Source organism: Acrocarpospora corrugata (genome assembly GCF_009687845.1).
Classification (GTDB): Bacteria; Actinomycetota; Actinomycetes; order Streptosporangiales; family Streptosporangiaceae; genus Acrocarpospora; species Acrocarpospora corrugata.
The window spans coordinates 1-57,671 of the sequence record NZ_BLAD01000045.1; the positions used below are offsets into that span (position 1 = coordinate 1).

A 57,671-nucleotide genomic window follows, 5' to 3' on the forward strand; every position below is an offset into this window, starting at 1 on the left:
GCCCACCGCCCCGAAGGCAGCTCCTCCCACCGCCCCGCGCCCCGCGCAACAGCCGTACACGGGAGAGCCGTTCGCCCCGCGCGGGCCGTACGCGCCGAAAGTGCCGGAGCGGCCCGAAGTCAGGCTGCCGAAGATCAAGCAGAAGCGGCCCAAGTCATTCATCGGCGGACTCACCATCTGCCTGGCGTTCATCGTTGGAGGGATCATGGTCGCGGTCCAGCAGTCCGGGACCGGTTCGATCAGTTTGCCGGTGGTCGGCGGGGCCGTGCTGGTCACGATCGGCGCGGGCCTGCTCGTGGCCACCTGGTTCGGCCGGGGCGCGGCCCTGGTCGCGGCGGGCACGATCGTGTCCCTGGTGCTGGTCGCCGGTTCGAGTGTGAGCGGCCTCCCGAAGAAGGTCGGCAGCTACAACTGGCACCCGATCGACATCTCGCAGTCGAGCCGGAGTTACACGGTCGGCATCGGGGAAGGGCGGCTGGACCTCAGTGATGTGAAGCTGGTCCCGGGCGGCAGGACCAGATTCGACGCCACCATCTCGGTCGGGCAGCTGACCGTCGTGCTGCCACCGACCGCGCGGGTGGAGGTGTTCGCCTACACCCGGCTCGGCGATATCAAGATCGACCACCGGGTGGACAACGGCGCGGACGTGACCGTCAACCGGGTCCTGGACCCGGAGGTCCGCGGCGACGGGGACGCCTCCACGATCGAACTGCACGTCAAGGCCGGTATCGGCGACGTGGAGGTGCGCCGTGCGGCGTGAGGAGCGGCTCCGGGCCCGAGCTGAGGCGCGGGCCCAGGCCTGGACGGAGCACATGGACGAGGAGCCGAACGTCTGGGCGACGCCCATGGAGCCCGCCGAGAGGCCGAAGAAGCCCCGGCAGGGGCACCGGACCGATTGGCTGGCCCTGCTCTGCGGCCTGCTGTTCATCGGGTTCGGGATCCGCTACCTGACCCCGCCGCTCCCGGACCCCGTGATCATGGTCCCGATCCTGCTGATCGGCCTCGGCTTCGCCGGATTCATCGGCATTCTCAGCAAAGCCTTCCGTAAACGGTAGGGCACACATTCGGTCATGTGATCGGCGAGGACCGGCATGGGGGATTGGCCGTGACACTCACCGGCGTACGTTCACAAGTGTCCGCGTGGCCGGTGACCTGGTGATACCCGGTCTTCTCTGTGGAGCGGCGCGTCGCGGGGGCCGCCGCCTGATCAACCCGGGGTGGCGGTACGTACGCGCCCGGTCGTAGTGTCAAGGAAAGAGAGAAACGGAGTCGAGCCATGGCGATGCGGTTCGAGCACGAGTTCACCGTGCCGGTCCCGGTCGAGCAGGCCTGGGCGGTGCTGCTGGACGCCGAGCGGGTGGCCCCGTGCCTCCCCGGCGCGTCGCTCGATTCCGTGGAGGGTGACACCGTGACGGGCAAGATGCGCGTCAAGGTGGGTCCGATCACGGTCACCTACCACGGTGCCGCGACCTTCGAGGACGTCGACAAGGACGCGCACACCCTCACCCTCAGGGCTTCGGGCAAGGAGGCCCGCGGCGCGGGCACGGCCAGCGCCACCGTCGCCGCGCGTCTCATCGCCGAGGGCGACACCACCCGGGTGACCGTGGAGACGTCCTTCAACGTCACCGGCCGCCCCGCCCAGTTCGGCCGCGGCGTCATGAACGAGGTCGGCTCCCGCCTGATCGACCGGTTCGCCGTCAACCTGGCCGGCATCCTCCAGGAGGGCTCCCCCGAGCCCGTCCCGGTCCCGCAGCCCGCGCCCGAGATCCCCCGCCAGGCCTCGGCCCCCGACCAGGACGAGCACCCCCGGCACCTGACCGCCGTACCGACCCCGCGCCAGACCCCGCTCACCGAGGAGGGCCAGGCCCGCGAGGCCCACCCGGCGGGCACCTCCCGCACCTCCCGCACCCCGGACGAGGAGGCCCTGGACCTCCTGGAGATCGCCGGCGCCCCGGTCCTCAAACGCCTGGCCCCGGCCCTGGCCGCACTCGGCCTCCTGGCCCTGGTCTTCTGGCTGATCAGACGCGCCCGCCACCGCTGATCAGGCGCCGGTGTACAGCCGGTCCAGATCGATCAGTTCCACGTCCGACCGTCCGAGCGCGAGATCCCGCAGTTCTCGGGTGAACCCCCCACGCCCGAAGAGCAGCAGTTTGACCGTGCCGTCGATCTTGCCGTCCGGTAGCAGCCCGCGCAGGTGTTCCAGCCGCCCCAGCTGCGACAGGTCCATCGGTGCCCGGGTTCCCTTGGCCTCGCCGATGGCGGTCACCCGTTCCCCGGCGAACGAGACCGCCTCGGTGACCACGACGTCGATCTCGTGTCCGGTGCGGTGTTCCCGGCAGGGGAGCTCCGCGGGCCTGACCCACGTCGCCGCACCGCCGAGGGTCTCCCGCGCCGCGTGCCGGAGACACCACTCGCGCGCCAGATCCTCGAAGTGCGGGCCGTAGATCTTGCTGGCGACCGTGTCCGCGCTTCCCTCCCAGACCTGCCCGGCCCTTCCCACGACCAGTTCGGGTTCATGCCGCTGGATCAGCAGCTGGTGCAACCGCACCACTGGTTCCGTGATCCGGAACACGCTCCTTTTGTCCCGGAGCGCGTCGTCGACCTGGTCGATGAGCCCGATGCCGCGGAGCCCGGACAGGATGTGGGCGAGCGCCGTGCTGGGCCGCCCGAGCGCGCTGGCGATCTCCGACCGCCGATGGTTCCCCGCGCTCAACGCCGCCAGAACCGCTGAGTACGAGGTCGGATTGGTGATCGACGGCTCCTCCCGGAGGAGCAGCCCGCCTTCCCGGAACATGACCGAGGACGGGTTGAGCAGCCACCGCGCCACCCACGCGTCGAACTCCTCGATCGTCGCCGGTCCGCCGCCACCGCACATCTCCAGGTAGGCGGGGGTGCCGCCGACCAGCGCATGCACCCGGAACGCCAGCTCAGGCTCGTCGATCCCCCAGAAGACGGCCGCGTCCCTGAACCCGAACGGCCGCACGACCAGCTCCAGGTTGGCCCGGCCCCGCAGCGGAGCACCGCCGCCCAGCAGCTGCGTCATCGTGGTCAGGGCGCTCCCGCACAGGATGAGCCGCGTGCTGGTGTGCTCCTTCGCGAACCCCAGCGGGCTGAGCGCCCGCTGCAGGTAGGACGGCAGCCCCGGACTCGTTCCGACCAGATAGGGGAACTCGTCGATAATGACCGGGGTCGCCCGCTTCTCCCCCAGCCTCAGCAGGACATCGAGCGCGTCCCGCCAGGACCCGAACGCGACCGGCTGACGGAGCCCCACGAACTCCGCGTAAGCCTCGCCAAGATCGGCCAGGTTCTGCCGCTCGCTCTGCTGGGTGGCGGCGAACATGAACCCCCCCAGCTCCCGGGCGAGCAGCTCCAGCATCAACGTCTTGCCCTGCCTCCGCCGCCCGTAGACCAGCCCGAGCGTGGCCCCCGCCTGCCCCGACTCGACGAACTCCGCTAGATCCCGCCACTCCCGCACCCGCCCGAACAACCGCTCCGGCTTCTGGAGGCTATTATCCATGCAACTATTATAGTTCCACGAATAATAATTCACTCGCCGTAGTACAGGCGGGCCACGTCGACCAAGACGAGGCTGTCGTCCTTGCCTGCGGCTGCGATCAGTTCAGCGGTGAAGCCTTTGCCGCTGTAGCAGGTCAGCCGGGTAGTCCTCGTGTCGAAGCCGCGTTGGCCGAGCAGATCGCGGACGCGAGTCAGCCGGTCGATATGCCCGGTTCCCATGACCTCTCCCCACTTGGCCTCGCCTAGGGCGAGGACCTTGCGGGGGCCTCCGTCGTGCTCGCCCAGAACGACCACGTCGATCTCGTGGGTGGTGCGCTGTTCTGGGTCGTTGACGACCCCGTGTCCGACGTCGGCGGCTACTCCGCCCCAGGTGTCGGGGTCGGCGAAGTCGGACGCCCATTGACGGCAGAGTTCCTCGAAATGGGGTCCGACCACGCGGCTGAGAAATCTGGGGCGGCTTCGTCGCCATACCTGCTCGGCGCGGCGGCGTTCCAGTTCGCGCCAGGCCGGGCGCATCACCGCGTGGTAGAAGGTGATCAGCGGCTCGGTGATCCGGTAGATCGGGCGGGTGGGCCGGAAGACGTCGGCCTGCTTGGCCAGCAGTCCCGCGTCCTCCAGCACGGTCAGCGGGTGAGCCACGTCGGTCGCCTTGCGCTCCAGGCAGCCGGCGATGCCTCCCCGCGTGTTGTTTCCTTCCGCGACGGCGGCGAGGACGGAGTGGTAGAGGGCGGGGTCGCGGAAGTCGACCTCTTCGGCGAGGAGGTAGCGGGCCTCGCGGAAGATCGGAAGCGAGGAGTTGAGCGGGGCCCGCTGCACCCACGCGTCGAAGTCGGCGAGCGACGCCGGAGCGTCGCCGCGCACGTACTCCCGCCGGTAGGCGGGGGTGCCTCCGACGATCGCGTGGGTGAGGACGGCCAGGTACGGATCGCCGATCCCCCAGAACTCGGCGGCCAGGCGATAGTCCAGCGTGGGAACGACCAGTTCGAGCCCGGCGCGCCCCCGCAACGGCGCGCCGCCGCCCAGCAGGCGTCCCATGAAGCTCAGCGCCGAACCGCACAGCAGGAGACGCACCGGCCGGCCTCCCGTCCGGCGGCGGAGGTCGAGTGCCGACTGCAGGATCGAGGGGAGTTCGGGCGAGCCTTTGACCAGGTACGGGAACTCGTCGATGACCACGGAGGTCGGCCGGTCGACGGGGAGATCGAGGATTCCGTCGACGGCTGCCCGCCAGTCCGGAAAGCGGACGGGGCCGGGAGCGCCGAAACGAGTGCCGACGATCTCCCCGATCCGGTGCAGCTGCTCCGCGGGAACCGCCTCGGTGCCGTCGACATAGAGACCACCGGCCACGTCGACGAGCGAGCCGAGCAGCAGGGTCTTCCCCTGCCGGCGCCGGCCGGACACCACGCCGAGCAGTGGCAGCGCGGCCGGGTCGGCCACGAAGGCCGACAGGTCCGCCCATTCGGCCACCCGATCGAAGATCTCCCCAGGCTTCTCCATAGGTATAACTATAGTTCTAAGAACTATAGTTATACCTATGTCCGCCCTGGTGGAAGGGCCAATGGCACGGCAAAGAGTGCGTGTGAGGTTGGGGAGGGGGACGGATCCGGGCTTAGTTCAGGGAACAGACCACTCAGGATCTTTGGGTTGAGTGGGGGATTTCGGATGTTGGGGCGGCCGGATGTCAGTGTTGTTGTGATCACGTACAACGACGCTGGGCGGGTGGGGAGGGCCGTGCGGTCGCTCTACGCTCAGACGTTGCGGAATCTTGAGATCATCGTCGTGGACGACGCGAGTTCGGATGGGACCGAGCGGGTCGTGCGGCGGCTGCCGGGGGTCCGGTATGTGCGCAGGGAGCGGAACAGCGGCGGGTGCGGGGCGCCACGCAACGACGGCATCGACGCGGCGCGTGCGCCGTTCATCATGTTCCTCGACAGTGACGACGAGTTGCCGCGGCATGCCTGCAAGAGCCTGCTGGCCGAGATCGAGAGAACCGGGTCCGACTTCGTGGCGGGGCAGATCTCCCGGCTGTACGAGGCCAGCGGGAAGATCGAACGCTACTATCCGGGACTGTTCACGCCGCGCCGGGTGGTGGAGGGGATCAGGGCCGAGCCGGAGCTGTTCCTGGACGGGTTCTCCACCAACAAGCTGTACCGGGTGGACTTCCTGCGGCGGCACCAGCTGCGGTTCCGGGAGGACCTGCACTACGAGGACCACGTGTTCACCGCGGATCTGTACGCGGCGGCCGAGCGCTTCGCCGTGGTCCCGTGGGTGGTCTACCACTGGCGCAGGGCCGCCGGTCGCGGCGAGTCGATCTCGCTGAGCCTGCGCGAGGTCGGCAACGCCCGGCAGCGGGTGGCCGCCGCCGAGGCCGCGGACGAGATCCTGCGGCGCAACGGGCTGGCAGAGCTGGTGCCCGCCCGGCAGGTCCGGTTCGTCAAGCAGGACCTGCGAGTGTATCTGAACGCGCTCCCCTACCACGACGAGGGGTGGGCGGAAGAGCTCGCGACCGTGGTCGAGCCCTATCTGAAGCGCCTGGCTCCGGGCGTGCTGGCCAAGGCGGAGCCGATGGTGCGGGTCTGCTGCGGGCTGATCCGGCAGGGCCGCGCCGACGAACTGGCACTGGCCGCGAGCAGCCTGACCGGCCCGAAGGCCCCGCCCCGGCGGGTGCTGGTCGAGGGCGGCCGGACCTACTGGGGCGACCGCGCGGATCCGGCGCTGGACATCACGGCCCTGGGCCTGGCGGACCTGCCGTTCACCGCGACCCGGATCCGGCACGAGGTGACCGAGATGTCCGCCTGCGGCGCCCGCCTCACCCTGTCGATCACGACGTACGACCCGTTCCGGGTGATCCGGCCGGAGCACCACGCCACGCTGACGATCGGCGATCGTCCGGTACGGCTGGCGCCCAAACACCGCCCCGACGGCAGCTACCTGACCAAACTCACCCTCGATCTAGCGACATTTCAGGACTTCGTCGGGTTCCATGAGCCGAGGATCGGGTTCACCCGCCCAGCGGACGGACACACCACCAGCGACCGGCTGCTGATCTCGCCGACCGCCCACCCGGTGACGGTGAACCTGCGCGGACGCCGGGTGACGGCCGCCGCGGACGGCCCCGCCGCCCTGTTCCGGCTCACCTGGCTGCGCACCGACCTGGTCCGCACGATCGCCCGCACCCCATGGCTCAAACCGCACGCCCGCAAACTGCGCGCCCTCCCGACCAAAGCCCGCAAACGCCTCGGCTCCCGGAAGATCAAACTCGGCGTCTACAAGCAGCTGATCAAGGTGGTCCCGCGCCGCAAGGACCTGGTGCTGTTCGAGGCCGACGCGGGCAAGGGCTACACCGGCCACCCCAGATACATCCACGAGGAACTGCTCCGCCGCGAACTCGGCCTGACCGCCGTCTGGTCGCGGGTGAAGGGCGCCTTCCCCGCCGACGTGACCACCGTACGGCGGCTGAGCTGGCGGCACGTGTGGACGATGGCGCGGGCGGGGTGGTGGGTGGACAGCCACGGCATGCCGCTCGGCTTCCCGAAACCGGCCGGCACCCGCTACCTGCAGACCTGGCACGGCCAGGGCATCAAGACCATCGGCCTGGACGCGCCCGACCTGCGCGGCGACTTCCCCGAACCGAGGGAGCTGTGGCGGGCGAACGTGGCCCGCTGGGACGCCCTGGTGTCGCCCAGCGCCGAGTTCGAGCGCACCTTCGTGCCCTCCAACGAGTACGCCGGCCTGGTGCTCCGCTTCGGTTCCCCCCGCTGCGACGTGCTCGTCAAGGGCGACCCGGCGGCGGTGCGGCGGGTACGGGAACGACTGGAGATCCCCGCCGACAAGAAGATCCTGCTCTACGCGCCCACCTACCGCGACCAAGACAAGATGTCCGGCAAATCCGTACGCGTCGACCTGGCCGGCCTCGCCAAACACCTGGCTGGCGACTGGGTGCTCGTGCTCCGCACCCACCCCGCCGACACCTACCGGGTGCCGGAACGGCTGCGCGGCTTCGTCCGCCCGGCCGGCGGCTACCCCGAGGTCAACGATCTGCTGCTGGCCGCCGACGTCCTGGTCACCGACTACTCCTCGCTGATGTGCGACTTCGCCGTGACCGGCAAGCCGATGGTGTTCTTCATCGACGACTGGGAGGAGTACCGGCGGGCCGAACGCGGCGTCAACTACGACCTCCCGGCGATCGCCCCCGGGCCGTGCGTGCGGACCACGGCGGAACTCGTGGCGGCGCTGCGGGAGCCGTACCGGCTGGAGCGGTACGCGGCCTTCCTGACCACCTGGTGCGCGGACGAGCGCGGCGACGCGGCGGCCAGGATCGTGTCGGCGTTCTTCGAGGGCGAGAGCCCTTCGACGCCCTCGGCCGTGCCCCGCGAGGAGGTCCGTCAATGAGCACGGTCGTGTTCGCCAGCATGGACGCCGACACCCTCGGCGGCATCCAGCGGGTGGTGCACACGGTCGCGCAGGGCCTGGCCGAGCGCGGCCACGACGTGCACGTGGTCGGCCTGCACCGGGCCGCGGACCCGGCCTCCTACGTCGGCTTCCCGCGCTACAGCCGGCACGTGATCAGTCCGGGCCCCGAACCGGCCTGGTGGGCCCGGCGGCGGACGGCCGCGCTGGTCGGCTCGCTCGAACCGGGCTTCGTGGTGATGACCTCCCCCGGGGTCGTCACCCGGATGAAGGACCTGCTCGGGCTGCACCAGGGCATCGGCCAGTACCACGGCTCGTACGCGCACGCGCGCGCCTGCTGGCACTACGCCTCGGTCAAGGCGCACTACGGCAAGCTCGACCAGGCCGTGTTCCTCAGCCCTGACGACGCCTGGCGGTTCGCCGAGCAGGCGCTGCTGCCCAACACCTGGGACATCCCGAACCCGCTCGCCGACTGGCCGGCCGAGATCGCCGAACTGGACCGGCACCGGGTGCTGGCGGTCGGGCGGCTGGCCGGGGTCAAACGGTTCGACCGGCTGATCACGGCCTTCGGCCGTACCGGGCGGTCGAGCTGGGAGTTGCATCTGGTCGGCGACGGGCCGGACGAGGGGCGGTTGCGGGCGCACGCGGTCGCCGAGGGGGTGGCGGACCGGGTGCGCTTCCGCGGCCGGATCCCGGCCGCGGAGATGGCCGAGGAGTACCGGGCCGCGTCACTGGTGGCGCTGTCCAGCGACCATGAGGGGTTGCCGCTGGTGCTGGCCGAGGCCGCGAGCTACGGGCTGCCCGCGGTCGCCCACGACGTCTCGGGCGGGATCCGCGCCCTGGTCAGGGACGGCGAGACCGGCCTGCTCGCGCCGCCGGGGGATGTGGCCGCGCTGACTGCCGCGCTGGGCACGCTGATGGCGGACACCCGGGAACGGCAGCGGCTCGGCGCGGCCGCCCGGGAGCACGCCCGTCAGTTCAAGCTGCCGCGCGTGGTGGACCGCTGGGAGGAGCTGTTCACGCACCTCCGCCGCTGAGCGCCAGCTCGCGCGGGGGCAGCCCGGCCAGCTTGCGCTGCCCCTCGGTGAGCAGCGCCGCGACCGGGCCGGGCTCGCGCAGCCGGTTGAACCGGTCCCGGTTGGTCTTCCGCCAGCGCGCGGTGCGGCGTTTGGCCGCTGCCGCCCGGTAGGCGGCGACGTGTTCCCTCGCCGCCTTGGGCGCGCCGCTCAGGGCGTAGCCGTAGGACTGGAGCCGGTCCCCGAGCACCTCCTCGCAGAGCGCGATCTCCCACGGCTCCAGCCGCTGCGCCCAACTGCCCGACCTGGCGGTGGTGACCGCGCTGTGCGTGTTGCTGTGCCACACCTTGTGCGCCGGCACCGCGACCTGGGCGGCGTGCCGGGGCTCGCACATGGCGGGGTCGTACTCCTCGCCGATGAACGCGCAGAGCCGCTTCAGCGCCCGCTCGGGTTCGGCGGTCAGGTCCTCGTACCGCAGCTCGTGGTAGCTGCCCTTGGGCAGCCGCTGCGCGGTGCGGCGGCCGAAGTCGATGGCCTCGGCCCAGTTGGAGATCGCGTGGAAGCTGCTCAGGTGATACCAGGGCATCTCCTTCAGCGAGGCCACGCAGTCCCGGCCGTCCCTGATCAGGTGGATGAACTGGGCGTCGGGGAACATCCGCAGCAGGATGTCGACGTGCTTGAAGTAGCTGGGGCGCTTGTCGCCCCAGCGCGGCTTGCCGAACCTGGCCGCGTAGTTGCGGAACACCGTGCCGATCACCGAGCCGAGGCTGCCGGGGCCCTCGGTGGCCTGCTCGATGAACTCGGCCCGGTCGATGCCGAGCTCGCGGAACTTGGTGTCCCTGCCGGTGGCGATCCACTCGGCCAGCACCTGGCGGTTGACCGGTTCGCGCAGGTCGCCGTATTTGCGGCGGCCGAAGTAGGCCGGGACCAGGAACCGGGTCTCCGGCGGCACGGCCACCCGCGGATGCGAGTGCAGCATCAGCTGCAGCATGGTCGTGCCCGAACGCGGGCAGCCGATGACGAAGATCGGCCGGTCCGGCATGTACGTCTCCCCCGTGACGAGTCGTTTCATCGCACGATCCCCGCCAGCTCGCGCTGGGTGTCGGTGAGCAGCGCGGCGACCGGGCCGGGCTCGCGGAACCGGTTGATCCGCTCGGTCAGCGCCACCCGCCGCCACTTGCGCTTCCAGGTGTTGGACGTCTTCTCGTAGGCGGCCACGTCCCGGCGGGTGGCCGCCGGCGCGCCGCTCAGCTCGTACCCGTAGGCGGTGAGCCGGTTCCCCAGGACGGTCTCGCAGAGCGACACCTCCCACGGCTCCAGCCGCTGCGCCCAGCTCCCGGTCCTGGTGGTGGTGACCGGCTGCCGCGTGTTGGTGTGCCAGTCCTTGTGCTCCGGCACCACGTCCGCCACCCGGTACGGCTCCCGCATCGCCGGGTCGTACTCCTCACCCAGGAACGTGCACAGCCCGCCCAGCGAACCGGCCGGATCCGCGCACAGTTCCTCATAGCGCAGCTCGTAGTAACTGTCGGCGGGCAACTTGTGCCCCCGCCCGGCGTCGATCGCCTCGGCCCACCGGTGCACGGCCTCGTACACGTCCCCCTGGAACCAGGGCATCTCCTTCAGCGAGGCCACACAGTCCCGGCCGTCCCTGATCAGATGCACGATCTGTGCGTCAGGGAACATGGCCAGGATCGCGTCCAGATGCCGGATGTACGGCGGGCGCTTGTCGCCCCAGCGGACCTTCCCGTGCCGCTCGGCGAACATCTTGTAGACCAGGCCGACGACGGACCCGAGGCTGCCCGGCCCTTCGACCGCGCGCCTGATGAACTCGTCGGCGTCGATGCCGAGGTCGCCGAACTGCGTCCGGGACCCCTTGGCGATCTTCCTGGCCAGCATCCGCCGGTTCTTCGTCTCCCGCAGGTCGCCGTAGCCGCGCCTGGCCCGGTAGACCTGCACCAGGATCCGCGTCTCCGGCGGCACCGCCACCCGCGGGTGCGCGTGCAGCATGAGCTGCAGCAAAGTAGTGCCGGACCGAGGACATCCGACAATGAAAATCGGCCGCTCAGACAAGAACCTTCACCCTTTCCGGTACGGTTCGCCCGGCCTCCCGGGCAGCCAGCCATATCCGGTAGACCAATGCGGACTCGAACAACAACAGCAACGCCCCGACGACCCCGGCCGCCCACACCATCGCCCACGGCCCGAACGGCGGCGCCAGCACGAAGACGGCGGCGTGGAACTCGATGCCGCCCACCACGTGGGTGCGGATCCGGTGCCGGACCAGGAAGATCCGGAACCGGTCGAACCAGGGGAACCTGGCCCGCCAGCCGCGGTGCAGATCGACCAGCGGCTGGTCGTGGGTGGCGACCAGGTTCCCGACCCGGGCCTGCGGCGAGAGCCGCAACACGTCCTCCACGAAGACGACGTCGCTGCCCGCGCGGGCGGCGACCAGCATCCTGGTGGCCTCCCTGACCCGGTTGACCTGCGGCGCGTTCATATAACGGAACAGATCCAGCAGGACCACGGTGGTCGCCGCGACCCAGAAGACCGAAGGGCCCTGGCCGTAGGCGAAGCCGAACGCGCAGCACAGAACCCGGATCCGGTCGCCCACGTAGTCGAGCCAGAGCCCGAACGGCGTGCCGGTCCCCTTCAGCCGCGCGATCTTCCCGTCCATGCAGTCGACCGTGAAGCTGAGATAGAACAGCAGCGCCCCGACGGCCAGCCGGCCGGTGGCGAAAGACCCCGCGGACGCGAACCCGAGCAGGATGGACAGCCGGGTCAGCCCGTTGGGCGTGATCGAAGTGTGATTGGCGACGAGCAGCGCGAGACGGCAGGCCAGTGGATCAACCAGAAATACGGTCCACCACGAGTCTCTCGGCTTGCGCGCCGCCTTGATGTCATCGAGCGTGAAGCCCCCCATGCAGTAAGAATGACTACGCCAGGTAGTCGCCAGCCGCTTCTTCGGTGACAGCCGGAGCATCTCGTTGCCACTTCTTGACCGTTGCCCCTACCTGGGCAAAGCCCCTGCCAACCGCGGTGGAGGTCGGTTAGAGTCCCAGAATCTTCGGGGGGAGACCCATGCCTGTGGGAACGTTGTATCGACAGTTGCAGGGGCGGCTGGGCGCGCGCGAGACGGCGTCGCCGCGGAGCGCGCTGATCCGGGCCGACCTGAGCCCGCTCCAGGCCGTGCGCGAGACGTTCGACCTGGTCTGCCAGACGCTGACCGAGGCCGGCGTGCCCTTCTTCTGCGTCCGGCCGCTGGCCGGCCGCCCGCCGGTGGTGGCGGTGCGGGCCTCGCACCGGCCGCGCGCGCTGACCGCGCTGGCCCGGCCCGGCCTGTACGCGGGCCGGCTCCCGGCCGGACGCAACGGAATGCGCCAGCCCGACTGCGACCGGGTCCGCCCGCTCCGCCGCAACGACCTGGCCGACGCCCGGGTGATCCGGCTGGCCCGCTACTTCAGCACCCCGTCCAGGACCCTCACGCTGGGGCCGGAGGCGGGCGTCGACCTGGAGTTCTGGCACCGCGAGGGCGAACTGCTGGTGGCGCCCCGGCCGAACCGGGCGTGCGAGGCGGTGCCGGTGCTCGGCGCCACGGTGGACGGCCGGGAGGAACTGTTCGTCCAGCTGGCGGCCGGCGGCGGGCGGACCTATCCGACCAGGCCGGAGTTCCTGCACCGGCTGGTGGACGAGCTCGATTTCCCGATCGACGCCGTCTACACCTGGGTGGACGGCGGCGATCCGGTCTGGCGGGCGCGCCGCGACCTGGCCCTGACCGGCGGGCTGAGCGAGCTGGCGACCACCGAGGCGCGCTTCGTCAGCCGGGACGAACTGCGGTATTCGCTGCGGTCACTGATGACGTACGCGCCGTGGGTGCGGAAGATCTGGATCGTCACCGACCAGCAGCGGCCGAGCTGGCTGCGGCCGGACGACCGGATCCAGATCGTGGACCACAAGGAGATCTTCCGGGATCCCGGCGTGCTGCCGGTGTTCAACTCGCACGCCATCGAGGCGCAGCTGCACCGGATCGAGGGGCTGTCCGAGCATTTCCTGTACCTGAACGATGACTTCTTCCTGGGGCGTCCGCTCTATCCGGAGATGTTCTTCGAAGGGAACGGGATCACCCGGTTCTTCCCGTCGGCGGCCCAGGTGCCGTTCGCGCTGTATGAGGACAATCCGGTGCACGCGGCCGGGATGAACAACCGGCGGCTGCTGGAGGAGCTGTGCGGGCGCACACTCACCCAGAAGATGAAGCATGTGCCGTACGCGCTGCGCCGGTCGCTGCTGTTCGAGCTGGAGGACCGGTTCGCGGAGGCGTTCGAGGAGACCACCCGGTCGGCGTTCCGGCGCGGCAGCGACATCGCGGTGGTGTCGTCGCTGGCGCACTACTACGGCTACCTGAGCGGGCGGGCGATCCCGGGGACCGTGCACTACACCTACGTGGACCTGGCGATGCGCAAGGCTCCGGCGAAGATGCGGCGGATGCTGGCGGCGCGGGAGCACGACGCCTACTGCCTGAACGACACCGCGGCCACCACGCCGGAGCAGGACGCGCTGACGCACCGGTTCCTGGAGGCGTACTACCCGGTGCCCAGCCCGTTCGAGGCGATCACGCCGGAGTGAGCTCGTGCAGGACCGTGACCAGGTGGGCGCCGAGCGGGGTGAGGGTGACCCGGCCAGGTTCGCGGACGACCGCGCCGAAGAAGGCGAGCAGGTCCAGCCCGGCGCCGACGTCGAAGGTCACGCCTTCGGCTTCGGCGGCCGCCCTGATCGTCGCGTCCAGGGCGGTCTCGTCCACGGCGGTGCCGGGCGGCAGCTCCACGTTGGCGAGGACCTGGAGCGCCACCAGCGCGCCACCTTCCGCGCCCTCGATGAACTCCTCGTCGTTGCCGTCGACCGTGCGGACGAAGGCGTTGCGCCAGGTCTCCAGGGCGTCGGCGCCGAGTCCTTCGCCGGGGCGGGCCTTGCGGGCCCGGATCTGGATCACGTCAGCGGCGCGGGCGACCGCCCACAGCGACATCAGCCAGGGCACCCGGCCGGCGGTGCGGATCCGGACCGCCGGGGGCTCGATGCCGAGCACGCGGCACAGGTCGGGAATGTCGCCCGGACGGGGCAGGCCGGTGGCGGTCACGGCGACGCCCTCGCCGACCCAGGCGGCCACGCCGCGCAGGCCGCGCAGGACGGGAGTGGCCGCCGCGGCGCGGACCAGCGGGGGCTCCTGGGTCGCGGTCCTGACGGCGGCGCGCTTGGCGGGGTGACCTGAACTCTGCTTTCGGCGGCGGCTCACCGGGGGAGAATATCGGAGCATTTCTCCATGTATGTCACCGCTCAGCCGAGCAGACGATCTACCACGCGTTTTGCGGCCCGGCCGTCGTCCCAGGGGCAGAACTTTCGCTGGAACTCCGGGTAGGCGGGGTGGTCGGAGCGGAGGGCGTCGATGAGGGAATCGGTGTCGCGGACCAGCGGGCCGGGGGCTTCCCGTTCGAAGTCGAAGTAGAAGCCGCGGATGACGTCGCGGTAGCGCTCCAGGTCGTAGGTGTAGAAGATCATCGGCTTGCCGGTGCAGGCGAAGTCGAACATGGCCGAGGAGTAGTCGGTGACGAGCACGTCCGCCGCCAAATACAAATCCGAGATTTCTGGATATTTCGTGACATCGATGGTGGGGTGCGGGAGGCGGGGGCGGTGGGTGATCAGGTGGTGGGCGCGGACCAGGAAGGTGTGGTCGTCGCCCAGAGCCTGCTGGAGGCGGGGTAGATCCAGTTCCATGGTGAAGCCGCGGCGGCGGCCGACGTGCAGGTCGTCGCGCCAGGTCGGGGCGTAGAGCACGACCTTGTGGCCGGCGGGGACGCCCAGCCGGCGCCGGATCTCGCGGGCGCGTTCGTCCCGGTCCGGCGCGAACAGCGGGTCGTTGCGCGGGTAGCCCGCTTCGACGACCTCGCCGCGGTAGCCGAACGCCTGGCGCAGGATCGGTGACGAGAACGGGTTCGGGGAGAGCAGCAGGTCCCACTGGGGGGCGTCGCGGTCCATCCAGTCGAGCAGTTCGGTGCGCTGGAACGGCAGCCCGGCGAGGTCGTGGCCCAGGCGTTTCAGCGGGGTGCCGTGCCAGGTCTGGAGGTAACGCTGGCCGCGTCGTTTGGTGAACCAGACGGGCTGGGTGCGGTTGCCGACCACGAAGCGGGCGGTGGCCAGGGCTTCGGCGTGCGCGCGGCTGCCGTACAGGACCAGCCTGGAGTCTTCGGGGGCGGGGAAGTTGCCGTCGAGGGTGACCCAGACCGATTCCAGGCCGGTGCCGAGGCGGCGGAGTTCCTCGTGGATCGCGCGCGGGTTGCAGGAGGCCAGCCGCCCGCCGTAGGAGTCGAAGACGATCAGGTCGCGAAGCGCCCGTTTGCCGGTGCCGCGCAGTCGGCGTTCGGCGTAGCGGCCTCGTTCGTCGGGTTGGAGTGCCGGGGCGACCAGGAGGCTGAGGTCGCCTTCGAGGGTGGTGCGGAAGCGGTATTCGTGCAGGTCGGTGCGGTGCGCGGGGAGCGCCAGGCCTTCCGCGGCGCGGAGCGGCTGCCGCTTGCCTGTCACCAGCCGCCAGGTCCCGCGGTCCACGGGCGGGGCGATGGTGGCCGTGAAGCGCGTCTCGTCGCGTTCGAGCAGGCACGGGCGCTCATCCTCGCCACGCAGCAGGATCTTCCTGGCGGGTCCTTCACCGCCGAGGACCAGCTGCCCGTCCTCCCAGCGCAGGGTGTCGACCAGCGCCTTGACCAGCGGCAGGGGCAGCGGAGGCCCGACGGTGAGCCCGTCGGCCTGGGTCAGGCTCGCCTGGAGCCCGTGCACCGGCGGATACCGGCGCTCTCCCGCAAGCGGATGGCCGAGCACCTGGCCCTTCTGGGTGACGCCCCGGGCGGAGACCCGGGCGTGCAGCGTCCAGATCCCCGGCGGCAGTTTCGCCAGGTCGACGGTCACCGTGAAACCGGACCGGTCATGACAGACCGCCGACTGGTCGGAGTCGGCGGTCGCGTCCTTCCTGATGGTTCGCGCCGCGTCGAGCGGAATCCGCTTCTCCCCCGACTGGAGCCACATCTTCAGGCCGCTCCGGGCGCTGTCCAGATGCGCGAGGTAGGCGTACCCGGACGCGGTCACGCGCTCGTCCTCGACCGTGACCGCGTCCACGTACGCGCGAAGCACCAGTTCGCGGCGGGCTTGGTAGACCTTGTCGGGGACGCCTTTGTCCCGGTCCCCGAAGTAGGGGTAGTCGGCGAACCAGCGGCGGTCGAAGACGCCACGCCGTACTATTCGGGCGTCTTTCAGGGCGGTGCGGCGGAAGCGGTGGACGTGGCGGAGCTCGTCGACCATGCGGCGGGCGGCCAGGTGGAGTTCCAGGCGGCGGATCGGCGGCTGGTGGGCCAGGGCGCTCGGGTGGATGTCGCGCAGGGCCGTACCGGCCAGGTCGAGCAGGTGTTCCAGGTCGGCGCCCTCGGTGGTGTTGAGCGCGTCCAGCAGGATGCCGAGGTCCAGGTCGGCGACCAGCCGGTCGTGGCGGCGGGCCAGCGCGGGAGCGTTGTCCCGCAGGAACCTGGCGATCCTGGCCATCGCCGCCAGCCGCTCCTCGACGTTGCGCGCCTCGTTGCGCCGCTGCGTGATCGACCCCGGCGTGATCCGCCAGTGGTAGACGACGTCGGCGAGCACGTCGGTGGCCTTGGCGAGCACGTGCGCCTGAATGGCGACGGGCGCGTCCTCGTAGTGGCCGGGCGGGAACAGGAACGCGTGCTCGTCCCAGAACGTCCGGCGGAACACCTTGTTCCAGACCGTCCGGTCGCTGATCAGCTCGTGGTTCTTCCGGATATGGGATCTCTTGACGGTCTGCTGGAAGGCCAGCGCATGCCCGGCGGACGCCCGCGGGCCGGTCTCCGTCAGCCGCCGCACGTTCCCGCAGGCGAGCTCGGATCCGGTCCCCTCCAGACTGCTCACCAGCGTCTGGTACGCCCCTGACGGAACCACGTCATCGGCGTCGGCGAAGGCCAGATACACCCCGCGCGCCCGCCGGGCCCCGGTGTTTCGGGCCGGGCCCGGCCCCAGGCGCTCCTGCCGGACGACCCGGAATCGCCTGTCCTCGGCGGCCACCGCCTTCGCCAGCACCGCACTGCCGTCCGTCGAGCCGTCGTCGACCAGCAGGACCTCCAGGTCGGTCAGCACCTGCGCCCGCAACGCGGCCAGACATTCCGCGAAATATCCCTCCACGTTGTGGAAGGGCACCACGACCGAGAGCAGCGGCCGGGCCGCCATCAATCCACCATGGGGCGGGTCGGCACGATGACGCTGGGTCGAGGCATGGAGCCCTCCGGGTTCGACGTTTCCAGCCAACATGAACACCGAATCGCCAGGTCATGCCAGGCTTTGTCGTTTCGTGGCGACGAGATGGCAGTTTCCTTGCCGAAGGCAAGCCATGCCCGAATGGTGGAGGCCTCAGAAAACTCCCAGGAGGGGGCGTTAGGATGCCGCAATGCACTTGCGTCACACCATTCCCGCCCTCGCCGCCTGCGCGACCCTGGCGCTGCTGCCGACGGCCGGAGCGCAGGCCGCCCCCGAGGACACGAAGATCACGATCCACGCCGCCCCGGGCAAAAAGGTCGTCCCGTTCTGCGAGACGCACAAGTGTATCGCACTGACGTTCGATGACGGCCCGTCGACCAACACCACGAAGCTGCTCGCCACCTTGAAGAAGTACAAGGCCAAGGCGACGTTCTTCGTGATGGGGTCGCAGGTGAAGAAGCACCCGCTGCTGACCAGGAACATCGTCAAGGGCGGCCACGAGATCGGGAACCACACCTGGAGCCACCCGTGGCTGACCGACCTGTCCTCCGCTGAGATCTACAAAGAGATCAACGAGACCCAGAAGCTGGTCAAGAAGACCACCGGCAAGACGCCGACGCTGTTCCGCGCCCCCGGCGGCCTGACCGACGACGAGGTGATCGCGGTCGCGGCCAAGCTGAAGCTGGTCCGGATCCCGGGCACGGTCTCCACCAAGGACTACGTCAAGGACTACCGGCACGTCGACTTCCTCACCACGGCCGCGCTGGAGGCGGCCGGGCGGAACGAGGTCGTGCTGATGCACGAGACGGTCAAGGAGACCGTCGACTCGATGCCGAAGGTTTTGGCCGCCCTGCAGAAGCAGGGGTACTTCTTCGTCACCGTGACCAAGCTGCTGGAAGGTCAGACCCTGGTGCCGGGCGAGTCGTACCCGCAGGAGGAAGGTGCGTCCGGCGAGGTCGACGAAGGCGACCAGCTGACCGGGCCGGACGGCGAAGTCTAAGTCGCGGGCCTGGCGAGACGCTTTCCGAGGCGCTGCGCCGGGCCTTCGACCAGCCGGTAGGTGGCCCAGCTGAGCAGCAGCAGCACGGTGAGGTAGCCGAGGCCGATGGCGAGCCTGGCGGCCACGGGCAGCGCGCGCACCTCGCCGAAGAGCTCGGGCAGCAGCCGCAGCAGCGGGTGGTGCAGCAGGTAGACCGAGTAGCTGACCAGGCCCAGCCAGACGAGCACGCCGGGAATGGTCCGGTTTCGCAGCGCCCTGGCGCCGGCGAAGGTGGCCGCGGCGAGGACCAGCGTGGTGATCCAGACCGGTGCCTGGACCCACCACCAGCCCGCCTGGATCGACCAGATCGGGGAGATCGCCACCAGCGCGGCGCAGACCGGGACCGGCCAGAACGGGCCGGTGCCGTGCTCCCAGCGGTAGAGCGCGGTCCCGGTGAACATGACGGCGAGAATGGCCGCCCCGAACCAGGGGACGTAGGCGCTGAAGAGCAGCAGGACCACCGCCATCACGCCGAGCAGATAGGCAGCGGTTGTCCGGAAGTTTCCGGACAACAGGCAGGCCAGCCCGATGACGAAGAGCACGCCCGACACGATCGCGGGCCACGACCCCCCGAGCACCGGCGAATCGAGCACCACCCCGGTCATGACGGCCACGACGCCGAACACGATGGCGTAGACCCCGCTGGCCCGATGCACCCCGCGCACGAACAGCGCCGTGACCAGCAGATAGAACACCATCTCGTACGACAACGTCCACATCGGATCGGCCAGCCCGCCGATATGCACCACATCAAGCAACATGCTCAGATGCGCGGCCACCCCCGACAGATCCCGGGGCACCTGGACCCGCACCGGAATCCAGATCCCGACAATCAAAGCAAACGCCACAACAACCAAATACAACGGATACAACCGAAATATCCGGCTTATCCAGAAGGCGCGGACGTCGCCCCGCGATTCCAGCGAGGCCGGGATGATGTAGCCGCTGACCAGGAAGAACACGAGCACGCCGTACATGCCCATGTTGAACCAATAAGGTCGCAGGCTCGGCATAATCCACGGCAGCAGGTGCTCCCCCACCACGGCGAGTGCGCCGAGCCCCCGCAACGCGTCCAGCCAGGCCATCCGCCTAGTGCTGCTCGTGATTGGGGGGCTCTGGGCGGAAAGACCGCGTTGGGTGGAAATCACTCGCGCTAACCTACCCGTCCACCAGAGTCCACACTGCCCGACTTACTCGGACTCAGCGGATGAACGAGTGTGTACGGGTCATTCCCACTCAATAGTGCCAGGCGGCTTGCTGGTGATGTCCAGCGTGACACGGTTCACTTCACGGACCTCATTCGTGATCCGGGTGGAGATGCGAGCCAGCACGTCATAGGGCACCCGGCTCCAGTCGGCGGTCATCGCGTCCTCCGAGGTGACCGGGCGCAGCACGATCGGATGCCCGTACGTCCGGCCGTCGCCCTGCACCCCGACCGAGCGCACGTCGGCCAGCAGCACCACCGGGCACTGCCAGATGTCGCGGTCGAGCCCGGCGCGGGAGAGTTCCTCACGGGCGATCGCGTCCGCTTCGCGCAGGATGTCGAGCCGCTCCTGGGTGACCTCGCCGATGATGCGAATGCCCAGGCCGGGGCCCGGGAACGGCTGCCGCCAGACCATCGCGGCCGGGAGCCCCAACTCTTCGCCGGCCCGGCGGACTTCGTCCTTGAACAGCGCCCGTAGTGGTTCCACCAGCGCGAATTTCAGATCATCGGGCAGGCCGCCGACGTTGTGGTGCGACTTGATGTTCGCGGTCCCGGTGCCGCCGCCCGACTCCACCACGTCCGGATAGAGCGTGCCCTGGACCAGGAAATCGGCCGGTCCGTCGGCCAGGATGGCGCGCTGTTCGTCCTCGAAGACCCGGATGAACTCGCGTCCGATGATCTTGCGCTTCTCTTCCGGGTCGGTCACCCCCGCCAGCGCCTTGAGGAACCGCTCGGCCGCGTCCACCACCCGTAGCTTCACGCCGGTGGCGGCCACGAAGTCCTGCTCGACCTGGACCGCCTCGCCCTTGCGCAGCAGTCCGTGGTCGACGAACACGCAGGTCAGCCGGTCGCCGATGGCTCGCTGCACGATCGCGGCGGCCACCGCGGAGTCCACGCCGCCGGACAGCGCGCAGATCGCCCGCCCGTCCCCCACCTGCGCCTGGACGGCCGCGACCGCGTCCTCGACGATGTTGAGCATGGTCCAGGACGGACGGCACCCCGCCGCGTCCAGGAAGTGCTTGAGCACGGCCTGCCCGTGAGCGGAATGCATCACCTCGGGGTGGAACTGCACCCCGTAGATCCCGCGCGCGACGTCCTCGAAGCCCGCCACCGGCGTGTCCGCCGTGGACGCGGTGACCAGGAACCCGTCCGGGGCCGCCACCACGGAGTCGCCGTGCGACATCCACACCTGCTGCGCGGCCGGCAGCCCGGCGAACAGCATTCCCTCGCGGAGCACGGTCAGCGCGGTCCCGCCGAACTCGGCCGCCCCCGTCCGGGCGACCCGGCCGCCCAGGGCCTGGGCCATGACCTGGAAGCCGTAGCAGATGCCGAAGGTCGGCACCCCGGTCTCGAAGAGCCCCTCCGGCACGGCCGGGGCGCCCCCGGCGTACACCGACGAGGGGCCGCCGGACAGGATGATCGCCTTCGGTCGTTTGGCCAGCATCTCGGCCACCGGCATGGTGGACGGGACGATCTCGGAGTACACGTGGCATTCGCGGACGCGACGCGCGATCAACTGCGCGTACTGCGCGCCGAAGTCCACCACCAAGACCGTGTCGAACTCCGACTGCCGCACTTCACCGGACACAGCGAGACCCCCAAGGCAAGAACCAGCGGTCTCACCAGTCTATCGACGCCGCTCTCCCACCCGTACGGACCTCGGCGGGGTTACAACCATCAGGACACGATGCTTCCGCCGAGTCTTCGGTGGATCCACAATTCTCCTATGCCGGAAATCGTTTCACTGAGGTCGGGCGATCCCCACAACCTGGGTGCGTACCGCCTTCAGGGGCGAATCGGAGAAGGTGGCCAGGGGGTCGTCTATCTCGGGGTGGGCTCCACCGGGGACCAGGTCGCCGTCAAGTTGCTCCGGTCCGACCTGGCCGGGGACCCGATGATGCGCGAGCGCTTCCTGCGGGAGGTCGACGCCGCCAAGCGGGTCTCGCCGTTCTGCACGGCGCAGCTGATCGAGACGGGTGTCGCGGGCGACCAGCCGTACATCGTGAGCGAGTACATCGAGGGGCCCACGCTCCAGCAGCGGGTGCTCGCGTCGGGGCCGCTCAGCGGGCCCGCGCTGCACCGGCTGGCGATCGGGACGGCGACCGCACTGGCGGCGATCCACCAGGCCGGCGTGGTGCACCGCGACTTCAAACCGGCCAACGTGATCATGGGCCCGGACGGGCCGAGAGTGATCGACTTCGGCATCGCGAAGGCGCTGGACGCGTCCTCGACCCAGACCTCCCGGCCGGTGGGCACCCCCGCCTACATGGCGCCGGAGCAGATCATGGGCCACCAGGTCGGGCCGCCCGCCGACCTGTTCGCCTGGGCCTGCACGATTCTTTACGCGGCGACCGGGAACAGCCCGTTCGGCAGCGACACGCTCCCCGCGGTGATCAACCGCATCCTGAACGCCGACGCGAGCACGGACGCGCTGCACGGGCTGCTGCGGGACGTGGTCGAATCGTGCATCGCCAAGGATCCGCGGGGCCGGCCCACGGCGGAACAGGTGCTGCTGCGGCTGCTCCAGCATTCGCAGCCGAACGCCACGATCCTCCAGGAAGCGGCCGCCGCGGCCGGCAGCGCGGCCCCGCCGGGATACGGCGCGCCGCCGCAGAACCACTGGGCGCCCCCTGGCACGCAGCCGCCACCGCCGTACGCGCCGACCAAGCAGTACGCGGCCGGCGTTCCGCCGCAGACGGGCTCCTACGGCATGCCGCCGATGAACCAGCCGATGAACCAGCCGCAGAACCAGCCGCTGCGTCCGCCGGTCAACCAGCCGCCGCCTCCGCCGTACCACCCGCAGCCGATCCACCAGATGGGCACGCAGGTGGCGGCCGGGCCGAAGGGGTCCAGGGTCGGGCTGGCCGTGCTCGCCGTCGGGGTGGCCGTGGTCGCGATCGTGGCGGTGGTCGTGGTCGCGATGCGCAACGACGACGGCGGGACGGACCAGGCGAGCACGTTCTCGTCGGTCAGCGCGTCGCCCGCGGCCTCCAGCCCGGAGCCGGAGCCGAGTCCGAGCCCGACGGCGACGGTGGTCCGGACGAAGTTACCCGGACTGTCCGCCTACCTGTACGAGGCGTCGACCGACCCGCTCGCGCTGACGTACTACGACGTCAGCGACTCCAAGCAGGACTGGACCAACTACCCGCGAGAGTCACGCGACGGGAAGTTCACCCGGAGCAAGAAATACTGGCAGCAGTACCTGTCGCCGGACGGGGTCTACGCGGTCGGACGGCCCCGCAACTACCTGACGGACGACTTCCACGGGGTGGACATCATCACCCGGGCCACCGGCGCGGTGCAGTCCCTCAAGACGGTCAAACTGCCGCTCACCTACGAGTACGGCGAATGGTCCAGGAACAGCAACCGCGTGCTCTTCACCATCCTCAACCCGAGCGGCGAGGACTGGACCGTCAAGGGCTTCCTGGTGATCGAGCCGGCCACCGGCAAGGTCACCATCCGCCGGATCAACGACCCCGCGATCAAGGACGGCCGCTTCTACTGGAGCCCCGACGAGTCTGGATTTGTCACCTCTTACACGGATGAGACGACGAGTGGGCTGCGGCACTACAACTTCGCGGGCGAGGTCGTGAAGACGATCCCCGGCGTCGGGGTGCCGAACAACTCGGCGGGCGGGCTGTACTCCCCGTCTGGAGATCTGTTCGTCACGAAATGCCCGGACGCGAGCGCGGGGACCTGCATCTGGGACTCCGAAACGGGGGCCGCGCAGACCCAGTTCACCTCCGACTGCAATCGGGTCCTCGGCTGGTGGGACGAACAGCACGTCTACTGCTGGATCTCACCGACCGACAAGTCCTCGAACGTGTCCGTGGTCGACCTCAACGGCGACGTCGTACGCAAACTCATCGAGACCTCGGACGTGAAGAGCCTGTCCCCCTACTACTCGCGCACCGGTAACAGTTGAGATCCGCCCTGAACCGGGCCAGAACCGCATCCGTGAATGGGGCATGAGGATTTCGATTGGGGCAGCCGGAGCGGTGGCCGTCGCACTGCTGGCCACCGCGTGCGCGTCCGGCGGCAGTGGCGGGGTCCCCGCACCGGCCTCGGTCAACTTGACCGGCAAGATCCAGCTCGTCTCGTACGACGGGTGCGACGACATGCTCGCCAGCCTGCGCACGCTGACCGCCAAGAACGTCGGAGCGTGGGGCTTCGGCATGCCGATGGTCGCGCTGGAGGCCCAGGACTCGATGCCGGCCGCGCGGAGCACCGCCGGCAGCGGAAGCGCGGGCTCGTATTCGACCACCAACGTGCACGAAGCCGGAGTGGACGAGCCCGACCTGGTCAAGACGGACGGCTCGCGGGTGATCGTGGTCACCCAGGGCGTGCTGAGGGTGATCGACACGGCCAGCCGGAAGGTCACCGGTGAGCTCCGGCTGGTGCCGAGGGAGCAGAGCTGGATGCCGGCCGACCTGCTGGTCTCCGGGAACCGGGCGCTGGTGCTGATGACCCAGGGCGGCGGGCTGGCGGTGGACACCACCGCCCGGATCCGCCCCATGCTCGGCCCGAAGTACGTGCTGGTGGATCTGTCCGGCGCGCCGAAAGAGCTGGGCTCGATGTCGATGACCGGCAGCCACGTGGACGCCCGGATGGTGGGCAGCACCGTCCGCATCGTGGTCAAGTCCACGCCCGACATCGCCTTCCCCGAGCCGAAGCCGAACGCGAAGGACGCCGAACTGCTGGCCGCGAACAGGGCCGCCGTCGAGCGCGCGCCGATCGAGGCGTGGCTGCCCAAGTTCGAGATCGAGTCCGGCGGCGTGAAAACGCCGGGCAGGGTGAAGTGCGAGAACGTCAGCCACCCCGCCGAGTTCTCCGGCACGTCCATGCTGAGCGTGCACACCCTCGACCTGAACGGCTCCTTCGGCACGGTCGAGCCGATCAGCGTCGCCGCCGACGGCGACACGGTGTACGGGACGAAGGACAGCCTCTACGTCACCAGCAACCCGCAGCTCTGGTTCATGCCGACCGTCCTGATGCCCGAAGCGGTCGACCCGCCGGCCGATCCGGTCAAGCCCGCACCGGACCCGGAGATGCCCACCCTGATCCCGGACGCCTCCCCCGGCGCGATCGCCCCCGAGGTCCAGCCGACCCACCCCGAGGCCGAGAAGATCACCCCGCCGACGCCCGGAGTCGAGACCGTCGCCCCGCCGACGCCCGCTCCGACGCCCAAGGCGGAAACCATCGCCCCGCCGACGCCCGCTCCGACGCCCACCGCTCCGCCGGAGCGGACCGAAATCCACCGGTTCGACATCACCGCCGTGGGTTCACCCCGCTACGTGAGCTCCGGTTCGGTCCCCGGCCGCCTGCTCAACCAGTACTCGCTGTCCGAGCACGCCGGACAGCTGCGGATCGCGACCACCTCAACCCCGCAGACCCCGAACGCCAAGAGTGAAAGCGCCGTCTACATCCTCAAAGCCGACACTCTCGCCCAGGTCGGCTCGGTCACCGGCCTCGGCAAGGACGAGCAGATCTACTCGGTCCGCTTCATCGGCGACCTCGGCTACGTCGTCACCTTCCGCCAGGTCGACCCGCTGTACGCCCTCGATCTCCGCGACCCGGCCGCCCCCAAGGTCACCGGCGAACTCAAAATCACCGGCTACTCCGCGTACCTGCACCCCGGCGCCCCCGGCCGCCTGATCGGCGTCGGCCAGGAAGCCAACCAGGAAGGCCGCCAGGCCGGCACCCAGGTATCGCTCTTCGACGTCTCCAACCCCGCGACCCCCCAGGTCCTGGGCCGCTTCTTCCAGGAGGAGAGCGGCTCCGACGTCGAATGGGACCCGCACGCCTTCCTCTACTGGCCCGCGGACGGCCTCGCCATGATGCCCCTCACCAGCTGGGCCAACAACTGGTCAGAAGGCAGCTCCGCCCTGGTCCTGCGCATCACCGACACCGAAATCGCCAAACTCGGCACGATCACCCACCCCAAGATCGCCCAGCAGACCGAGTTCGCCCCTCTCAACCCTGGCATCCGCCGCTGCCTGATCATCGGCGAATCCATCTGGACCCTCTCCGACCTGGGCCTGAAGCTCAACGACGCCAAGACCCTCGACGACCAGACCTGGATCCCGTTCAGCTAGCGAACACTCAGAGAGCGCTTAGAGAGCGCGCCCCTCAGGGCTGGCCACCGGGACGATCTCGGGGGCGCCCATCTGGATGGCGTCGGCCTCCTGGTCGGTGTCCTGCTCCTGGGAGGCGCGTTCGGCCTCAACGCGTTTGGTGTAGTACTCGACCTCGCGTTTGACCTGTTCGGAGTCCCAGCCGAGCGGGCCGGCCAGGAGTTCCGCGGCCTCCTCGGCGACGGCGAGGCCGCGGTGGAAGGTCTCGATGGAGATGTGGGTACGGCGGGTCAGGACATCGTTGAGGTGCCGGGCGCCCTCGTGGGTGGCGGCGTAGACGATCTCGGCCCGGAGGTAGTCGTCGGCGCCGGTGAGGGGGCGGGCCAGGGTGGGGTCGGCTTCGATGAGTTCGAGGACCTCTTCGGTCATCGATCCGTACCGCTGGAGGAGATGCTCGATCCGGGCCACGTGCAGGCCGGAGGATTCGGCGAGGCGGTGCCGGGAGTTCCACTGGGCCTGGTAGCCCTCGGCTCCGGCGAGCGGGATCCGATCCGTACAGGACGCGGGAACCCGCAGGTCCAGCCCGTGCGCGACCGCGTCCACGGCGTCGGCGGCCATCACCCGGTAGGTCGTGAACTTGCCCCCGGCGACCATGACCAGCCCCGGAACCGGATGGGCGACCACGTGCTCGCGGGACAGCTGGGAGGTCTGCTCGGACTCGCCGCGCAGCAACGGCCGCAGCCCCGCGTACACGCCTTCGACGTCGTCCCTGGTCAGCGGCACGGAGAGGACCGCGTTCACATGATCGAGAACGTAGTCGATGTCGGTACGGGACGCCGCCGGATGCGCCTTGTCGAGAGTCCACGCGGTGTCGGTGGTCCCGATGATCCAGTGCCTTCCCCAAGGAATCACGAACAGCACTGATTTTTCGGTGCGAAGGATGATTCCGGTGAGCGAATGGATGCGATCCCGAGGCACCAGCAGATGCACGCCCTTGGAGGCTTTCACGTGGATCTGCCCACGCCCGCCCACCAGCTCCTGGATGTCGTCCGTCCAGACCCCGGTCGCGTTGACCACCTGCCGGGCCCGGACATCCAGCTCGGTCCCGGTCTCCAGGTCACAGACCCGGACCCCGGTGACCCGCTCCCCTTCCCGCAGGAACCCCACCACCTGCGCCCGAGACGCCACCTGCGCCCCATAATCGGCAGCCGTCCTGAGCAGGGTCATCACATACCGCGCGTCGTCCACCTGCGCGTCCCAGTACTGCACCGCCCCCGTGAACGCGGTCCGCTTCAACGCCGGAGCCAGCCGCAGCGCCCGCCGCCGCGACAGATGCCGGTGCCCCGGCACCCCCCGGGTGCCCCCGAACGAGAACCCCAGACTGTCGTACAGAACCAGCCCGGCCCCCACATACGGCCGCTCCCACCCCGTATGCGTCAGCGGGAAGAGAAACGGCACAGGCCGCACCAGATGCGGCGCGATCCGCTGCAACAGCAGCGAACGCTCCTGCAGCGCCTCCCGCACCAGATCGAAATTGAGCTGCTCCAGATACCGCAACCCGCCGTGGATCAGCTTCGACGACCGCGACGAGGTCCCCGACGCGAAGTCCCGCGCCTCCACCAGCCCGACCGACAGGCCGCGCGTGGCCGCGTCCAGCGCCACCCCCGCGCCGACCACACCCCCGCCGACCACGACCACATCAAGCTCATGTGACCCCATCCGGCTCAATGCGGCGTGCCGCTCGGCCGGGCCGAGCCTCGCTGTCCCCAGTCGGGCCGTCATGGATCTCCCTCGGTACGGCTGTCGCGTGATATGTACCCCGAATCTACCGGTCAGTAGCCCCTTGACCAGTAATCCGCCTCACGAACAGCGCTCGGGAACATGGAGGATATTGCCATGAGCATCACTCTCTCCGACGCCGCCATCGTCACCCCCAACGGCGTACACCACGGCTGGCTCACCATCGAAGACGGCCGGATCACCCACATCGGCCACGGCGAGGCCCCCGGCAACGGCCTCAGCCTGGGCGGGCGGACGGTCGTGCCCGGCTTCGTGGACATCCACGTGCACGGCGGCGGCGGAGCGGGTTACCCCTCAAGCTCGGCCGACCAGGCCCGCCAGGCGTTCGCCTTTCACCAGCGGCACGGCACCACAACCGCGCTGGCCAGCCTGGTCACCGCCCCACTGGAATCCCTGGCCGCCTCCGCCGCCACCCTGGCCGGCCTGTGCGCCGAAGGCCTCCTCGCCGGAATCCACTTCGAGGGCCCCTACATCTCGGCCGCCCGCTGCGGCGCCCACCCCCCCGGCCTGCTCCGCACCCCCTCGGCCACCGAATTCGCCGACCTGATCAAAGCGGCCAACGGCCACGCCCGCATGTTCACCCTCGCCCCCGAACTCCCCGGCGCCCTCGACGCCATCCGCGAATGCACCGCCTCCGGCGTGATCGCCGCCATCGGCCACACCGACGCCACCTACGAAGAGGCCACCGCCGCCATCGACGCCGGCGCCACCGTCGCCACCCACCTCTTCAACGCCATGCGCCCCCTCAACCACCGCGACCCCGGCCCGATCACCGCCGCCATGACCGACGACCGCGTCACCGTCGAACTGGTCAACGACGGCGTCCACCTCCACCCCAGAATCATCGACCTGGTCCTCGCCGCCGTCCCCCCCACCCGCGTCGCCTTCATCACCGACGCCATGGCCGCCGCCGGCATGCCCGACGGCGACTTCACCCTCGGCTCCGTCCAGGTCGAAGTCCGCCAAGGCGTAGCCCGCCTCGCGGGCACCCCCACCATCGCCGGCAGCACCCTCACCATGGACACCGCCTTCCGCAACGCCATCCACACCAACTCCCTAACCCTCCCCGAGGCCGCCCAGGTAACTTCCCTGACCCCCGCCCACATCCTCGGCCTCTCCCACGAAATCGGCTCAATCACGGTAGGCAAAAAAGCCGACCTGGTAATCCTCAACCCCGCCCTTGAGGTAACCGCCGTAATGAAGTCCGGCACCTGGCTCACCCAGCCCTAACCCACCCCAGATGTGCCTGCCCTTGCCCGACGAAGCCGGCATCGCCGCCAGGGCGACCTATCGGGGGCGGGCGGAGGCACGAACAAAGTGTGGGCTTGTGGCGGCTGCCTACGGAGGGTGCGAGGCCGGGCGGTACACGGAGACTCCTGCGGATGCTCAAAATTTCGTAGTGGCATCCGTTATGGATACGGAGCGGATCTGGTCGGGGGTCAGGCCTTTTACATCTCGCAGGTCCGCGCCGCGCAGGTCCGCGCCGGTCAGGAGCGCGCCGCGCAAGTCCGCGTCGCGCAGGTCCGCGCCAGTCAGGTCTGTCTCTACCAGGCCCGCGTTGATCAGATCCGCGAAGCGCAGGTCCGCGTTGGACAGGGTCGCGTAGTTCAGGTTCGCGCCGATCAGCTGCGCGCTGGTCAGGTCCGCGCCGTACAAGTTCGCGTGGGTCAGTTCCGTGTTCTTCAGTTCCGTGCCGATCAGTTCCGCACCGCGCAGGTTCGCGTTGTTCAGGTCCACGCGGTTCAGGAACGTGCCGCGTAGGCCCGCGTCGGTCAGATTCGCGCCGTTCAGGTACGCACCGGTCAGGTCGGCATCGGTCAAGTCCGCGTCGGTCAAGTCCGCGCTGTTCAGGTACGTGCCCTTCAGGGTCGCCTCGCTCAGGTCCGCGCTGTTCAGGTGGACGTCGTTCAGGTCCGCGTCGTTCAGGTCCGCGCCATTCAGATCCGTGCCATTCAGCTTGGCGTCCTTCAGGTTTGCGCCGCTCAAGTTCGCGCCGCTCAGGTCCGCGCCGCTCAGGTTTACGCCGCTCAGGTCCGCGCGCGGGAATCGAGTTTCGGAGAAGTCGGCTCGGTCGATTGGCACGGCGAGGGTCGGTGCGATGGTAAGGGCGGCGTACACGTCGGCCGGCAACCGGATTGGTTCCATCGACCAGAGATCGTTGGGCGGTTGGGTGCACTGTTTGGGTGGGGGTTTGGGTGTGCAGAAGTCGTGGTTGCGGACGAATGCGGCGAGGACGTTTTCGATGGTGGGGCGGTCGCGGAGGGAGTCTTTGGCGATGCGTTGAAGGGCGTAGATGGCTCCCAGGCGGACATCGGCGGCCGGCGAGGCGAGTTGTTGGACGGCTTGGGTGTAGCGGTCAGTGATCTGTGCTTCCTGGTTGGCGGTGAGGGCTTGGGCGGTGTAGTCGAGGGTGCCTGCCGTGTAGTCGAGGGTGCGGGCGGTGAACAGGATTCCGAGGATGACGGCGGTGGAGGTGATGAGCGCGGTAATGGCCTGGAAGGGGCGTTGGCGGTGGGCGTCCCAGAGCTCTTGACGTTCTTTGGCGGTCAGCGCTTCGAGTTCTTCGGGGGCGGGCCGGTTGACGGGTGGGCGGCGGCGGAGAAAGCGGCCGAGCCAGGAGGCAGCGCGGGGCTTGGGCGGTGTGGTGACTGTGGCAGTGGCGACTGGGGCAGTGGCGACTGGGGCAGTGGCGTCCGGCGCGGCGCGTGGGCGGCGGTTCAGGTGAGCGTATTTGCGGGTGACCCGTCGCGGGGGGTGAGGGGTGGACATGGGTTCAACGTTAGGGATCAGTTGATCGCTGGTCAGCGGACTGGTTGTCGGTATTTGACCGGGTGATCCGAAACGTGCTGCCGTGGTGACGGTGGTATCGGATGTGGCAAGACACCAAACTGGCCGCGCCAGAGGCACGGCCAGTGTCACAGCGTGGTCAGTGTCACAGCGGTGGGGTCACAGCGGTGGGGTCACAGCGGTGGGGTCACAGCGGTGGGTCACTGCGGTGGGGCTACGACTACCTCGACGCGCTGGAATTCCTTGATGTCGGAGTAGCCGGAGGTGGCCATGGTGCGCTTGAGGGCGCCCATCAGGTTCATTGAGCCGTCGGCTACCGAGGAAGGGCCGTGCAGGATTTCGGCGAGGGTGCCGATGGTGCCGAATTCGACGCGGCGGCCTCGGGGGAGGTCGGGGTGGTGGGCTTCTGAGCCCCAGTGGAAGCCTCGGCCGGGGGCTTCGGCGGCGCGGGCCAGGGGGGAGCCGACCATGACGGCGTCGGCGCCGCAGGCGATGGCCTTGGCGATGTCGCCGGAGCCGCCCATGCCGCCGTCGGCGATGACGTGGACGTAGCGGCCGCCGGATTCGTCCATGTAGTCGCGGCGAGCGGCGGCGACGTCGGAGATGGCGGTGGCCATCGGGACGACGACGCCGAGGACGTTGCGGGTGGTGTGGGAGGCACCGCCGCCGAAGCCGACCAGGACGCCGGCCGCGCCGGTGCGCATCAGGTGCAGGGCGGCGGTGTAGGTGGCGCAGCCGCCGACGATGACGGGGACGTCGAGTTCGTAGATGAACTGCTTGAGGTTGAGCGGTTCGGCCCGGCCGGAGACGTGCTCGGCGGAGACCGTGGTGCCGCGGATGACGAAGATGTCGACGCCCGCGTCTATCACGGCCTTGTGGTGCTGGACGGTGCGCTGCGGCGACAGCCGGACGGCCGTGGTGACGCCCGCCTCGCGGATCTCGGTGATCCGGCGGCCGATCAGGTCGTCCTGGATGGGCGCGGTGTAGATCTCCTGCAAGCGCCGGGTGCCGGCCTCGGCGCTCAGGGTGGCGACCTCGTCAAGCAGGGGCTGCGGATCCTCATACCGAGTCCAGAGCCCTTCCAGGTCGAGGACGGCGAGCCCGCCGAGCCTGCCGATCTCGATCGCGGTGCGCGGTGAGACGACGCTGTCCATCGGGCTCACCACGACCGGCGACTCGAACCGGTAGGCGTCTATCTGCCAGGAGATCGAGACCTCCTCGGGGTCCCGCGTCCGCCTGGACGGCACGATGCCGATCTCATCCAGCGAGTACGCCCGGCGGCCGGTCTTGCCACGGCCGATCTCCACCTGAGTCATTTGTTAGTCCTCGCCCAAGTACGTGTGCAGTACGTGTTGCCCTACGTACTCTAACGACGGTGGTAGTTGGGAGCCTCGACCGTCATCTGGATGTCGTGGGGGTGGCTCTCCTTGAGACCGGCGGCGGTGATCTGCATCAGCTGGCCGTGGTCGCGCAGATCGGCGATCGTGCGGGATCCCGTGTACCACATCCCCTGCCGGACGCCACCGATCAACTGATGGGCGACGGCGGAGACCGGGCCCCGGTAGGGCACCTGGCCCTCGATGCCCTCGGGGATGAACTTGTCCTCGCTGGAGATCCCGTCCTGCGCGTAGCGGTCCTTGCTGAAGGAGGCGCCACCACGCTCCCGGTTCCTGACCGCGCCCAGCGACCCCATCCCCCGGTACGACTTGAACTGCTTGCCGTTGATGAAGATCAGCTCGCCGGGTGACTCCTCACACCCCGCCAGCAGCGACCCGAGCATGACCGTGTCCGCCCCCGCCGCGATCGCCTTGGCGATGTCCCCCGAGTACTGCAGGCCCCCATCGCCGATCACCGGCACCCCGGCAGGCCCAGCCGCGCGCGACGCCTCGTAGATGGCGGTCACCTGAGGCGCACCCACGCCCGCGACCACCCGCGTGGTGCATATCGAGCCGGGGCCGACCCCGACCTTGACCGCGTCGACGCCCGCCTCGACCAACGCCTGAGCGCCCGCCCGAGTGGCGATATTGCCCCCCACCACGTCCACCCGGCTATTGGCCTTGATCTTGGCGACCATGTCACAGACGCCCTTGGAATGCCCGTGCGCGGTATCCACGATGATCACATCGACGCCCGCCTCGATCAGCGCGTGCGCCCGCTCCTCGGCGTCCCCCGCCACACCCACGGCCGCCCCCACCATGAGCCGCCCGTCGACGTCCTTGGTGGCCAGCGGATACTGCTCACTCTTCGTGAAGTCCTTGACCGTGATCAGACCCTGCAGCCGCCCCTGCTCATCCACCAGCGGCAGCTTCTCGACCTTGCGCGACCGCAGCAGCCGGAACGCCTCGTCCCTGGACACGCCCACCGGCGCCGTGACCAGCGGCATCTTCGTCATGACATCGCGCACCAGCAACGAGTGGTCGCTCTCATAACGCATGTCCCGGTTGGTCACGATCCCAACCAGCACCCCCGCCTCATCGGTCACCGGCACCCCGGAGATCCGATACCGCGCGCACAGCTCCTCGACATCGGCCAGCGTCGCATCCGCCGTGCAGGTGACGGGATTACTCACCATCCCCGCCTCGGACCGCTTCACCAGGTCCACCTGCTGCGCCTGATCCTGAATCGACAGATTCCGATGCAGTATCCCGATCCCACCCTGGCGGGCCATCGCCACCGCCATCCGAGCCTCGGTCACCGTATCCATCGCCGCCGAGATCAGCGGAATCCGCAAAGTGATATTCCTCGACAACCGCGTCGAAGTATCCGCATCCCCCGGCTGCAAATCCGAATACGCCGGCACCAGCAGCACATCATCGAACGTAAGCCCCGGTTCGGTGAACTTCCCCATCGTCTACGCCCCTCCCCACCGCAAAGGGCCCGCCCTAAGCCCTTGCCCGCTCAGTGTAGTGTCCGCCTCACCACCCCCACTCCCCTCCTGTGGATAACCCCGCGCACCCCCACCCACCAGCCCGGCAACCCCGCCCCTTAAGTCGTATGTCCCGGCTTGGTCGCGCCGGTGTCTGGACTGAGGAAGGCAGGGAGCGCAGCGACCGGAGAGACGAGGGAAGACACCGGCTAAGGAGCGACCAAGCCCGCCGCGCCGAAGGCGCGGCAAATGTAAACGACCTGGGGACGACTCCGATGCGCACCACCAGCACCCGAGCCGGTGAGCCGAGCGCCGACCCGCTCGCGCAACTCGGCCTCAGCCCGGCCCAGACCAGCCTCTACGCCGCCGTACTCCGCCTGCACCGCGCCGGCCTCGATGAGATCGCCCTGGCGGCGGACACCCCACTGGACGAGGTGGCCGGGGAGCTGGCGGGCCTGGTCCGGCTGGGCGCGGTGGACGAGCAGGCGGGTGAGTACCTGGCCAGGCACCCGGCCGCCACGATCGGCCGCCTGATCGCGGCCAGGCTGGACCGGCTGGCCCAGGAGAGCCGCCAGATCGACGACGTGCTGGCCGCCATCGGCGGCCTGACCGACCAGTACGACGCCGGCCGCGACCACCAGACCTGCACTTCCCCATCGAGTTCGTCAGCGGCGCGGACGAACTCTACGAAAGCATCGTCGGATTGGCGCTCCAGTCGCCGCCGGCCGATCTCGTCTCGGCAATCCCGGACCAAAGAACAATGAATGATTTCGTACAAAAATATGCCGACCCCTGGATCAAGGCCGTGGAAGACAAGCTGCTTTCGGCACGCCTGGTCGTGCCCGCGGAGTCGCTCGCCGTACCGGGCGTGAAGGAGGCGCTGGCGCGCCTGACCCGGGCCGGTGCGGGGGTGCGCGTGCTGGATCGGGTGCCGAGCTGGTTCTTCGCGCTGGGCCGGGACGCGGCGGGGCTGCCCGCCGAGTGGGGCGGCTCGCTGCCGGGCAGCGCGTACAACTGCTACCTGGTCAGGCGCCGATCGTGGTGGACGCGCTGCGCGCCCTGTTCGAGGCGCTGTGGGCCCGCGCCACGCCGCTCCGCTATCCGCCGGGCGCCGTGCAGGTGCTCCGGCTGGCCTCCCAGGGTCTGTGCGACGAGACGATCTCCCGCGTCCTCAATCTCTCGGTACGGACCGTTCGCACCAGATCCGCGGAAGCGATGAGCGAGCTCGGCGTTCAGTCCAGGTTTCAGGCCGGAGTCGAGGCCACGCGGCGCGGCTGGCTGTAATGAGGCCCATCAAGCCCATCAAGTCGTGTCCTGGTCATATGGTGGGATCGTGCTGGAAGACGTCCCCCGCGACCCGTTCGCGGACGACCCGAACGACCCTGCCGTGGAGCTGGGCGAGCTTGACGACCCCGAGCCGCTGACGAGTTCCGAGCGGGACGAGGCTCTGACCGATCTGGCCGACGTCGAGGTGTTCCGTTCCCTGCTGGAACCGCAGGGAGTACTCGGGCTCGTCCTGGATTGCCCGGAATGCGGAGAACAGCACTACTTCGACTGGGACCTCCTGCGCGGCAACCTCCGCCAGATGATCGACAACGGCCGCCCTCAGGTGCACGAACCGGCGTTCCAGCCCGACCCGGCCGACTACGTCAGCTGGGAATACGCCCGCGGCTACGTCGACGGTGTCATCGACACCGAGGAAAGCCGCTGAGCGTCGTAGAAGCTGTCCACATCGGCGACCAGCGCCCGGAGCACCAGGATCGCCGGATCCGACGACCGGACCGCCTCCCGGCGGGCCAGCGCGTCGAGCACCACGTCAACGTCGTGTGTCACGCAATCGACTCTAGCTCTGCCATCTGACGTAGTCGGGCAAGAGCGCGATGCTGGGCCACCCGGACCGCCCCCGGCGACATGCCGAGCACGTTCCCGGTCTCCTCCGCCGACAGCCCGGAGACCACCCGCAGAATGAGCAGCTCCCGCTGGTTCTCCGGCAGCCTGGACAGCAGCGCCCGCGCGTGCTCGGCCTCGATATACCGGACCACGGTCTCCTCGGGTCCGGGCCCCTCATCAGGCCCGTCCGGAAGATCCTGGGTCGGTACGGCGCTGCGCACCGAACTCCGCAGCGCGTCCGCCACCTTGTGGGAAGCGATCCCGAACACGAACGACGCGAACGGGCGGCCCATGTCGCGGTAGCGCGGCAGTGCCGACAGCACCGCGATGCACACCTCTTGGGCCACATCATCCGCGATGTGGTAATGACCGGAGACCCTCCCCAGCCGGGCCCTGCAGTAACGCACTACCATCGGGCGCAATTGGCCCAGCAGCGATTCAATTGCTTTGCGATCTCCTGACACGGCAAGGCTGGTCAGTTCCCTGAGGTCGGACTCATCCGATCTCGTCGCAAGCCTTACCCCAGTTGCGGCGTCGGCGACGCATCCCTCGGTCACGTTAGGCATGATGCCCGCCACGATCGTGCATGTCCCCATGGTGGACGGATACGGATTGGTCACATTGACGCGTCGATAACCTGGCGTAATCGGCCGATCACTGAGGCGTTTGAACATTTCAGAAGAAAGCCAAAATCGCGGCAATTGTGTCAGATGTTCTGACAGGTCAGGGGCGGTACCGACGCCTTATCCGGTTGTTAGGTTTACCGGTTCCTATATAGAAGAACGGCCCCCGCCTCAAGTGGCGAGAGCCGTACTTCCCTGATTTCTACTGTCCGCTAGTGGCCATGCCCGTGGCCGTGGCCGCCCGCGGCGGGGGCCTCTTCCTCCGGCTTGTCCGCCACCAGAACCTCGGTGGTGAGCAGCATGCCGGCGATGGACGCGGCGTTCTGGACGGCAGAACGGGTCACCTTGACGGGGTCTATGACACCCTGGGCGATCAGGTCGCCGTACTCGCCGGTGGCCGCGTTGAGGCCGTGACCCGGCTTCAACTCGGCGATCTTCGAGGTGACCACGTAGCCTTCGTGGCCGGCGTTCTCGGCGATCCAGCGGGCCGGCTCGACCAGGGCCTTGCGGACCACGGAGACGCCGGTCGCCTCGTCGCCGGTCAGGCCGAGGTTGTCGAGCTCCTTGCTCACGTGCACGAGCGCGGAGCCGCCGCCGGAGACGATGCCCTCCTCGATCGCGGCGCGGGTGGCCGAGATCGCGTCCTCCAAGCGGTGCTTCTTCTCCTTCAGCTCCACCTCGGTGGCCGCGCCGACCTTCAGCACGCAGACGCCGCCGGACAGCTTCGCCAGCCGCTCCTGCAGCTTCTCGCGGTCCCAGTCGGAGTCGGACTGCTCGATGGCGAGCTTGATCTCCTTGACCCGGTCGGCGATCGCGGACGCCTCGCCGGCGCCGTCGACGACGGTCGTGGCGTCCTTGGTGATGACCACCCGGCGGGCGGTGCCGAGCACCTCAAGGCCGACGTGCTCCAGCTTGAGGCCGATCTCCTCGGAGACCACCTCGGCCCCGGTGAGGGTGGCGATGTCCTGGAGCATGGCCTTGCGGCGGTCACCGAAACCGGGCGCCTTGACCGCGACCGAGGTGAACGTGCCGCGGATCTTGTTGGTGACCAGGACTGCCAGGGCCTCGCCCTCGACGTCCTCAGCGATCACCAGCAGCTGACGCTTGGTCTGGGCGACCTTCTCCAGCAGCGGCAGGAAGTCGGCGATCGAGGCGATCTTGCCCTGGGTGAGCAGGATGAAGGGGTCCTCCAGGACCGCTTCCATCCGCTCCTGGTCGGTCACCATGTACGCCGACAGGTAACCCTTGTCGAACTGGAGGCCCTCGGTGAACTCCAGCTCCAGGCCGAGCGCGTTGGACTCCTCGACGGTGATGACACCGTCCTTGCCCACCTTGTCGAACGCCTCGGCGATCAGTTCGCCGATCTTGGAGTCCTGCGCGGAGATGGTCGCGACGTGCGCGATCTCCTTCTTGTCCTCGACCGGGCGGGCCGAGGCGAGCAGCTGCTCGCTGACCGCCTTGGCGGCCAGGTCGATGCCGCGCTTCAGCGACAGCGGCTGCGCGCCGGCGGCCACGTTGCGCAGGCCCTCGCGGACCATGGCCTGGGCCAGCACGGTCGCCGTCGTCGTGCCGTCACCGGCGACGTCGTTGGTCTTCGTGGCGACTTCCTTGGCAAGCTGGGCGCCCAGGTTCTCGTAGGGCCGGTCCAGCTCGATCTCGCGGGCGATCGTGACACCGTCGTTGGTGATCGTCGGCGCCCCGAACTTCTTGTCGATGACCACGTTGCGGCCGCGCGGGCCGAGCGTCACCTTCACAGCGTCCGCGAGGGCGTTCACGCCACGCTCAAGAGCGCGCCGCGCGTCCTCGTCAAACGACAGAGTCTTCGGCATAGCAGTCCTCTCAGCGTCCGGGTCTCACGGGAGGAATCCCGGCCAGAAACCCCGGACAGAAACTCCGGACAGAAGTGAAAGCCCCGGGTACTGGAGGCACCCGGGGCTCTTGCACGTCTTACTTGTCGATGATGGCGAGCACGTCACGGGCGGAGAGCACCAGGTACTCCTCGCCGCCGTACTTGACCTCGGTCCCGCCGTACTTGCTGTAGAGGACTACGTCGCCCTCGGTGACGTCGAGCGGAACCCGCTTGCTGCCGGACTCGTCCCAGTTGCCGGGACCAACCGCGAGGACCTTGCCCTCCTGCGGCTTCTCCTTGGCGGTGTCCGGGATGACCAGACCGGAAGCGGTGGTCTGCTCGGCCTCAAGCGGCTGAACCACGATGCGGTCGCCGAGCGGCTTAACGGGAACCTTAGTGGCGGTCGTCATGATCGGACCTCCCCTTCAGATTGCGATGAGTGAGCTGAAGAGGCGACCAGTGGCCTGCCGTCGCGGGTGTCAGACCTGCCTCGTCGCGTTTTGATTGGCACTCTCCCTAGGTGAGTGCCAAAACGAAACAGTATGCACAACCCCCGAGTCAGTCAACACGAACTCCAGTCGCAGGTCAGATGAGCCTTCCGCCACCCGCGAACACCACCCCGCGGGACGAGGGCCCTAACAACGGGAACATCACCGGCAATGATGATGAATCATCAGAGACTCCAGCCGACGGTAATGTAGCGGGATGACCACGAACGGCGACGACGAGGTCCCTACGATGGGTGACGTGACCAGCACAGCAGAACAGCTGAGCCGTCCGGCCGAGGACGTTCTCGCCAACTGGCCTTACCCTCCCGAGGGCGGGTGGACGGCCGATGACCTCGATCGGCTTCCCCTGGACGGGCCCAACGGTGAACCGGACTTCTTCAAACGCGTCGAACTCGTCGATGGAGCCCTCGTTTTCATGTCCCCCCAGAAACGATTCCACGCCCGGGTTCAGCACGGGCTTCATGTCCGGCTGAACGAGCAGGCCCCGCCTGAGCTGCTCGCGGTCAGCCAGATGGACATGCGACTGGATCGCGAGTGGCGGCCGTGCCCGGATCTGATGGTCATCGACGCCGAGGCGGACGACGACGATCGCACCTTCTACCCGCCCCAGACGGTTCACCTGGTCGTCGAGATCGTCTCGCCCGAATCCGAACACCGGGACCGGGCGGTCAAGCCGCCGAAGTACGCCAGGTGCGGGATCCCGAACTTCTGGCGGATCGAGAACAACGAGAACACGCCGGTGGTCTACGTCTTCGAGCTGGATCCGGCGACCAGCGCGTACGGGCTGGCCGGGATTCAGCATGGGCGGCTGAAGGTCGACGTCCCCTTCTCGATCGATATCGATCTCGCTGACCTGCCGCGCTAGCGGGTGCCGATAGCGTCTGGGGGTGGATCTGGAGAGCTTCGGTCGGTTGTTCACGCCTGAGGGGCGTAAGGCGCTCGGGGCGGCCGTGGAGTTGGCGGGGGCCGATCCGGTGGTGGCGGCCAGTTCGTTGCGTAAGGGGTTCGACGCGGGGCTGGTGGGGGCGGCGCTGACGCAGGCGGGGTTGCGGCGGCGGGCGGTGGTGAAGTTCGGGGTGGACGCGGCGGCGATGTACTTCACGCCGCATGGGCTTGAGCAGGCGACCCGGGTGGAGGTCGCGGAGCATCGGGCCGGGCGGTTGCGGGCCGGTGGTCTGGTGGTGGGGGATGCCTGTTGCGGGATCGGCGGGGATTTGATCGCGCTGGTTCGGGCGGGGTGCCAGGTCGATGCGGTCGATCTTGATCCTTTGACGGTGGCGGTGGCGCGGGCCAATGTGGAGGCGCTGGGATTGAGTGCGGCTGTTCGGGTCGCGGGCGCTGAATCGCTTGATCCGGGAGCTTATGACGTTTTGTTCGCGGATCCGGCGCGGCGGTCGTCGAGTCAGCGGACTTTTGATCCGAACGCTTATTCGCCGACGTGGCCGGTTCTGATGGAGATGGTTTCCCGGGCCAGGGCGGCTTGTTTGAAAGTGGCGCCTGGAATTCCGTACGAATTCATCCCGGCTGGGGCCGATGTGGAGTGGGTCTCTTTTCGCGGAGAGGTGAAGGAGGCGGTTCTCTGGATGGACTCGGCCGCTGTGGGGGGATTCGCAGCGGAATACCCGGCGAAGCGCTTCAGGGATTCACTAGAGCGGCACTCGGATTCGCCCGAGAACCCGGGTTCGGAGGAGCGGTTCGGACGGAGGGCGACGTTGTTGCCCAGCGGGGACGAATTGGTCGCTACAGGGACACAAGCCGTGGTCGGGGCGGTTGGCCGGTATCTGTATGAGCCGGATGGGGCGGCTGTGCGCGCGCATCTGGTCGGCGAGGTGGCCGAGCTGGTCGGGGGGCGGCTGATCGACCCGCAGATCGCCTACCTGACCGGTGACACGGCGGCCGCCAGCCCGTGGGTGGCGGGGTACGAGGTCCTGGACGTGATGCCATTCTCATTGAAGCGCCTGAGGGCCGCGTTGCGGGAGCGGCGGGTCGGGGTCGCGACAATCAAGAAGCGCGGGTCGGCGGTGGACGTGGAGCGGCTGCGTAAGGATCTGCGGCTGTCGGGAGACAACTCGATCGTGGTGATTCTCACCAGAATCGGCGAACGGCCGACCGCCATCCTCGCCACTGAAATGGCTCTATGAGCCGGTAAACCGCAGTCCATTCGGGCAATCCACCGGGAATTGCGATCTTTTTCAGTCCGGCCCGAAAGGCCGGCGACGAAGGGCTACAGTTCGGTGACAGCACGTGTTTGCGCGGTTACATCCCTCATCGAACCGGACCCATTTCCCACCGCTGCGATCGAACGTCGGCGAGTGAAGGAGCTTTCGGTGGACCACTCCAACCACACCCTCCTCCAGGCGGGCAGTCAGGCCGCCATCTCCGACCGGATGCGCGAGCTGCTGGCCCGCGCGGCCCAGGACCACGTCTACGAGCAGCGCACCCAGGGCGCGGTGCTCGACGAGATCCGGCAGCGGCTGGAAGGCATGGAATGGCTGCTCCGCGAGGTGCGCGAGCGGGAGCTCGGCGGACTCAGCGGCACCATGGAGGCGGTCAACGGCCGCCTCGACGACATCACCAACCGGCCGCCGTCCTGGGCCGAAGGACTGGCCCAGCACGTCGAACTGGTCCGCGACCACGTGGACGCGGTGAACGAGCGGGTCGGCGGCATCGGCGACCGGGTGGACTCGGTCGGCGAGCGGGTCAAACCGATCGCCGAACTGCCCAGTCTGTGGGCCGACGTCGGGACGGTCGGTGAGAGCGTCGACGAGGCGCTGACCCGGCTTCAGTCCATTCTGGACGGCACCCATTCCGTCACCGACCGTATGGTCGAGTTCACCAAGCGCCTCGGCCAGCTCCAGGCCAGCATGGAGGCCGCCGCCAACCGGTTCACCCGGCTGGACAAGGCGCTCTCCGAGCTGGCGCAGCGGACCGAGCGGCTGGAAGGCGGCGTGCTCGACCTGACCTCGGGTCTCGGGGGCGCGGTGGAAGCCGCCGCCGACCGGGTGACCACGGCGGTCGAGCAGGTCGCGGTGCGGATCGGCGAGGTCGAGAGCCGCCAGGCGGTCGCCGCGGGCAGGCTGGACCGGCTCGACACCGGCCTGGCCACCGTGAGCACCGGCCTGACCGCCGTGACCGCCGGGCTGGCCACGGTCAGCGACGGACAGGCCGAAACCGGCGCGCAGTTCCACGCCCTGGAAGCCCAGGTCGCCGGGGTCACCGCGCGCCTGGACCGGATCGACGGGCGGATCGAGACCGCCGACGAGTGCCTGGCCGACATCGACACCCGGATGACCGGCGTCGAGACCCGGCTCGGCGGCGTGGACGCGCGCCTGGTGACCGTGGACAGCCACCTCGGCCGTCACGACGAGCGTTTCACCACGCTCGACGAGCGCGTGAACACCCTGGACGAGGGCCTGCGCGGCCGTCTGACCGCCCTGGACGAGCAGGTCGCCGAGCGCCTCGACGGCGTCGACGACCGGGTCGAGGCGGTCAGCCAGCGGATCGGCCAGCTCCCCGCGACGCTGGAGATCAGCGAACTGCACAAGAACCTGGGCGATCTGGGCGCCGAGCACGCGTCCCGCTTCGACACGGTGGAACTCCGCCTGACCGAGGCCGCCGAGGCGCTCACCCCGCTCATCACCGCCCGTCCGGACCGGGAGCAACTCGCCGAAACCCTCGCCCGTACGGTGGAACCCGCGCACACCGACATGACCCGCCGCCTGGGCGCCCTGGAGGAGACCATGCTGGCTCTCGCCGAGGCGCTACTCCGCCCGACCCGCAACAACAAGGACTGAGCCGGAGGGCCCCGCGCCGGGGCCCTCTGACAAATGTCACCGTCAACCCCGGAAGATCCGCACTAACGGCTGCCGCAGCGGATTCCTAGCGTTGACGGCATGAACGCCATCGCATTCGACCAGGTCAGCCGGAGCTACGGGGACGCACTCGCCGTGGACCGGCTCGACCTGGAGATCCCCCGGGCGCGGACGGTCGCCCTGCTCGGCCCCAACGGCGCCGGCAAATCCACCTCCATATCACTGCTTCTCGGGCTGATCCGGCCGACATCGGGGACGGTACGGGTGTTCGGCCGTACCCCCGAGGAGGCGGTGAGCGGCGGGGAGGTCGGCGCGATGCTGCAGGACGGCACGCTGATCCCCGAACTGACGGTCGCCGAGACGGTGGACTTCATCCGGCGGCTCTACCCCCGCCCGCTCGGGCTGGCCGAGATCCTCCGCATCGCCGATCTCACCGAAGTCGCCAAGCGGCGGGCCGACCGGCTGTCCGGCGGCCAGATCCAGCGGGTGCGGTTCGCGCTCGCCATCGCCGGAGCACCCCGCCTGCTCGTCCTGGACGAGCCGACGGCCGCGATGGACGTGGAGTCGCGGCGCCGGCTCTGGGCGAGCATGCGGGCGTACGCCGCTGACGGGCATACCGTGCTCTTCACCACGCACTACCTGGAGGAGGCCGACGAGAACGCCGACCGGGTGATCGTGATCGCCCGGGGGAAAGTCGTCGCCGACGGGACGGCCGCCGAGATCAAGGCCGGGGCCGGCGGGCAGACGGCGAGTTTCGCGATCGGCGGCCAGCCGTCGGGGGCGCTGGCGACGCTCCCCCACGTCAGCGGCGTCGAGCTGCGCTCCGGGCGGGCCACCCTGCGCACCGCGGACCTGGACGCCACCATCGCCGCGCTCTACCGCGGCACCACCCTCGACGTGCGCGACCTGCGGATCGGCGGAGCCGACCTCGAAGAGGCGTTCCTCGCCCTCACCAGGGAGGCCTGATGCCGTCCTACCTCAGAGTCGAAGCGCTGCGGATGTTCCGCAACAAGCGGTATGTCGTCTTCGTCGTCGCCTTTCCTGTCTGCTGCTATCTGCTCTACTCGGGCCTCGGGAGTGACCAGGAAAGCGTGGTTCTCATGGTCTCCATGGCCGCGTACGGTTCCCTCGCCGCGGCCATGATGTCGAGCGCGGTGCCGTGGGCCCAGGAACGGACCGGCGGCGGGTTGCGGCAGTTGCAGGTCACGCCGCTGTCCCGGTGGACGATCATCGTCACCAAGCTGGCCGCCTCGTTGCTGCTGGTGCTGCCCTCGCTGGTGCTGGTGTGCCTGGCGGCCGTACTGGTCCGGCAGGTGAGGCTGTCGGCCGGGCCGTGGATGACGCTGATTCCGGCGATGTGGCTGGGCACGATCCCGTTCGCGGCGCTGGGGCTGACCATCGGCTCGCTGCTGCCCGCCGAGTCGGCCCAGCCCGCCGCGATCGCGAGCATGTTCGGGCTGGCCGTGGTGGGCGGCCTGTTGTTCCCGGTCAAGCTGATGCCGGAGACCATGCGGGCGATCATGCGGGCGCTGCCGTCGTACGAGTACGCGAGCATCGGCTGGCGGATCGCCGGCGGGCAGCTGCCGGAAGGCTCGATGATCGCCGGGCTGGCCGGGTGGGGTGTGGTGCTGGGCTCTCGTCTACCCGCTGCTGTTCGGCGGCGGGTGGCTGTCACTGCCGATCTACGTCACGGTCGTGTACGCGATGGCCCTGTCGATGCGTCCCGCCGTGCTGAGCATCGCCGGCATGGCCGTGTGCGTGCTGATCGAAGGGCTGCTGATCGGCACCGACGGCGGAACGCTCGTCATCCTGCTGCTCCAGATGGCCACCCTCGGCGTCCTGTTCATGAGCGTGCGCAACACCCGGCTGCTGGTGGTCCAGCTCCGTCAGGCTCAGCGTGAGGTCGCCCGGCTGGCGGCGGCCGAAGAACGCCTGCGCATCTCCCGCGACCTGCACTACCTGCTCGGCCAGAGCCTCTCGCTGATCGTCCTCAAGAGCGAGCTGGCCGGTCGGCTCGCCGAGTCGGGCCAGGAACCGGTGCGGCGGGAGCTGCCGACATCGAGTCGGTGGCCCGGCAGGCACTCGTCGAAGTCCGCGAAGCCGTGACCGCCTACCGGCGGCGCGGCCTCAGCGACGAGATCGACGGCGCCCGCTCGGCCCTCGAAGCGGCCGGAGTGACCGTGACCGTCCACAGATCCTGCCCTCCGCTGGTGGACGACCTCGACGGCCTGTTCGGCTGGGCGGTCCGCGAGGGCGCCACCAACGTGGTCCGGCACGCGCGCGCGGCGCACTGCTCGATCGAGGTGACCCACGACGGCTCGGCGGCGACCCTGGAGATCACCGACGACGGCCACGGCGGAACGGGCCCACCGGGGAGCGGCTTGCGCGGCTTGTCCGAACGCGTCGACGCGGCCGGGGGAACGTTGCGAGCCGACGCAGGCCCGCGGGGGTTTCGGTTGCGGATCGAGGTTCCCGTCCGAGTCGTCGAGCCAGTCGAGACGGGGTCGAGCGCCACATGATCCGGGTGGTGCTGGCGGAGGATCAGGCGATGGTGCGGGGTGCGCTGGCTTCGCTGCTCGGCCTCGAACCGGACATCGACGTGGTGGGTGAGGCCGCCTCCGGGGAGGAACTGCTGACCCTCGCGGAGCAGGTCGTGCCGGACATCGCGCTGCTGGACATCGAGATGCCGGGAATGGATGGAATCACGGCCGCCGGAAAGCTGCGGGGGCGCGTTCCCGGCTGCCGGGTGATGATCCTCACGACCTTCGGCCGCCCAGGCTACCTACGCCGGGCGATGGAAGCCGGCGCGTCGGCCTTCCTGGTCAAGGACAGCCCGGCCCGCGAACTGGCGGCGGCCATCCGCCGCGTCCGCGCGGGCGAACGCGTCATCGACCCCGCCCTGGCCGCCGCCGCCCTGAGCGCCGGCCCGAACCCACTCTCCCCGAGAGAACGCGACGTCCTGGCCGCTTCGGTCAACGGATCGACCATCGCCGACATCGCGACCCGCCTACACCTGTCGGCAGGCACGGTGCGCAACTACCTGTCCGCGGCGATCCAGAAAACCGGCGCACGCAACCGCACCGAAGCCCTACAAAGAGCCGCAGACCAAGGCTGGCTTTAGACGTGAATAGTGGTGATCGGCAGTGACGAATCCGCCGGAATCGTCAGCTGAGACGGCGCCACTCCGGCCTCCAGGAGGTTGGCCCCCAGGGCCGCCACCATGGCGCCGTTGTCCGTGCACAGCCCCGGGCGGGGCACCCGCAGGCGCACCCCCGCCGCGTCGCAGCGTTCCTGGGCCAGGGCGCGGAGGCGGGAGTTGGCGGCGACGCCGCCGCCGATCAGCAGGTCGTGCACGTCGTGTTTCGCGCAGGCGGCGAGGGCCTTGCGGGTGAGGACGTCGACGACGGCCTCCTGGAAGGAGGCGGCGACGTCGGGCAGGGAGAGCGACCCGCCGTTCTTCTCGACGTAGCGGGCGACGGCGGTCTTGAGGCCGGAGAAGGAGAAGTCCAGCGTGCCGTCGTCGGCTTTGCCGCGCGGGAAGGCGATGGCGGTGCCGGAGCCGTCGCGGGCGGCCCGGTCGATGTGCGGGCCGCCGGGGAAGGGCAGGCCGAGCACGCGGGCGACCTTGTCGAAGGCTTCGCCGGCGGCGTCGTCGACGGTGGAGCCGAGCGAGATGACCTCTTTGGCGACGTCGGGGACGAGCAGCAGCGAGGAGTGGCCGCCCGACACCAGCATGGCCAGGCACGGCTTGGGGAGCGGCCCGTGTTCGAGCTGGTCGACGGCGACGTGGGCGGCGAGGTGGTTGACGCCGTAGAGCGGGACGCCGAGCCCCAGCGCGTACGCCTTCGCCGCCGCCACCCCGACCAGGAGCGCGCCCGCGAGCCCGGGACCGGCGGTGACCGCGATGGCGTCGATGTCGGTGACCCGCAGCCCGGCTTTGGCCAGGGCGCTCTCCACGGTGGGGATCATCGCGTCCAGGTGGGCGCGGGACGCCACTTCGGGGACGACCCCGCCGAACCGGGCGTGCTCCTCCATGCTGGAGGCGATCGTGTCGGCGAGCAGCGTGTGCCCGCGCACGATGCCGATGCCCGTCTCGTCGCAGGATGTCTCGATCCCCAGGACGATCGGCTGGTCAGCCATCGAGTTCCCTCATCATCGTGATCGCGTCGGTGCCGTCGTCGTAGTAGCCGCGGCGCACCCCGTACGGCTCGAAGCCGAAGTTCGCGTACATGGTCTGGGCGGGCGGGTTGTCGGCCCGCACCTCAAGGAAGATCTTGGTAGCGCCGCGCCGGGCGGCTTCGGCGAGGAGCGCGGTCAGCAGTTGGGAGCCGATGCCGGAGCGGCGGTGTTCCGCGTAGACGGCGATGGTCTGGACGTCGGCCTGGTCGGCGGCGATGGCGAGGCCGGCGTAGCCGACGATCCGGCTGTCGACTTCGGCGACCAGGTAGTGCCGGGTGCGCGGCTGGTCGGCGAGTTCGCCGCGGAGCATGCCCTCGGTCCAGGCGTCGGCGGGAAAGGTGGCCCGTTCGATGTCGAGCACGGCGGCGAGGTCGAAGCCGGTCATCTGGCGGAGGGCCGCCACGGGGGCCTGGCCGATCACGCGGTCACCTTCTTGGGCGCCCCCGGGATCTGGGCGTCGGGACGGCGCAGGTAGATGGGCGCGGGCGGGCCGAGGACGGCGCGGCCCTGGGCGGCTTCCTCGGAGTCGATCCGGCCTTCGGGCAGTCCGGCCGCCGCGGCGGCCTGTTCGGGGGTGAGACCAGCCAGCTGTTCGGCGGCGAGCCCCGCCAGGGCGCCGGCCGAGGGGTGTTCCGGCCCGGTCACCGCGCCGATGATCTCCTCATAAAGCCGGATTCCGACGATCGGCAGCCCGCCGGGAACGTCATGCGGCCGGGCCACGCGCGGCCCGTCGAGCCGCGTCCTGGCGTCGCCGTACCGCGCCCAGAAGAGTTCTTTGCGGCGCGCGTCCGTGACCACGACGAAGGGCTCGGACGATCCGGTCGCGTACGCCAGCGCGTCCAGCGTGCAGACGCCGTAGGCGGGAATGCCCAGGGTCGAGCCGAGCGCCCGCGCCGTCATCAGACCGACCCGCAGCCCCGTGTACGGCCCCGGCCCGGCACCCGCGACCACCGCGGTGACCTCGCGCAGCGAAGCACCCGCCTCGGTGAGCACACTCTCGATCGCCGGGGCGAGCAGTTCGCCGTGGCGGCGGGCGTCGACCGTCGTGGACTCGGCCAGGACGCGCGTTCCATCATGCAACGCGGCCGTCACGGCGGGCGTCGCGGTATCGAAGGCCAGGACCAGCACGAACAACAAGGGTAGCCGTTCCGGCGAGCCGACCCGTCAGAGTCGGGCGGTCACGCGGGAGGCGTACACGATGATGTTGTCCCGATATTCGTGGTTCTTCCAGTCGAAATCGCCGCCGCAGGTGACCAGGCGCAGGCCGTCGCCGGTGTAGACGCTTCTGGCGGGGAACTCGTCCTTGGGGATCTGTGCCACCGAGTCGACCTGGTAGGACGCGGTTTTCCCGTCGCTGCGCAGGACTTTGACGGTGGCGCCCTTGCGGAGTTCGCGGAGGCGGTAGAAGACGGCGGGGGCGGATTTCGTGTCCACATGGCCGATGATCACGGATGCGCCGTCGTCGCCGGGGACGGCGCTGCCGGTGTACCAGCCGGCCACCTTCGGCTTCTCGTAGGGCGGGAGTTCGACGTCGCCCGCGCCGGTCAGGCCGAGCTTCATCAGCGGGGCCTTGATGGCGAGGGCGGGGATGTCGATGCGTTCGGGCACGGCGGCGGAGCGGGTCGCGATCTGCTCGGTCCGCGGTTTGCTGATCGCGACCAGCACTAATCCGGTGATCACTCCCGCGATGATCAACGAGCGGGTGGAACTGGCCAATCTCAGCCCCGGTTACGCCTGCGGGCCACGCTGATGCCGACGAAGAACGCCGCCAGCAGGCCGATCGCGATCGGGGTGACCGGCAGCCCGGACTCCTCCTCCTCGGGTCCGCCGGCCGCCGTGCCGCCGCCGCCGGCGCCGGGCGCCTTGGTGGGGAACGTGCCCGCGGGCGCGGCCGTCACCCGGAACCGGGCGGTGCCGATGTCGTTGGTGGCCTCGCAGCGCACCTCCACCCGGTAGCCGCCGGCCTTGGCGTTGGCGTTGAGCAGCGCTACGCCGGTCAGGCTGGGTTCGGGGGCGGGGCTGGCCGTCGCGGTGGCGAGCGGGGGCATCAGGCTGACGATGCCGGTGAAGGCGTCGGAGCGGGCGTTGGCCTTGTAGGTGGTGCCCGGCTGCGCGGGCGGGCAGAACGCGGTGACGCGGACGTTCTTGGTGGCCCCTCCGGCCATGGAGGCCGGATCGACCACGACCCGGATGTTCTGCCGGGGTAACACCGACAGCGTCGCGGTCGGTATCGGCGTCAACGCCGTCGGGGTCGGTGTCGGTGTCGGCGAGCCGCTCTGGGCCTCCGCTGAGCACCCGACCACGCCGATCAACATCGCCCCCGCACATGCGGCCTGAATCAGCTTGCCCATCGGCGCACCCCTCTCACCGCACCTTTACCCCGAAAATCTAGGCCAATCCATTACCAAAGATCTTCATTTTCTATTGATCCTCAGCGTTGTGGAAGGGTCCAGCGGGTAACGGCCTAGATCAGCATGGCCGGGATATCGGACCATCGACGTCCAACACCCCGAACGTGCACGATTCGCTGGTCATCTTCGGTGCCGGATTCGATCAAGATTTCGAGCCGTTCGTCCGAAAGATCTTCGACGAGGCCCTCACCCCACTCCACAATCGTTATCGAATCCGCGATCGACGCGTCCAGATCGAGATCGTCGACCTCCAGCGCCCCGCCCAGCCGGTACGCGTCCACGTGCACCAGGGCGGGCCCGTCCGCGAGCGGCGGATGCACCCGGGCGATCACGAACGTCGGCGAGGTGATCGGCCCCCGCACGTTGAGCCCTTCGCCGATGCCCTGGGTCAGCGTGGTCTTGCCCGCCCCCAGCGACCCGGTCAGCACGACCAGATCCCCCGGGCCCAGCAGCCCGGCGATCCGGACGCCGAGCTCGCGCATCTCCGCCGCGTCCCGCGCCTTCATCCCCACTCCATTCACCGTTCGTCCCGTCATCCCAGATTCGCGGCCCGTTCGAGCAGCTCCCGCAGCGCGTCGTTCACCACGCCCGGCCGCTCCAGCTGGACCAGATGCGACGTCCCCGGAACCATGGTCAGCTCCGCCGTCGGCACGGCGGCGGCGATGGCGCGGCTGTGGTCCGGCGGCGTCAGCCAGTCCCGCTCGCCGACCACGATCGCGGTCGGCACCTTGTTGAGCACGTCCAGCGCGGTCAGCTTGTCGTGCGACATCAGCGCCGGATAGAAATCGGCGATCACCTCGGACGGCGTGGCCCTGATCATCGTCTCGGCGAAGTCCACCACGGTCGGGCTGACCGCCTTGGAGTCCCCGAACGCCAGCAGCCGCAGAGCCAGGAACGCGACGTCGTTGCCCGCCTGCCGCCCCCGGTCCACCAGCGCGGAGCGTTGCCGCATCACCGAGACCGCGCCCGGCGTCGCGATGTGCACGGCCCTCGACACCAGCGCGGGCAGGCCCAAGCTCAGCTCGGCGAGTTTCCCCGCCGAAGTGGAGATCAGCGCGACCCCGCGGATCCGGTCCCCGAACAGTTCGGGCCGCCGGTCGGCCAGCGCCATGATCGTCATGCCGCCCATGGAGTGCCCGACCAGCACGCACGGCCCCGGCACCAGCTCCTCCAGGACCAGCGCCAGATCCTCGCCCAGCCGGTCGATGGTGCAGTCGGCGGCCTCCGCCCTGGCCGACTGCCCGTGGCAGCGCTGGTCCCACAGCACCACCCGGTAGCGATCCCGCAGGTTGCGCCACTGGTAGTGCCAGGAATCGGAGGTCAGGCAGTAGCCGTGGCAGAGCACCACGGTCAGCTCCGCGTCCTCGGGCCCGTCCACTTCGGCGTGGATCTGGAGGCCGTCCGAGGTGGTCAGCACCCGCTCCCGGCCGCGCAGTTCGCCGAACGGCTCGTTCGCCTCCGGGTCGGGGCGCAACCGGATCCGCCCCACGGCATACCGCTTGGCCAGCGCGCCCGCCGCCACTCCGGCGGAGACCGCGCCGACGATGGTCCCCGCGATCCCGACTGTCCGCCGTGCGGTCATTGCCGATCTCCTCGTCGCCCGTCCCCCGGCCTTACGTTGAGGTGAACACGCGGCACGCGGGATCCGATCCCGGTCACGATCTCATGAGTGATCGTGCCGAGGGAATCCGCCCATTCCTGACATGTCGGTTCATTTGCGTTACCGGGGCCGAACAGGATGACTTCCTCACCATTGGTGACGGGGTCGTCGCCGAGATCCAGCGAGAACTGGTCCATGCACACCCGCCCGGCGATCTGCCGCCGACGGCCGCCGACCAGGACTTCCGCCAGATTCGTCGCTCCGCGCATGATTCCGTCGGCGTATCCCAGGGGCACCAGCCCCAGCGTGGTCTCGCGTTCGGTGTGGTAGAGGTGCCCGTACGAGACGCCGGCGCCGGCCGGGACGCGTTTCACCATGGCCAGGCGGGCGGCCAGCGTCATCGCGGGCACCAGGCCGAAGTCGCCCTGTTCGGGGATGGGACTCAAGCCGTACACCGCGATGCCGGGGCGGACCATGTCGTAGCGGGCGTGCGGCAGCGTGAGGGTGGCCGCCGAGTTGGCGATGTGCCGGATCGCGCCGGAGACGCCCGCCTGCTCGGCCTGCTTGACCGCGTCCTCGAAGGCCGAGAGCTGCGCGTCGATGGACGGATGGCCGGGGATGTCGGCGCAGGCGAAGTGCGACCACAGCCCGGTCACCCTGATCAGGCCTTCCGCCTGTACGGCCAGCGCCCGATCCACCAGTTCCGCCCACGCGGCCGCAGGAGCGCCACCCCGCGCCATGCCCGTGTCGACTTTGAGCTGCACCGGAACGGTCTTCCCCGTGCTCCGCGCCGCGGCGGCGATCTCGTCGAGCAGCCAGGTCGCGCCCGCGGACAGCTCGATGTCCTGCCGGACGGCCTCGGCCAGCGGCTCACCCGGAGGGATGATCCAGGCCAGCACGGGCGCGGTGATCCCGGCCGCGCGCAGGGCCAGGGCCTCCCGGACGTAGGCCGTGCCCAGCCGGGTCGCGCCGCCTTCCAGGGCGGCCAGGGCGCAGGGGACCAGCCCGTGCCCGTACGCGTCGGCCTTGACCGCCGCCAGCAGTTCGGCGCCGGGTGAGGCGGCGGCCAGCAGCCCGACGTTGTGGCGGATGGCCGCCAGATCCACACGGGCCTCGGCCGGAGTCAGCTCGCTCATCCGTCAATTTTCGCAGCCGCCCCCGGTGGCTGCGACCAACTCAGAGACTCCGGATGACCTGGGGCAACGTCTGCGCCACATCCATCGCGGCGATTGGTCCGTGTCCGCCGGACTTGCCGGTTGAAGCGGCCTGTGCCGCGAGTCCATGCAAATGTGCCGCGGCGGAGGCGGCGTCGTACCCGCTGAGCCCGGCCGCGAGCAGCGTGCCCGCGATCCCGGACAGCACGTCCCCGGTCCCGCCGGTGGCCAGCCACGGCGTCCCGGTGGCGTTCACCCTGACCGGCCTGCCCTCCTCGGCGATCAGCGTGGTGGAGCCCTTGAGCAGCACGACCGTCCCGAGTTCGTCGACCGCGCGCCGGACGTGTTCCAGTCTGGCGGCCTCGATCCGGTCGCTGGGCACCTCCAGCAGCCGGGACAGCTCCCCGGCGTGCGGGGTGAGCACGGTCGGCGCGGACCGCCGGAGCATCGACCGGTCCCGGGCCAGCAGGGTCAGGCCGTCCGCGTCCACCAGCACCGGCACGTCGGTGGCGAGCACGGCCCGCGCGAGCGCCTCGGCCTCCGGTCCGGTGCCCATGCCGGGCCCGAGCACCCACGCTTGCACCCGCCCGACCTCCGCCACCGAAGGCCCGTCCAGGACGGTCGTGATCGCCTCCGGCCAGCTGTTGCGCACCTGCCGCGCCGCCGCCTCCGCGCCGGCGAACCGCACCAGCCCGGCCCCGGCCCGGACGGCGCCGCCCACCGACAGCACGGCCGCGCCGGTGAACCGATCACTCCCGGCCACGATCCCGATCACACCACGGCGGTATTTATCCGACTCGGCCTCCGGGGTCGGCAGCAGATCCGCCACGTCCTCGTCGGTCAGCGACGCCACATCCGGATCCGGCAGGTACGGCCCCAGCCCGATGTCCACCAGCTCGACCCGCCCGCAGTGCGACTTCCCCGGATCGATCAGCAACCCGTTCTTGCACGCCCCGAACGTCACCGTCAGCTGCGCCCTGACCGCCACCCCTGCCACTTGCCCGCTGCTCGCGTCCACCCCACTGGGCACGTCCACGGCCACCACCAGCCCCGGCGCACGCTCGGCGGCCAGCGCCAGCCCCCGATACGGTTCCCGCAGCTCCCCCGCCCCGCCGATGCCGACCAGCCCGTCCACGATCAGATCGGCCCGCTCGACGACCTCATGGCCCGGCGGCTCCACCGTCCGCCCACCGGCTTCCCGCAGCGCCGCCAGCCCGCCCTCATGAGTGCGCGACCCCGCCAGGATCGCCTCCACCCGCGCCCCCCGCCGGGCCAGCCGGGCCCCCGCGTAGAGCGCGTCGCCGCCGTTGTCCCCGCTGCCCACCAGCAGCGCCACGCGCGAGCCGTACACACCGGGCAGGAGCCCCGCGCACACCACGGCCAGCCCGGTCGCGGCCCTGCGCATCAGCTCGCCCTCGGCGACCGTGGCCATCAGCGCGTGCTCAGCCGTCCTGATCTGCTCAGATGTGTACGCGGTCCGCATGGTTCGACGCTATCCGCAGACGATCACCGAAGCCATCCGCCACGTCAGCCTTCGGCGATCACGTACGCCAGCGCGAATCCGCCGTCGTGGCTGAGCGAAAGGTGCCAGTTCTGCACCCCGAGAGACGCGGCGAGCTCGCCCGCCCGGCCCCCCACGTGCAGCGACGGACGCCCCGCCGCGTCCTTGCGCACTTCGGCGTCGAGGTGGCTCAGCCCCGGCGGCGCGCCCAGTGCCTTGGCCACCGCCTCCTTGGCCGCGAACCGCGCGGCCAGCGAGTGCACGGCCTCGGCCTGCTCCTCCGCCGTGAACAGGCGGGCGCGCAGGCCGGGCGTGCGTTCGATCGAGGCCGCGAATCTGGCCACGTCCACGAGATCCACCCCGATGCCGACGATCATGAGCCCACTCTAGAACCCGCCCTTGTGCCACGGGCCCCAGATGGCGTACGAGACACCCTGGGAGGACTGCACGTTCACGAACAGGGTGTGCCCGTCGGGGCCGAACGTGCTGCCGGCGAATTCGGCGCCCGAGTCGCCGGAGACCGGCATCAGGCGGCTGAAGTCGAAGATCTGGCCGCGCCGGGTGAGGCCGCGCAGGTAGTTGTCGCCGCCGCCGTCCTCGCAGAGCACCAGCGTGCCGCGCTTGCTGGTGGTGACGTTGTCTGGCAGGTCGAGCACCAGCGAGCCGGGCGACTCGTAGATCAGGCGAAGCCGGCCGCTCCAGGTGTCGTAGCCGAAGATCTGCCCCCGGCCCTTGCCGAAGCCGGAGGGCGCGGTGTCGCCCGCCGCCGTCGCGCCGCCCTGGGTGGAGACGAAGTAGATCGTGCCCGCGTCGTAGACCGCGCCCTCCAGCCGGGAGAAGAGCGCGGCGCCCTTGGCCCTGCCCTGGTTGCCGACGTACTGGATGGCCTGGTCGTTGGTGGGTTTGGTGCTGAAGGCAGGGTCGGGGTCGTCGATGGTGACCCAGGTGGTCTGGAAGGTCGACCCGGCGGGCAGGCCGACCGACAGGTCCTTGCCGGGCGCGTTCTTGATCGCCAGCATCTGGAGCTTGCCGCCGTCCAGGATGCGGCCGGCCCTGAGCGGGTTCTTCGGCGGCAGATACCGGTAGAAGCCGGATGCGAAGCCGAAGTTGTCCTCGGTCAGGTAGATCGCGCCGCTGCGCGGGTCGAAGGCGGCCGACTCGTGCGCGAACCGCCCGGCCGACCGGATCGGGGTACGGCTGGCCGCCCGGTCGATCGGCACCTCGAAGATGTAGCCGTGCTTCTGCTTGAGCAGCGCGTTGTCCGCGCCGGTGAAGTCGTTGCCGACGTCGGGGCCGTTGACGGTCTCCTCGCAGGTCACCCAGGCGCCCCACGGCATCGGGCCGCCGGAGCAGTTCATCTGGGTGCCGTTGAGGCTGGCGGCGCTCTTGATCAGCTCGCCGTACTTGGTGACCCGGAGCGTGGCCGTGCCGCCGCCGGCCGCGCTGTCGTAGGCGTGGGCCACGTCGCCGAAGGCGCCCACCGGGCCGTTGACCTCGTGGTTGCGCACCAGGATGGTGCTGCCCTTCGGCCCGCGGAAGGCGGCCATGCCGTCGTGCCGGCCCGGGGTGAGGCCGCCTTCGGTGAACGCCTCGCCGACCGGGTTGAACGAGCGGTACTTGAACCCGGCGGGCAGTTGCAGGCGGACCACGCCGTCCCGCAGGTCGGGCACCGGGCCCAGCGGGCCGTAGTCCGCGCCGTGGGTGCGGGCCCCTCGTTCGCCCGCGGCGGCGACCCCCGCGAACGGTCCGCCGAACATCGCCGCCCCCGCCGTCGCCGCCGAAGCGGTCAGGAATTTGCGCCGGTCCATCCGGGACTCCCTCCGTCGTTCACGAAACGTTAATGTCCTCTGGAAGTACGGCTATATGGCAGATCTCGCCAATTCGACGGCCGGTCGATGTCGCTCGAACCGGCGAAGGTAAGGTTGGGCGGCGTGGCAGTAGGGGACGCGTACGTCGAGCTCAGCCGGGAGCAATGGCGTGAATTGCGGAAGAACACACCGCTCACGCTGACCGAGGCCGAATTGGCGGAGCTGCGCGGGATCGACGATCCGATCGACCTGGCCGAGGTGACCGACATCTACCTGCCGCTGACCCGGCTGCTGAACCTGCACTTCACGGGGGCGCGGCAGCGCGGCGCGGCGGTCAGCACGTTCCTCGGGGACGACGGCCCGCCGCCGCCCTACATTCTGGGCATCGCGGGCAGCGTGGCCGTCGGCAAGTCCACCACCGCGCGGCTGCTGCACACGCTGCTGGCCCGCTGGCCGGAGCACCCGAAGGTGGAGCTGATCACCACCGACAGCTTCCTGTACCCCAACCAGGTGCTGACCGAGCGCGACATCATGCACCGCAAGGGCTTCCCGGAGAGCTACGACCGCCGGGCCCTGGTCCGCTTCGTCGCCGACGTGAAAGCCGGGAAACCGAAAGTCACGGCCCCGATCTACAGCCACCTCGAATACGACATAATCCCCGGTGCCCAACAGGTCGTGAAAAATCCGGACATCCTTATTGTTGAGGGGCTTAATGTGCTCCAGCCGGCGCCCCCGACCGCGCTGGCGGTGAACGATTATTTTGACTTCTCCATCTACGTCGACGCCCGCATCGAGGACATCCGCAGCTGGTACGTGGCCCGCTTCCACCAGCTCCGCGCCACCGCCTTCGCCGACCCGAAGTCGTACTTCAAGTACCTCGCCGACCTCACCGAAGCCGAGGCCACCGAGTTCGCCCGCAACATCTGGCGCGACATCAACGAACGCAACCTGGTCGAGAACATCACCCCCACCCGCGGCCGGGCCGGCCTGATCCTCCGCAAGGGCCCGGACCACTCCATCACCCGGGTACGCCTGCGCAGAACCTGAACGGCCGCCGGTGAGTCGCCACCGGCGGCCGCTCATGAGATGGCCTAGTACCAGACGAACAGGTGGATGTTGTCGCCGATGACCTGACAGAAGTCAGGGTGTCCCGGCGCGTCCGGGTGGTAGTACTCCGCGTAGTAGCAGCTCTGGGACTGGTTGACCGGCCACGTGCCGTAGATGTGGTAGCCGGCCGCCGCCATGGCGGGCGTGGCCGTCACCGTCAGGGCGCCGGCCCCGATCACCGTCGCGGCGGCAAGCTTGGCGAGTCTGCGCATGAGCTCTCCTTCTGTCTCGATCCCCGAAGCGGAAGACCTCGTCCCCCGTACCGAAATGCTGAGATATCCCGCTAAGCGCTTCGCTTTCGTCGCGTTATCGCGCCCGGCTCACCCGTGAAACTTTCATCGGTGCACCCGGCGTTCCCCCAGGCCACCTGGACCGCCGCCGACTCGGGCCCGCGACCGGCGACCTTCCCCCACGCCCGCTCGTCGGACAGGGCGTGGACTACACGATCCTGGGCCGACTCTCGGTGCGCCGCGACGGCGTCCTCGTGGATGTCGGTGGACGACGCCAGCAGGTGATCCTTGGGCTGCTCCTGCTCGCCGACGGCGATCCGGTGCCGTTCGAGCAGATCGTCGACGCGATCTGGGACCGGCCCCCGCGCACCGCCAGGACCCAGATCCAGATCTGCGTGGGCAACCTCCGCAAGGCCCTCGGCCCGGTGATCGAGACCCTGCCCGGCGGCTACCGCCTCGACCTCGGCCGCGACCGGCTGGACGCGCACGTCTTCGACCGCCTCGTGGCCCGCGCCAAGGACACCCCGGACCCCCGCGCGGCGACCGGCCTGCTGCGTACGGCGCTCCGGGAATGGCACGGCGAGCCCTTCGCCAACCTGGACAGCGCGCCCCTGGCCGCCGCCGCCCACCGCTACGCCGAACGCCGCCTGCTGGCCTGCGAGCGCCGCTTCACCCTGGAGCTCGAACTCGGCCAGCACCACGAGATCCTGGACGAACTGGCCGACCTCACCGCCCGCCACCCCCTGCGCGAACGCCTGACCGTTCAGCTGATGACGGCCCTCTACCGGGCCGGCCGCCGCCCCGAAGCCCTTGACACCTACGTGCGGGCCCAGCGCCTGCTCGACGAGACCCTCGGCGTGGACCCTGGCACCGAACTCCGCGACCTGCACCTCGCCGTACTCAACGAGGACCCGGCCCTGTCCCCCCGCCCGCCCGCCCGGCTGCCCGGCCTGACCGCCCTCGCCGCGGGCACCCTGATCGGCCGGACGGCCGAGCTGGCCGCCATCGGCGCCCTCCTGGCCGCCCACCGGCTGGTCACCCTGATCGGCCCGCCCGGCGTCGGCAAGACCCGGCTGGCCCTGCAGGCCGCGGCCGCCGCCGCCGACCCGCTCACCGGGGTGGGCGCGATCTGGCTGGGCAGCGTGGAGACCCCGGGCAGCGTCGCCCCCGCGCTGGCGACCGGGCTCGGCGCCCCCGGCGACCCGCACGGCCACCCGCTGGCCGCCGTCACCCGCTGGCTCGGCCGCCGCCACGCCGTCCTGCTGCTGGACAACTGCGAACACCTGATCGCGGAGGTCCGCCGGGTGATCGCCGCCCTGCTGACCGCCTGCCCGAACGTCCGCGTCCTGGCCACCAGCCGCGAACTCCTCGGCCTCGGCGACGAACGCGTCCTGATGGTCCGGCCGCTGGACGTCCCCGCCACCGACACCCCCGAGGACGTCGCGGCCTCAGGGGCGGGCCGCCTGTTCCTGGCCAGGGCACGCCAGATCGACCCCGAGTTCGCGGTGCCCGCCGCCGACGTCGCCCGCGTGTGCCGGGCGGTCGACGGGCTGCCGCTGGCCGTCGAACTCGCGGTCGGCCGGCTGCGCGCGTTCTCCACCGCCCAGATCGCCGACCGGCTCGACCACCAGCTCGACCTGCTGGCGAGCCCGCGCACCGGCACCCGGCACCGGTCGCTGCGCGCCGCCGTGGACTGGAGCCACGTCCTGCTGAGCGAGACCGAGCGGCTGGTCTTCGCCCGGCTGTCGGTGTTCAGGGACGGCTACACGCTGGAGGCCGCGGAAGCGGTGTGCGCCGACGACGGGCTGTCCGCGACGGGGGTGCTGGACGCGCTGGGGACGCTGGTGGAACGGTCGCTGGTGCAGGCCGAGCCGGGGCCGCGCTACCGCATGCTGGTGGCGCTGCGGCAGTACGCGGCGGAGCGGCTGGCCGAACCGGAGGCCGTGCGCCTGCGGCACGCGCGGCACTTCTGCCGGCTGGCCGAGCAGGCGGAG

51 protein-coding genes and 1 pseudogene (1 of these 52 running past the window's edge) are annotated in these 57,671 nt (G+C 69.8%); 23 read left to right on the plus strand and 29 right to left on the minus strand.

Going from position 1 to position 57,671, the window contains the following annotated elements:
* From Acor_RS12445 to Acor_RS12455, 3 genes are all read left to right on the plus strand, one after another.
* Positions 1–760: LiaF domain-containing protein (locus Acor_RS12445; RefSeq protein ID WP_218034255.1), on the plus strand; the 760-nt coding region annotated here is incomplete at its 5' end.
* The gene (locus Acor_RS12450; protein ID WP_155336774.1) at positions 750–1,055 is read left to right on the plus strand and encodes a tetraspanin family protein; all 306 of its coding nucleotides are present in this window, start codon (positions 750–752) and stop codon (positions 1,053–1,055) included. The genes Acor_RS12445 and Acor_RS12450, both read left to right, overlap by 11 nt.
* Positions 1,056–1,276: 221 nt before the next feature.
* Entirely contained in the window at positions 1,277–2,041 is a 765-nt protein-coding gene (locus Acor_RS12455; RefSeq protein ID WP_174876141.1) for an SRPBCC family protein, read from the plus strand.
* On the opposite strand, the gene Acor_RS12460 is transcribed toward Acor_RS12455, so the two are convergent.
* On the minus strand, positions 2,042–3,517 hold the full coding sequence (locus tag Acor_RS12460; protein WP_155336775.1) for an AAA family ATPase: 1,476 nt from the start codon (positions 3,515–3,517) through the stop codon (positions 2,042–2,044).
* A 29-nt stretch (positions 3,518–3,546) separates the two neighbouring features.
* On the minus strand, positions 3,547–5,010 hold the full coding sequence (locus Acor_RS12465) for an ATP-binding protein (RefSeq protein ID WP_155336776.1): 1,464 nt from the start codon (positions 5,008–5,010) through the stop codon (positions 3,547–3,549).
* Between the two features lie 165 nt (positions 5,011–5,175).
* On the opposite strand from Acor_RS12465, the gene Acor_RS12470 reads away from it, so the two are divergent.
* Entirely contained in the window at positions 5,176–7,905 is a 2,730-nt protein-coding gene (locus tag Acor_RS12470; RefSeq protein WP_155336777.1) for a bifunctional glycosyltransferase/CDP-glycerol:glycerophosphate glycerophosphotransferase, read from the plus strand.
* Positions 7,902–8,960 carry a glycosyltransferase gene (locus tag Acor_RS12475; protein WP_155336778.1) on the plus strand — a complete coding sequence of 353 codons (1,059 nt, stop codon included), beginning with the start codon at positions 7,902–7,904 and terminating at the stop codon, positions 8,958–8,960. Before Acor_RS12470 ends, Acor_RS12475 begins: the two co-directional genes overlap by 4 nt.
* On the opposite strand, the gene Acor_RS12480 is transcribed toward Acor_RS12475, so the two are convergent.
* The 3 genes from Acor_RS12480 to Acor_RS12490 are packed head-to-tail and all read right to left on the minus strand — an operon-like array spanning position 8,941 to position 11,859.
* Positions 8,941–10,011 carry a sulfotransferase family protein gene (locus Acor_RS12480; protein ID WP_246238610.1) on the minus strand — a complete coding sequence of 357 codons (1,071 nt, stop codon included), beginning with the start codon at positions 10,009–10,011 and terminating at the stop codon, positions 8,941–8,943. The genes Acor_RS12475 and Acor_RS12480 overlap by 20 nt on opposite strands.
* Entirely contained in the window at positions 10,008–11,009 is a 1,002-nt protein-coding gene (locus Acor_RS12485; RefSeq protein ID WP_155336779.1) for a sulfotransferase family protein, read from the minus strand. The genes Acor_RS12480 and Acor_RS12485 overlap by 4 nt, the downstream gene beginning before the upstream one ends.
* Complete coding sequence (locus tag Acor_RS12490; RefSeq protein ID WP_155336780.1) at positions 11,002–11,859, minus strand: CDP-alcohol phosphatidyltransferase family protein; 858 nt, start codon at positions 11,857–11,859, stop codon at positions 11,002–11,004. The genes Acor_RS12485 and Acor_RS12490 overlap by 8 nt, the downstream gene beginning before the upstream one ends.
* Positions 11,860–12,017: 158 nt before the next feature.
* Between Acor_RS12490 and Acor_RS12495 the strand changes: the two genes are divergently transcribed.
* Complete coding sequence (locus Acor_RS12495) at positions 12,018–13,559, plus strand: stealth family protein (RefSeq protein WP_155336781.1); 1,542 nt, start codon at positions 12,018–12,020, stop codon at positions 13,557–13,559.
* On the opposite strand, the gene Acor_RS12500 is transcribed toward Acor_RS12495, so the two are convergent.
* Together Acor_RS12500 and Acor_RS12505 are read right to left on the minus strand one after the other, a co-directional pair.
* Positions 13,546–14,223 (minus strand): hypothetical protein, encoded by a 678-nt coding sequence (locus Acor_RS12500; protein ID WP_155336782.1) that lies wholly within the window; start codon positions 14,221–14,223, stop codon positions 13,546–13,548. The genes Acor_RS12495 and Acor_RS12500 overlap by 14 nt on opposite strands.
* Before the next feature lie 41 nt (positions 14,224–14,264).
* Positions 14,265–17,207, minus strand: coding sequence for a bifunctional glycosyltransferase/CDP-glycerol:glycerophosphate glycerophosphotransferase (locus Acor_RS12505; protein WP_170316895.1), 2,943 nt, complete (start codon positions 17,205–17,207; stop codon positions 14,265–14,267).
* Between the two features lie 217 nt (positions 17,208–17,424).
* On the opposite strand from Acor_RS12505, the gene Acor_RS12510 reads away from it, so the two are divergent.
* The gene (locus Acor_RS12510) at positions 17,425–18,234 is read left to right on the plus strand and encodes a polysaccharide deacetylase family protein (protein WP_155336784.1); all 810 of its coding nucleotides are present in this window, start codon (positions 17,425–17,427) and stop codon (positions 18,232–18,234) included.
* Here Acor_RS12510 and Acor_RS12515 read toward each other — a convergent pair.
* Together Acor_RS12515 and guaA are read right to left on the minus strand one after the other, a co-directional pair.
* Positions 18,231–19,358: an acyltransferase family protein gene (locus Acor_RS12515; protein ID WP_155336785.1), complete on the minus strand. Its 1,128-nt coding sequence runs from the start codon at positions 19,356–19,358 to the stop codon at positions 18,231–18,233. The genes Acor_RS12510 and Acor_RS12515 overlap by 4 nt on opposite strands.
* A 141-nt stretch (positions 19,359–19,499) precedes the next feature.
* Positions 19,500–21,065: a glutamine-hydrolyzing GMP synthase gene (guaA, locus tag Acor_RS12520; protein ID WP_174876142.1), complete on the minus strand. Its 1,566-nt coding sequence runs from the start codon at positions 21,063–21,065 to the stop codon at positions 19,500–19,502.
* Positions 21,066–21,203: 138 nt separating this feature from the next.
* Between guaA and Acor_RS12525 the strand changes: the two genes are divergently transcribed.
* A complete protein-coding gene (locus Acor_RS12525) occupies positions 21,204–23,402 on the plus strand; it encodes a serine/threonine protein kinase (RefSeq protein ID WP_170316896.1) in 2,199 nt (732 codons plus the stop codon).
* A 43-nt stretch (positions 23,403–23,445) separates the two neighbouring features.
* Positions 23,446–25,572: a beta-propeller domain-containing protein gene (locus tag Acor_RS12530; protein WP_155336787.1), complete on the plus strand. Its 2,127-nt coding sequence runs from the start codon at positions 23,446–23,448 to the stop codon at positions 25,570–25,572.
* 18 nt (positions 25,573–25,590) lie between these two features.
* Here Acor_RS12530 and Acor_RS12535 read toward each other — a convergent pair whose 3' ends face one another.
* Positions 25,591–27,333, minus strand: a complete 1,743-nt coding sequence (locus Acor_RS12535) for a glycerol-3-phosphate dehydrogenase/oxidase (protein WP_155336788.1) — start codon at positions 27,331–27,333, stop codon at positions 25,591–25,593.
* Between the two features lie 114 nt (positions 27,334–27,447).
* Here Acor_RS12535 and nagA point away from each other — a divergent pair, with 114 nt between their 5' ends.
* A complete protein-coding gene (gene nagA, locus Acor_RS12540; protein ID WP_155336789.1) occupies positions 27,448–28,581 on the plus strand; it encodes an N-acetylglucosamine-6-phosphate deacetylase in 1,134 nt (377 codons plus the stop codon).
* 156 nt (positions 28,582–28,737) lie between these two features.
* Here the strand turns inward: nagA and Acor_RS12545 are convergent, their stop codons facing one another.
* The 3 genes from Acor_RS12545 to guaB form a co-directional block, all read right to left on the minus strand.
* Positions 28,738–30,120 carry a pentapeptide repeat-containing protein gene (locus tag Acor_RS12545; protein WP_155336790.1) on the minus strand — a complete coding sequence of 461 codons (1,383 nt, stop codon included), beginning with the start codon at positions 30,118–30,120 and terminating at the stop codon, positions 28,738–28,740.
* A gap of 218 nt (positions 30,121–30,338) precedes the next feature.
* Positions 30,339–31,454 carry a GuaB3 family IMP dehydrogenase-related protein gene (locus tag Acor_RS12550; protein ID WP_174876143.1) on the minus strand — a complete coding sequence of 372 codons (1,116 nt, stop codon included), beginning with the start codon at positions 31,452–31,454 and terminating at the stop codon, positions 30,339–30,341.
* Positions 31,455–31,504: 50 nt separating this feature from the next.
* Entirely contained in the window at positions 31,505–32,986 is a 1,482-nt protein-coding gene (gene guaB / locus Acor_RS12555; protein ID WP_155336791.1) for an IMP dehydrogenase, read from the minus strand.
* A 293-nt stretch (positions 32,987–33,279) separates the two neighbouring features.
* Between guaB and Acor_RS44270 the strand changes: the two genes are divergently transcribed.
* From Acor_RS44270 to Acor_RS12565, 3 genes are all read left to right on the plus strand, one after another.
* On the plus strand, positions 33,280–33,768 hold the full coding sequence (locus Acor_RS44270; protein WP_246238612.1) for a hypothetical protein: 489 nt from the start codon (positions 33,280–33,282) through the stop codon (positions 33,766–33,768).
* A gap of 217 nt (positions 33,769–33,985) precedes the next feature.
* A complete protein-coding gene (locus Acor_RS44275) occupies positions 33,986–34,288 on the plus strand; it encodes a response regulator transcription factor (protein ID WP_246238613.1) in 303 nt (100 codons plus the stop codon).
* A 49-nt stretch (positions 34,289–34,337) separates the two neighbouring features.
* Positions 34,338–34,715: a DUF5319 domain-containing protein gene (locus tag Acor_RS12565; RefSeq protein ID WP_155336792.1), complete on the plus strand. Its 378-nt coding sequence runs from the start codon at positions 34,338–34,340 to the stop codon at positions 34,713–34,715.
* Here Acor_RS12565 and Acor_RS12570 read toward each other — a convergent pair.
* The 4 genes from Acor_RS12570 to groES form a co-directional block, all read right to left on the minus strand.
* A complete protein-coding gene (locus Acor_RS12570; RefSeq protein ID WP_155336793.1) occupies positions 34,676–34,837 on the minus strand; it encodes a hypothetical protein in 162 nt (53 codons plus the stop codon). The genes Acor_RS12565 and Acor_RS12570 overlap by 40 nt on opposite strands.
* A complete protein-coding gene (locus tag Acor_RS12575; protein ID WP_155336943.1) occupies positions 34,834–35,460 on the minus strand; it encodes a sigma-70 family RNA polymerase sigma factor in 627 nt (208 codons plus the stop codon). Before Acor_RS12575 ends, Acor_RS12570 begins: the two co-directional genes overlap by 4 nt.
* A 269-nt stretch (positions 35,461–35,729) precedes the next feature.
* Positions 35,730–37,346 (minus strand): chaperonin GroEL, encoded by a 1,617-nt coding sequence (groL, locus tag Acor_RS12580; protein WP_155336794.1) that lies wholly within the window; start codon positions 37,344–37,346, stop codon positions 35,730–35,732.
* A 118-nt stretch (positions 37,347–37,464) separates the two neighbouring features.
* Positions 37,465–37,776, minus strand: coding sequence for a co-chaperone GroES (groES, locus tag Acor_RS12585; RefSeq protein WP_155336795.1), 312 nt, complete (start codon positions 37,774–37,776; stop codon positions 37,465–37,467).
* A gap of 295 nt (positions 37,777–38,071) precedes the next feature.
* Here groES and Acor_RS12590 point away from each other — a divergent pair, with 295 nt between their 5' ends.
* The 8 genes and pseudogenes from Acor_RS12590 (at position 38,072) to Acor_RS12625 (ending at position 44,808) form a co-directional block, all read left to right on the plus strand.
* Positions 38,072–38,740 carry a Uma2 family endonuclease gene (locus tag Acor_RS12590; RefSeq protein ID WP_155336796.1) on the plus strand — a complete coding sequence of 223 codons (669 nt, stop codon included), beginning with the start codon at positions 38,072–38,074 and terminating at the stop codon, positions 38,738–38,740.
* 22 nt (positions 38,741–38,762) lie between these two features.
* Entirely contained in the window at positions 38,763–40,016 is a 1,254-nt protein-coding gene (locus Acor_RS12595) for a class I SAM-dependent methyltransferase (RefSeq protein WP_155336797.1), read from the plus strand.
* 186 nt (positions 40,017–40,202) lie between these two features.
* The gene (locus Acor_RS12600; protein WP_155336798.1) at positions 40,203–41,669 is read left to right on the plus strand and encodes a hypothetical protein; all 1,467 of its coding nucleotides are present in this window, start codon (positions 40,203–40,205) and stop codon (positions 41,667–41,669) included.
* 99 nt (positions 41,670–41,768) lie between these two features.
* Positions 41,769–42,653: an ABC transporter ATP-binding protein gene (locus Acor_RS12605; protein WP_155336799.1), complete on the plus strand. Its 885-nt coding sequence runs from the start codon at positions 41,769–41,771 to the stop codon at positions 42,651–42,653.
* Positions 42,654–42,685: 32 nt separating this feature from the next.
* Positions 42,686–43,174, plus strand: a pseudogene (locus Acor_RS46235) (ABC transporter permease); the annotation flags it as partial.
* A gap of 133 nt (positions 43,175–43,307) precedes the next feature.
* Positions 43,308–43,793, plus strand: a complete 486-nt coding sequence (locus tag Acor_RS44285) for a histidine kinase (RefSeq protein WP_246238615.1) — start codon at positions 43,308–43,310, stop codon at positions 43,791–43,793.
* Complete coding sequence (locus Acor_RS12620) at positions 43,754–44,206, plus strand: sensor histidine kinase (RefSeq protein ID WP_155336802.1); 453 nt, start codon at positions 43,754–43,756, stop codon at positions 44,204–44,206. Before Acor_RS44285 ends, Acor_RS12620 begins: the two co-directional genes overlap by 40 nt.
* Positions 44,203–44,808, plus strand: a complete 606-nt coding sequence (locus tag Acor_RS12625; RefSeq protein WP_155336803.1) for a response regulator transcription factor — start codon at positions 44,203–44,205, stop codon at positions 44,806–44,808. The genes Acor_RS12620 and Acor_RS12625 overlap by 4 nt, the downstream gene beginning before the upstream one ends.
* Here Acor_RS12625 and tsaD read toward each other — a convergent pair.
* The 11 genes from tsaD to Acor_RS12680 form a co-directional block, all read right to left on the minus strand.
* Positions 44,805–45,827: a tRNA (adenosine(37)-N6)-threonylcarbamoyltransferase complex transferase subunit TsaD gene (gene tsaD, locus Acor_RS12630; protein WP_155336804.1), complete on the minus strand. Its 1,023-nt coding sequence runs from the start codon at positions 45,825–45,827 to the stop codon at positions 44,805–44,807. The two genes, Acor_RS12625 and tsaD, sit on opposite strands and share 4 nt — an antisense overlap.
* Positions 45,820–46,251 carry a ribosomal protein S18-alanine N-acetyltransferase gene (gene rimI, locus Acor_RS12635; protein ID WP_155336944.1) on the minus strand — a complete coding sequence of 144 codons (432 nt, stop codon included), beginning with the start codon at positions 46,249–46,251 and terminating at the stop codon, positions 45,820–45,822. Before rimI ends, tsaD begins: the two co-directional genes overlap by 8 nt.
* A 32-nt stretch (positions 46,252–46,283) precedes the next feature.
* Positions 46,284–46,994: a tRNA (adenosine(37)-N6)-threonylcarbamoyltransferase complex dimerization subunit type 1 TsaB gene (gene tsaB, locus Acor_RS12640; protein ID WP_155336805.1), complete on the minus strand. Its 711-nt coding sequence runs from the start codon at positions 46,992–46,994 to the stop codon at positions 46,284–46,286.
* A 36-nt stretch (positions 46,995–47,030) separates the two neighbouring features.
* A complete protein-coding gene (locus tag Acor_RS12645; RefSeq protein WP_246238616.1) occupies positions 47,031–47,546 on the minus strand; it encodes a class F sortase in 516 nt (171 codons plus the stop codon).
* Positions 47,547–47,584: 38 nt separating this feature from the next.
* A complete protein-coding gene (locus tag Acor_RS12650; protein ID WP_155336807.1) occupies positions 47,585–48,217 on the minus strand; it encodes a hypothetical protein in 633 nt (210 codons plus the stop codon).
* A 113-nt stretch (positions 48,218–48,330) separates the two neighbouring features.
* Positions 48,331–48,783, minus strand: coding sequence for a tRNA (adenosine(37)-N6)-threonylcarbamoyltransferase complex ATPase subunit type 1 TsaE (gene tsaE / locus Acor_RS12655; protein WP_246238617.1), 453 nt, complete (start codon positions 48,781–48,783; stop codon positions 48,331–48,333).
* A gap of 26 nt (positions 48,784–48,809) precedes the next feature.
* Positions 48,810–49,859 (minus strand): alpha/beta fold hydrolase, encoded by a 1,050-nt coding sequence (locus tag Acor_RS12660; protein WP_155336809.1) that lies wholly within the window; start codon positions 49,857–49,859, stop codon positions 48,810–48,812.
* Positions 49,856–51,013 carry an alanine racemase gene (gene alr, locus Acor_RS12665; protein WP_155336810.1) on the minus strand — a complete coding sequence of 386 codons (1,158 nt, stop codon included), beginning with the start codon at positions 51,011–51,013 and terminating at the stop codon, positions 49,856–49,858. The genes Acor_RS12660 and alr overlap by 4 nt, the downstream gene beginning before the upstream one ends.
* Positions 51,014–51,053: 40 nt before the next feature.
* Positions 51,054–52,514 carry an NAD(P)H-hydrate dehydratase gene (locus Acor_RS12670; RefSeq protein ID WP_155336811.1) on the minus strand — a complete coding sequence of 487 codons (1,461 nt, stop codon included), beginning with the start codon at positions 52,512–52,514 and terminating at the stop codon, positions 51,054–51,056.
* Between the two features lie 44 nt (positions 52,515–52,558).
* Positions 52,559–52,909, minus strand: a complete 351-nt coding sequence (locus Acor_RS12675) for a holo-ACP synthase (RefSeq protein WP_155336812.1) — start codon at positions 52,907–52,909, stop codon at positions 52,559–52,561.
* A gap of 9 nt (positions 52,910–52,918) precedes the next feature.
* Positions 52,919–54,340, minus strand: coding sequence for a PhoX family protein (locus Acor_RS12680; protein ID WP_155336813.1), 1,422 nt, complete (start codon positions 54,338–54,340; stop codon positions 52,919–52,921).
* A gap of 87 nt (positions 54,341–54,427) precedes the next feature.
* Here Acor_RS12680 and coaA point away from each other — a divergent pair, with 87 nt between their 5' ends.
* Complete coding sequence (gene coaA / locus Acor_RS12685; protein WP_155336814.1) at positions 54,428–55,387, plus strand: type I pantothenate kinase; 960 nt, start codon at positions 54,428–54,430, stop codon at positions 55,385–55,387.
* A 44-nt stretch (positions 55,388–55,431) separates the two neighbouring features.
* Here coaA and Acor_RS12690 read toward each other — a convergent pair whose 3' ends face one another.
* Complete coding sequence (locus Acor_RS12690) at positions 55,432–55,659, minus strand: hypothetical protein (RefSeq protein ID WP_155336815.1); 228 nt, start codon at positions 55,657–55,659, stop codon at positions 55,432–55,434.
* A 221-nt stretch (positions 55,660–55,880) separates the two neighbouring features.
* Between Acor_RS12690 and Acor_RS12695 the strand changes: the two genes are divergently transcribed.
* Positions 55,881–57,671, plus strand: the 5' portion of a protein-coding gene (locus Acor_RS12695; protein WP_155336816.1) for an AfsR/SARP family transcriptional regulator. 1,143 nt of this gene lie beyond the right edge of the window; the window shows 1,791 of its 2,934 coding nt (coding positions 1–1,791); the start codon lies at positions 55,881–55,883; the stop codon falls past the right edge of the window.

Coding starts and splice junctions, on each gene's coding strand:
- Acor_RS12455 (WP_174876141.1), top strand. CDS start 1,277: ATGGCGATGCGGTTCGAGCACGAGTTCACCGTGCCGGTCCCGGTCGAG.
- Acor_RS12460 (WP_155336775.1), bottom strand. CDS start 3,517: ATGGATAATAGCCTCCAGAAGCCGGAGCGGTTGTTCGGGCGGGTGCGG.
- Acor_RS12465 (WP_155336776.1), bottom strand. CDS start 5,010: ATGGAGAAGCCTGGGGAGATCTTCGATCGGGTGGCCGAATGGGCGGAC.
- Acor_RS12470 (WP_155336777.1), top strand. CDS start 5,176: ATGTTGGGGCGGCCGGATGTCAGTGTTGTTGTGATCACGTACAACGAC.
- Acor_RS12475 (WP_155336778.1), top strand. CDS start 7,902: ATGAGCACGGTCGTGTTCGCCAGCATGGACGCCGACACCCTCGGCGGC.
- Acor_RS12480 (WP_246238610.1), bottom strand. CDS start 10,011: ATGAAACGACTCGTCACGGGGGAGACGTACATGCCGGACCGGCCGATC.
- Acor_RS12490 (WP_155336780.1), bottom strand. CDS start 11,859: ATGGGGGGCTTCACGCTCGATGACATCAAGGCGGCGCGCAAGCCGAGA.
- Acor_RS12495 (WP_155336781.1), top strand. CDS start 12,018: ATGCCTGTGGGAACGTTGTATCGACAGTTGCAGGGGCGGCTGGGCGCG.
- Acor_RS12505 (WP_170316895.1), bottom strand. CDS start 17,207: ATGGCGGCCCGGCCGCTGCTCTCGGTCGTGGTGCCCTTCCACAACGTG.
- Acor_RS12510 (WP_155336784.1), top strand. CDS start 17,425: ATGCACTTGCGTCACACCATTCCCGCCCTCGCCGCCTGCGCGACCCTG.
- Acor_RS12515 (WP_155336785.1), bottom strand. CDS start 19,358: ATGGCCTGGCTGGACGCGTTGCGGGGGCTCGGCGCACTCGCCGTGGTG.
- Acor_RS12525 (WP_170316896.1), top strand. CDS start 21,204: ATGCCGGAAATCGTTTCACTGAGGTCGGGCGATCCCCACAACCTGGGT.
- Acor_RS12530 (WP_155336787.1), top strand. CDS start 23,446: ATGAGGATTTCGATTGGGGCAGCCGGAGCGGTGGCCGTCGCACTGCTG.
- Acor_RS12535 (WP_155336788.1), bottom strand. CDS start 27,333: ATGACGGCCCGACTGGGGACAGCGAGGCTCGGCCCGGCCGAGCGGCAC.
- nagA (WP_155336789.1), top strand. CDS start 27,448: ATGAGCATCACTCTCTCCGACGCCGCCATCGTCACCCCCAACGGCGTA.
- Acor_RS12545 (WP_155336790.1), bottom strand. CDS start 30,120: ATGTCCACCCCTCACCCCCCGCGACGGGTCACCCGCAAATACGCTCAC.
- Acor_RS12550 (WP_174876143.1), bottom strand. CDS start 31,454: ATGACTCAGGTGGAGATCGGCCGTGGCAAGACCGGCCGCCGGGCGTAC.
- guaB (WP_155336791.1), bottom strand. CDS start 32,986: ATGGGGAAGTTCACCGAACCGGGGCTTACGTTCGATGATGTGCTGCTG.
- Acor_RS44270 (WP_246238612.1), top strand. CDS start 33,280: ATGCGCACCACCAGCACCCGAGCCGGTGAGCCGAGCGCCGACCCGCTC.
- Acor_RS12575 (WP_155336943.1), bottom strand. CDS start 35,460: ATGCCTAACGTGACCGAGGGATGCGTCGCCGACGCCGCAACTGGGGTA.
- groL (WP_155336794.1), bottom strand. CDS start 37,346: ATGCCGAAGACTCTGTCGTTTGACGAGGACGCGCGGCGCGCTCTTGAG.
- groES (WP_155336795.1), bottom strand. CDS start 37,776: ATGACGACCGCCACTAAGGTTCCCGTTAAGCCGCTCGGCGACCGCATC.
- Acor_RS12590 (WP_155336796.1), top strand. CDS start 38,072: ATGACCACGAACGGCGACGACGAGGTCCCTACGATGGGTGACGTGACC.
- Acor_RS12605 (WP_155336799.1), top strand. CDS start 41,769: ATGAACGCCATCGCATTCGACCAGGTCAGCCGGAGCTACGGGGACGCA.
- Acor_RS12625 (WP_155336803.1), top strand. CDS start 44,203: ATGATCCGGGTGGTGCTGGCGGAGGATCAGGCGATGGTGCGGGGTGCG.
- tsaD (WP_155336804.1), bottom strand. CDS start 45,827: ATGGCTGACCAGCCGATCGTCCTGGGGATCGAGACATCCTGCGACGAG.
- rimI (WP_155336944.1), bottom strand. CDS start 46,251: ATGACCGGCTTCGACCTCGCCGCCGTGCTCGACATCGAACGGGCCACC.
- Acor_RS12650 (WP_155336807.1), bottom strand. CDS start 48,217: ATGGGCAAGCTGATTCAGGCCGCATGTGCGGGGGCGATGTTGATCGGC.
- tsaE (WP_246238617.1), bottom strand. CDS start 48,783: ATGAAGGCGCGGGACGCGGCGGAGATGCGCGAGCTCGGCGTCCGGATC.
- Acor_RS12660 (WP_155336809.1), bottom strand. CDS start 49,859: ATGACCGCACGGCGGACAGTCGGGATCGCGGGGACCATCGTCGGCGCG.
- alr (WP_155336810.1), bottom strand. CDS start 51,013: ATGAGCGAGCTGACTCCGGCCGAGGCCCGTGTGGATCTGGCGGCCATC.
- Acor_RS12670 (WP_155336811.1), bottom strand. CDS start 52,514: ATGCGGACCGCGTACACATCTGAGCAGATCAGGACGGCTGAGCACGCG.
- Acor_RS12675 (WP_155336812.1), bottom strand. CDS start 52,909: ATGATCGTCGGCATCGGGGTGGATCTCGTGGACGTGGCCAGATTCGCG.
- Acor_RS12680 (WP_155336813.1), bottom strand. CDS start 54,340: ATGGACCGGCGCAAATTCCTGACCGCTTCGGCGGCGACGGCGGGGGCG.
- coaA (WP_155336814.1), top strand. CDS start 54,428: ATGTCGCTCGAACCGGCGAAGGTAAGGTTGGGCGGCGTGGCAGTAGGG.
- Acor_RS12690 (WP_155336815.1), bottom strand. CDS start 55,659: ATGCGCAGACTCGCCAAGCTTGCCGCCGCGACGGTGATCGGGGCCGGC.